Genomic DNA, 49,197 nt, shown 5'->3' with positions numbered 1-49,197 from the left:
GGGGCCGGGGCCGTACCCGACTCGGGGCGCGACGGACCGGCGGTGACCGGGGGCGTAGCCGGCGCGGGGCGCGGGGGCGCGGTCGCTGCCGGGCGCCGGGCCGGGGCCGTACCGGTTTCCGGGCGGGGGGTGCCGTTCGGCGGGGGCGGCGGGGGTGGGGTGAGGTGGGTGGTGAGGGAGGCCAGGGCGCTTTGGGGAGGGGGTGCGGGGGCCGCGGCGCGGGGGGTCCCGGGAGGGGGGAGGGTTTCTGTGACGCGGGGCGTGCGGGGGTTCTCTTCGCTGGTCATCCCGCCCCCTGCTCCCGCCGACAATGCCCGCCACTCTACGGGCTGTTCCCCGCCGCGCGGGAACCGAGGGGTACCGGCCCTCCTGACGGTCTGGCAAGCTCGGGCCATGACTCCCCGTGCCGCCGACCGGGCCCGGTACGACCGGGCCACCGCCGCTCTCGACGCGCCGCTGGCGCTCGTCGACCTGGAGGCGTTCGACGCCAACGCGGACGATCTGGTGCGGCGGGCGAACGGCAAGCCGATCCGGGTGGCGAGCAAGTCCGTGCGGTGCCGGGCGCTCCTGGAGCGGGTCCTCGCGCGGGACGGCTTCGCCGGGATCATGTCGTTCACGCTCGCCGAGTCGCTGTGGCTGGCGCGGGCCGGGTTCGACGACGTGCTGCTCGCCTATCCGTCGGCGGACCGGGCCTCCTTCGCGGAGCTGGCGCGGGACCCGAAGCTCGCCGCCGCGGTGACGGTGACGGTCGACGACGTGGCCCAGCTGGAGCTGATCGACGCGGCGCGGGCGGGCGGCACCGAGGAGGTGCGGGTCTGCCTGGAGATGGACACGGCGCTGCGGCTGCTGGGCGGCCGGGTGCGGATCGGGGCCCTGCGGTCGCCGGCGCGGACGCCCGCGCAGCTGGCCGAGCTGGCCCGGTCGGTGGTCCGGCGGCCGGGCTTCCGGCTGGTCGGGCTGATGGCGTACGAGGGGCACGTGGCGGGTGTCGGGGACGCGGTGGCCGGCCGGCCGCTGCGGTCCCGGGCGGTCCGGGCGATGCAGGCGGTGGCCCGCCGGGAGCTGGCCGAGCGGCGGGCGGCGGTGGTCGGGGCCGTACGGGCGGTGGCGCCGGACCTGGAGTTCGTGAACGGCGGCGGCACCGGCAGCGTGCAGCACACGGCCGCGGAGTCGGCGGTCACCGAGATCGCCGCCGGGTCGGGGCTGTACGTGCCCCGGCTCTTCGACGGCTACTCGTCCTTCAGCGGCCGGCCGGCGGCGCTCTTCGCGCTGCCGGTGGTGCGGCGGCCCGGCGTCGGGGTCGTCACGGTGCTCGGCGGCGGCTATCCGGCGTCCGGCGCGGCCGGGCGGGACCGGCTGCCCGTGCCGTACCTCCCGGAGGGGTTGCGCTACGACCCGCGGGAGGGGCCGGGCGAGGTGCAGACCCCGCTGCTCGGCTCGCCGGCCGACGACCTGCGGATCGGCGACAAGGTGTGGTTCCGGCACGCGAAGGCCGGCGAGCTGTGCGAGCGGTTCGACGCCCTGCGCCTGGTGGCGGGCGACCGTGTGGTGGACACGGTGCCCACCTACCGGGGCGAGGGCCGCACGTTCCTGTAGGGCCTACAGGGGCGTCACGTACGCGCCCGAGATGCCGCCGTCGACGAGGAAGTCGGCGGCGTTGACGAACGAGGAGTCGTCGCTGGCGAGGAAGGCGACGGCCGCCGCGATCTCCTCCGCCTCGGCGAACCGGCCGACCGGGATGTGCACGAGCCGGCGGGCGGCCCGCTCCGGGTCCTTGGCGAACAGCTCCCGGAGGAGCGGGGTGTTGACCGGGCCGGGGCAGAGCGCGTTGACCCGGATGCCCTCGCGGGCGAACTGCACGCCGAGCTCGCGGGACATGGCGAGGACGCCTCCCTTGGAGGCGGTGTAGGAGATCTGGCTGGTCGCCGCGCCCATGATCGCGACGAACGAGGCGGTGTTGATGATGGAGCCCCGGCCCTGGCGGCGCATGTAGGGCAGGGCGGCCTTGCAGCAGAGGTAGACGGAGGTGAGGTTGACGTCCTGGACGCGCTTCCACGCCTCCAGTCCGGTCTCCAGGATGGAGTCGTCGTCGGGCGGGGAGATGCCGGCGTTGTTGAAGGCGATGTCGACGGAGCCGTAGGTCTCGAAGGCGGTGCGGAACAGCGCCTCGACCTCCTCCGGGTCGGTGACGTCGACCTTGACGAAGGTGCCGCCGACGGCCTCGGCGGCCGCCTTCCCGGCCCGCTCGTCGATGTCGCCGCAGACGACGTGCGCGCCCTCGGAGGCGAGGCGGCGGGCGGTGGCGAGGCCGATGCCGCTGCCGGCGCCGGTGATGACGGCGGTGCGGCCGACGAGCCGGCGGCAGATGATCTCTTCGGTGGTCATGGTCAGCCTTCCGTGCTGATGAAGACGTTCTTGGTCTCGGTGAAGGCGGTCAGGGCGTCGGGGCCGAGTTCGCGGCCGAGGCCGGACTGGCGGAAGCCGCCGAAGGGGGTCCAGTAGCGCACGCTGGAGTGGGAGTTGACGGAGAGGTTGCCGGCCCGGACGGCGCGGGAGGCGCGCAGGGCGCGGCCGACGTCGCGGGTCCAGATCGAGCCGGAGAGGCCGTACGGGGTGGCGTTGGCCAGCCGGATCGCGTCGGCCTCGTCCTCGAAGGGGAGGACGACGGCGACGGGGCCGAAGATCTCCTCGACGGCGCAGGGGGCGTCCTCGGGGACGCCGGTGAGGACGGTCGGCGGGAACCAGAAGCCGGGCCCCTCGGGGGCCTTGCCGCGGACGGCCTCGGCGGTCTCGGGGACGTAGGAGCGGACCCGGTCGAGCTGGGCGCGGGAGATGAGCGGCCCCATCTGGGTCCGCTCGTCGAGCGGGTCGCCGACGACGGTCGCCTCGACGGCGGGGGCGAGCAGCTCCAGGAAGCGGTCGTGGACGGCGCGCTGCACGAGGATCCGGGTGCGGGCGCAGCAGTCCTGGCCGCTGTTGTCGAGGAAGGCCATGGGGGCGGCGGCGGCCGCGGCCTCGACGTCCGCGTCGGCGAAGACGATGTTGGGGCTCTTGCCGCCGAGTTCGAGGGTGAGGCGCTTCACCTGGTCGGCGGCCCTGGCCATGATCGTCTTGCCGGTGCGGGTGGAACCGGTGAAGACGATCTTGGCGACGCCGGGGTGCTCGACGAGGGCGTTCCCGGCGACCGGGCCCTCTCCGGGGAGCACCTGGAGGAGGTGCGCGGGGAGGCCGGCCTCCAGGGCGAGTTCGGCGAGGCGCAGGGCGGTGAGGGGGGTGGTCTCGGCCGGTTTGAGGAGGACGGCGTTGCCCGCGGCGAGGGCGGGGGCGAAGGCCCAGGCGGCGATCGGCATCGGGAAGTTCCAGGGCGCGATGACGCCGATGACGCCGAGGGGTTCGAGGAGGGTGACGTCGAGGCCGCCGGGGACGGGGATCTGGCGGCCGTTCAGGCGCTCGACCCCGCCGGCCGCGTAGTCGAGGAGGTCGCGGACGTTGCCCGCCTCCCAGCGGGCGTTGCCGATCGTGTGCCCGGCCTCGCGGACCTCCAGGAGGGCGAGCTCCTCGGTGTGGGCGTCGAGGACGGCGGCGAAGCGGCGGACCAGCCGGGCGCGGTCGCCGCGGGCGGCGGCGGCCCGGGCGGCCTGGGCGGCGGCGGCCCGGGCGACGGCCGCGTCGACGTCGGCCGGGGTGGCGGCGGGGACGGTGGCGACGAGTTCCTCGGTCGCCGGGTTCAGTACCCGGAGTTCGGTGGGCAAGGGGCTCGGTCCTCTCAGAGGCGTTCGAAGGAGCGGCGCAGTTCCCAGTCCGTGACCGCCGCGTCGAAGGCGGCGAGTTCGACGCGGGCCATGGTGCGGTAGTGGGCGACGACCTCGGCGCCGAAGGCCTCCTTGGCGATCTCGCTGGTCTCCCAGAGTTCGGCGGCCTCGCGCAGGGTGGTGGGGACGTGGGCGAGGTCGGCGGCGTAGGCGTTGCCGGCGCAGGGCGGGGGGAGTTCGAGGCCGCGCTCGATGCCGTGCAGGCCGGCGGCGACCATGGCGGCGACGGCGAGGTAGGGGTTGGCGTCCCCGCCGGGGACGCGGTTCTCGAAGCGGGTGGAGGGGCCGTGGCCGACGACCCGGAAGGCGCAGGTGCGGTTGTCGTGGCCCCAGGCGACGGCGGTGGGGGCGAAGGAGCCGGGCTGGAACCGCTTGTAGGAGTTGATGTTGGGGGCGAGGAGGAGGGAGAGGTCGCGGAGGGCGGCGAGCTGTCCGGCGAGGAAGTGCCGCATGGTCGCCGACATCCCGTGCGGGTCGTCGCCCGCCATGACGTTGGTGCCGGCCGCGTCCTGGAGGGAGAGGTGGATGTGGCAGGAGTTGCCCTCGCGCTCGTTGTACTTGGCCATGAAGGTGAGCGAGACGCCCTCCTGGGCGGCGATCTCCTTGGCGCCGGTCTTGTAGACGGCGTGCTGGTCGCAGGTGACGAGCGCCTCGTCGTAGCGGAAGGCGATCTCGTGCTGACCGGGGTTGCACTCGCCCTTGGCGGACTCGACGGTGAGCCCGGCGGCGGCCATCTCGTTGCGGATGCGGCGCAGCAGGGGCTCGACGCGGCCGCCGCCGAGGATCGAGTAGTCGATGTTGTACTGGTTGGCCGGGGTCAGGCCCCGGTAGCCGGCGTCCCACGCCTGTTCGTAGGTGTCCTTGAAGACGATGAACTCCAGCTCGGTGCCGACGTGGGCGGTGAGGCCGTGGGCGGCGAGGCGGTCGAGCTGGCGGCGGAGGATCTGGCGCGGGGCGGCGACGACGGGCGAGCCGTCGGCCCAGGTCAGGTCGGCGGTGACCAGGGCGGTGGCCTCGTTCCAGGGGACCCGGCGCAGCGTGGCGAGGTCGGGGCGCATGGCGAAGTCGCCGTAGCCGGAGTCCCAGGAGGACATGGCGTAGCCGTCGACGGTGTTCATCTCGGTGTCGACGGCGAGGAGGTAGTTGCAGCCCTCGGAGCCGTGGGCGAGGACCTCGTCGAGGAAGAAGGGGGCGGCGAAGCGCTTCCCCTGGAGCCGGCCCTGCATGTCCGGGAAGGCCAGGACGACGGTGTCGATCGCGCCGTCCGCCACGAGCGCGCGCAGCTCCTCGACGGTCAGCGGGGGTGTGCGGTCTGCCACGGGACGACTCTCCTCGTTCGGCTGCCGGGAGTCATAAGGTATGGGGCAAGACCATTGCTTGGGAAGCGTCAGGGGCAGGGGTGACGAGAAGTGATCCGTACGAGTGAACCGGCCGGGCCGGCCGACCGGTTGACGCCGGTCCTGCGCCCGGTCCGGGCCGGCAACGGCTTCGAGGAGGCCCTGGAGCAGCTCCTCCAGGTGGTCCGCCTGGGCCTGGTCCCGGACGGCGAACGGCTGCCCGCCGAGCGGGAGCTGGCCGACCGGATGGGGATCAGCCGGGTGACGCTCCGCGAGGTCCTGAAGGTGCTCCAGGAGCAGGGCCTGGTGGAGAGCCGGCGCGGCCGGTACGGCGGCACGTTCGTGCTGCCCCGCCCCCAGGACCCGGACGGGGCGGAGCTGCGCCGCCGGATCGCCGCCGTCGACATGGAGGACGCGCTGCGCTTCCGGGAGGTTCTGGAGGTCGGGGCGGCCGGGCTCTGCGCCGCGCACGGCCTGGACGCGGCGGGCGGGGAGCGGCTGCGGGCGGCGCTCGCGGCCACCCGTGACGCGCCGCCGGCCGGCTACCGGCGCCGGGACACGCTGCTCCACCTCACGCTGGCCGAGCTCTCCGGCTCCCCCACCCTGACCGCCCAGTACGCGGCGGTCCGCGCGACCGTCAACGACCTGCTGGACTGCATCCCGCTCCTCGTACGCAATCTGGAGCACTCCCAGCACCAGCACACCGCGCTGGTGGAGGCGGTCCTGGAGGGCGACGCGGACACCGCGCGCGAGGTGGCGCGGGAGCACTGCGCGGGGACGGCGGCGCTGCTGCGCGGCTTCCTGGCGTGAAAGGTACGTCCTCGGTCCATTGACGTGCGCGACGTCCTAGAGTCGGCGCACGTCCCGCGAGTCCCAGGAGGCAGCACCGTGACGAAGCCGCTCATCGGCGTGACGACCTATCTCGACCGGGCGCGCTGGGGGGTGTGGGACATGCCGGCGGCGCTGCTGGCCGCGCGGTACCCGCGGTACGTGCGGGAGGGCGGCGGTCTGGTCGCGATGCTGCCGCCGGACGGGCCGGGCGCGGCGGCCGCCGTGGTGGCCCGGGTGGACGCCCTGGTGGTGGCGGGCGGGGCGGACGTGGAGCCCGTGCGGTACGGCGCCGAGCCCGACCCGCGGACCGGCCCGCCGGCGCGGGAGCGGGACGACTGGGAGCTGGCCCTGATCGACGCGGCCCTCGCCTCCGGCACCCCGCTGCTCGGCGTCTGCCGGGGGATGCAGCTGCTCAACGTGGCCCTGGGCGGGACGCTGACGCAGCACCTGGACGGGCACGTGGGGGCGGAGGGGGTGATGGGCCTGCACCCGGTGAAGCCGGTGCCGGGGACGCTGTACGCCTCCCTCGTCCCCGAGCAGGCCGAGGTGCCGACCTACCACCACCAGGCCGTGGACCGGCTCGGCGCGGGGCTGGTGGCCTCGGCGTACGCGGAGGACGGCACGGTGGAGGCCGTCGAGCTCGATGAGCCGGCCTGGGCCCTCGGGGTGCAGTGGCACCCGGAGATGGGCGAGGACTTCCGGATCGTCCGGGGGCTCGTCCGGGCGGCGGCGGAGGCGACCGTACGCCGGTGAGCGGGGTGCGCGGGGCGGCCGGGGTGGGCGGTCCGGCCGCCCCGCGGTTCGGGGGCCGCGGTCAGGCGGCGGGGGTGGTGGCGGCGACCGCGCGGCGGCCGAGGACCACGTAGAGGAGGGTGGCGACGGCCATGCCGACCGGCAGCGAGAGGTCCATGCCGACCGCGGCGGCGACCGGGCCGGTGTAGACGCTGTCGACGCACAGGGCGCCCGCGGCGAGACCGCCGAACAGGGCGGTCGCGCCCGCCCCGTTGACGCCGCCGGTGTACCAGAAGGGGCTGCCGGGGGTCTCGTCGGCGAGGGCCGCGGCGTCGTAGCGGTTGCGGCGCAGCACGATGTCGGTGGCGTAGACGCACATCATCGGGCCGGTGAGGACGGTGATCACCTGGAGGGCGTTGCTGACGGTGTCCAGGAAGTTGGAGACGAGCAGCGCGTAGAGGGTGAGCGCGACGGCGACGGCCCCGTCGAAGAGGACGCTGACGGTGCGGCGGATCCGCAGGCCCACGGCCTGGAGGGCGAGTCCCGCGCTGTAGGCGGTGAGGGCGTTGATCGCGATGGTGCCGAGCACCAGGGACAGCAGGAACACCGGAACGAACCAGCCCGGCAGGATGGCCTGGAGCGCCGTCTGCGGGTCCGTCATGTCGACGGCGGTGGCGGCGAGGGCGCCGAGCGAACAGACCACGACGCTCGGCAGGAACGCGCCGAGCGCGGTCCACAGGGTGATCGCGCGCGGCGAGCTGTCGCGGGGCAGGTAGCGGGAGAAGTCGGCGCTCGTCGTGTACGAGAGCGGGCCCGAGGCGATCATCGTGGTGCCCGCGATCAGCACGGCCCACAGCGTGGGGCCGGAGAGCGGCTCGGCGGGGGCGTACGCGAGGTCGGCGTGGCGGAGGACGGCGACGGCGACGACGGCGAAGGCCGCGCTCAGGGCGAGCGTGATCGGCAGGTAGAGCTTGACGATCAGGGCGTGGCCGTAGACGGAGATGGTCAGCGTGAGGGCGGCGATGACCACCACGACCAGGGCCTTGACCGGGGTGTTCGCCGGGATGCCGGCCTTCTCCACGAGGGCGAAGGCGGCGGTCGCGGCGGCGGCCAGGTTGAGGGCGAAGTAGCAGACGGAGACCAGCCAGCCGCCGACCGCGTTGTTCACGCGGTTGCCGAGGACGCCGTAGAGGGCGCGGGTGACGACCTCGCTGGGCGCGCCCGCCGCCGGGCCCGAGGTGGCGAGCACGCCGGTGAGCACCCAGAAGAGGTTGCCGACCGCGATCACGCCGATCGCCTGCCACAGGGTGAGCCCCATGAGGACCAGCGCGCCGCCGATGACGAGGCTGAGGTAGTTGACGTTCGCCGCCGCCCAGACGGAGAAGAGCTCGCGGGGGTGCCCGTGGCGCTCGGCGTCCGGGATGTGGTCGATGCCGTGGGCCTCGACGCGGCCGGGCCGGTCACCGGCCGGCAGGGGTGCCCGCTCGCGCTCTGTCCCGGGGCGCGGGTCGGGGATCGTGGAAGCCATGCGGCCCTCCGGTGCGTGATTGCCCACCTGGTTGCTTATTGGTCGCACACTCAATAGCATCGCCGGTATGTCGTCAAGCGTCCAGCGCAAGCGAATCCGGAAATCACCCGAGGCCCGGCGGGCGGAGATCGTCGCGACCGCCGCGCGGATCGCCCTCACCGAGGGACTGGAGTGCGTCACCCTGCGGCGGGTCGCCGAGGAACTGACGGTCAGGCCCGGCCTGATCAGCCATTACTTCCCCTCGGCCGAGGATCTGGTGGCCGAGGCGTTCTCCGTCGCGGCCCTCGGCGAGCTGGACACCCTGCTGCCCCAGGAGCGCCCGGACGGCACCCCGGCGCAGTACCTGGCGCGCTACTTCGCGCTGTCGTCCGGCGAGGCCTACGACGACATCAGCCGCCTCTGGATCAACGCCCGGCACCTGAGCCGCTACCGGCCCGTCCTGCGGGACGTCGTCACGCGGATGGAGCTGGCCTCCGACGACCGGCTGGAGGCCCTGATCCTCGACGGCGTCGCCCGCGGCGAGTTCCGCACCGACGAGGCGCGGTCGGCGGCCATCCAGATCCTGGTCGTCCTCGACGGCCTCGGCGCCCACGCCAACTCGGACCGCACCGACCGCCCCGCGGCCGTGACCCGCCTCGCCCTCAGCACGGCGGAGCGCGCCCTCGCCCTCCCGCACGGCACCCTGGACGCCCCCGGCGCCACCGGCACCCTCCCGCTCGACTTCTCCCCCACGGAGGCGGCCGAGGCGGCGGTACCGCGCGCGGCGGCGCAGGCCGCGGAGGCGGCAGCGGCGGTGTCGGCACAGGCCGCGGCGCCGGAAGCGGCCGCCAGCACGGCGGCAGCCGGCGCCTGAGCTGCGGCGGGGCCTGGACTCCGCCCGCGCCCGACCTCCACCGGCGCCCTCCGGCGGCGCCGGGCCAGGCGGTGCCCCGACCTCGCCGGGTGCGGCCCCGGCCGCGCCCCGCGCCGGGGCGCCCGCCCCGGCGCGTACCGCGTCCACCCCCCTCTCGTACCACCACCGCAAGGAGTTCCACCGTGTCCAGCCGACTCGTCCTCCACTCCGCACGACTGCTCGATCCCGCCACCGGGGGCTTCCTCGCGGCGAGCGCGCTCGCCGTGGACGGGGAGGGGCGGATCGTCGCCCTCGGCGACGACCGTGAGGTGCGGGCGCTCGCCGGGGCCGCGACGACCGTCGTCGACCTCAAGGGCGCCGTCGTCACGCCCGGCCTCGTCGACGGGCACGTGCACCCCGTGACCGGCGCCGAGCTGACCGGCGGCCTCGACCTCTCCGGCTGCGCCGACCTCGGCGACGTACGGGAGGCGCTCGCGCGCGAGGTGCGCGGGCTCGGGCGGGGCGAGTGGCTGTTCGCGTGGGGGCTCGACCCGAACGTCTTCGGCGACGAGCCGGTCGGCGTCGCGCCCTTCGACGCCGTCCTCGACGGGGTGCCCGCCTTCCTGCTGCTCTTCGACGCGCACTCCGCGCTCGCCTCCCGCCGGGCCCTCGAACTCGCCGGGATCGACGGCCCGCGCACCTTCGCCCAGGCGTCCGCCGAGATCGTCTGCGACGCCGACGGGCGCCCCACCGGACTGCTCCAGGAGGACGCCGCCTGCGAGCTGGTCGAGCGGGTCGCCCCGCAGCCCACCCGCGCGGAGCGCCTGGAGCGGCTGGCGTCGGCGCTCGACGCCATGGCGGCGTCCGGACTGACCGGCGGCCACGTCATGGACGCCAACAGCGACAGCCTCGACCTCTTCGCCGAACTCGACGCCGCCGGCCGGCTGCCGCTGCGGCTGCGCGTGGCCCCCTGGTGCCAGCCCGGCACCGACGCGGACGGCGTCCGCGAGCTGATCGCCCTCCAGGGCCGGGGCGGCGACCTGTGGCGGGTCGCCGGCGTGAAGCTCTTCATGGACGGCACGATCGACAACGGCACGGCGTGGCTGGAGCGGCCCGACTGCCACGGCGAGTCCACCCACGCGTTCTGGCCGGAGCCGGAGGCGTACACGGAGATCATCGGCGCGCTGCACCGCGCCGGGGTGGCGACCGCGACCCACGCCATCGGCGACGCCGCCGTCCGGCACGTCCTCGACTCGGTCGAGAAGGCGCGGGCCACCGGCGGCGACCCGGCGGTACGCCATCGGGTCGAGCACATCGAGACCGTCCCGGACGACACCCTGCGCCGCTTCGCCGAACTGGGCGTGGTCGCCTCGATGCAGCCCACCCACTGCTGCGACTTCACCCGCGCCGACCACACCGACAACTGGTCCCGCCGGCTCGGCGAGGAGCGCGCCGGACGCGCCTGGCGCTGCCGTGACCTGGTCGACTCCGGGGCCACCGTGGTGCTCGGCTCGGACTGGCCGATCGCCCCCTTCCCGCCCCTGGGCGTACTGGCCGGCGCCGTGCACCGCCGCCCGTCCCGCGACCTGGCCCAGCCGCCGCACGGCCCCGAGCAGGCGCTGACCGCGCTGGAGGCGCTGCGCGGCCTCACGACGGGCCCGGCCCACGCGGCGGGCGAGGAGCGGCACGCCGGAAGCCTCGCCCTCGGCCACCGCGCCGACCTGACGGTCCTCGCCGCCGACCCGCTCACCACCCCGGCCGCGGACCTGCCGGACGTCCCGGTGCTCCTGACGACCGTGGACGGGCGCGTCACCCACCGGGCGCAGGGGCTGTAGGGGGTACCGGCCCCGGGCCCGCCCCACGCGTCACGGCGCGCGGGGCGAGGCCGGGCGACCGAGGAAGCCAGCCGAGTCGAGCGGGCCGAGCAGGCCGAGCGACGGTCTCTCAGCCACCCGGGCGGCCGTGGCGGCTCCCGGCTGCCGCGGTCAGGCCCCGGCGAGAACTCCCGCCACCACAGCCAGGCCAGACCAGGCCCCGATCACGCCTCCCCGCCACCACGGCCAGGCCCCGATCACGACCCAGGCCGCCCGGTGCACCGATCACGACCCAGGCCGCCCGGTCAGGCCCGGGTCAGGGAGAGGAGGTCGCGGGCCGGGCCGGTGGGGCGGTGGCCGGTGGGCCAGACGGCGCGGAGGTCGCGCCTGAGGTGGGCGCCGGCGACCGGGACGGCTACCAGGCGGCGGGAGGACAACTCCTCGGCGATCGCCAGTTCGCTGAGCACCGCCGGGCCCGCGCCGCTGACCGCCGCCGCCTTCACCGCGGTGGTGGAGGCCAGTTCGAGCAGCGGCCGGGCCAGCCCGCCGTGCCCGGCGAGGGCCGCGTCGAGGACCTGCCGGGTGCCCGAGCCGTGCTCCCGCAGCACCAGCGGGGTACCGGCCAGCTCGGCCGGGTCGATCGGCTTCCGGCGGCGGGCCCACGGATGCGAGGGCGCCACGACCACGGCCAGCCGGTCGTGGGCGACGACCGTGCCGTCGAGCCCGTCCGGTACGGCCAGGCCCTCGACGAACCCGAGGTCCGCCTCCCCCGCGAGCAGCCGTTCCGCGACCACCGCCGAGTTCCCCGCCTGGAGCGACACGGCGGTGTCCGGCCGCTCCGCGCGCAGCGCGATCAGCCAGCCCGGCAGCAGGTACTCGGCGATCGTCATGGAGGCGACCACCCGCAGCCGCGAGTCCCGCCGCCCGCGCAGCGCCTGCACCCCCGCGTCGAACGCCTCCGCCGACTCGACGATCCGCCGCGCCCAGTCGGTGACCAGCGCGCCCGCGTCGGTGAGCCGGGAGCCGCGCGGCGAGCGGTCGACGAGCGCCACGCCGAGCTGCCGCTCCATGGACCGGATCCGGCTGCTGGCCGCGGGCTGGGTGATGCCCACCTCGCGGGCGGCGGCGCCGAGGCTGCCGTGCCGGGCGACGGCGAGGAGCAGTTCGAGGGCGCCGAGGTCGGGCACGCGGTGCGAGAGGTGCGCGGTCACGGAACCGGAGGCCGTACCGGCACCGGAGGCGGTACCGCCCGAGCCCGCGCCCGTGACCCCACTGCCGCCGGCCGCCGCGATCGCCCGCGCGGCCGTCCGCCGCTCAGCGGCCCCCGAGGCCTCGGAGGCCCCGGAGGTCCCGGAGACGCCGCCCCCGCCCGCCCCGATGCCCCGCTCCGTCGGCCCCGCGCTGTCGTCCCGCTCCCTGCTCATAAAGCCAGCTTATGACGTCATAGCCACATGATCCCTGGTGGGGGCCCTGACCAGGGGAGACGGTGGAGCCATGGCAAGCCTCGCACCCTCCGGCCCCCTCGTCGGCGCCACCGCGCCCGACGTCCGCGTCTCCCGATCGGTCCGTCACCTCGGACCGAACTGGTACGCCTCCGTGATGGGCACCTCCGTCGTCGGCACCGCGGGCGCCGCGCTGCCCGTCGCCGTGCCCGGTCTCCGTACCGTCTGCACCGCCGTCTGGGCGCTGTCGCTCGCGATGCTGCTGACCCTGCTCGCGGCCCGGGCCGCGCACTGGAGCCGCCACCGCGACCAGGCCCGCGCCCATCTCCTCGACCCGGCGATGGCACCCTTCTACGGCTGTCTGTCCATGGCGCTGCTCGCCGTCGGCGGCGGCACGCTGACGCTCGGCCGGGACTGGATCGGACTCCCGGCGGCGGTCGCCCTCGACACCGTCCTGTTCACCGCCGGCACCGTCGTGGGCCTCGTGGCGGCCGTCGCCGTGCCCTACCTGATGGTGGTCCGGCACCGCATCGAGCACGCCTCCCCCGTCTGGCTGCTGCCGGTCGTCGCGCCCATGGTCTCCGCCGCGCTCGGCCCGCTGCTCCTCCCCCACCTGCCCGAGGGACAGGCCCGGCAGACCCTCCTCCTCGCCTGCTACGCGATGTTCGGGATCAGCCTGCTGGCCACCCTGGTGATGCTGCCGCTGGTCTTCGGCCGGCTGGTCGTCACCGGACCGCTGCCGCTCGCCCTGACCCCGACCCTCTTCCTCGTCCTCGGCCCGCTCGGCCAGTCGACCACCGCCGCCAACGCCTTCGCCGACTCCGCCGCCGGCGTGCTGCCCGAGCCCTACGCCCACGGCTTCGGCGCCTTCGCCGTCCTCTACGGCGTGCCCGTCATGGGCTTCGCGCTGCTGTGGCTGGCGCTGGCCGGGGCGATGGTGGTGCGGGCCCGGCGCGCGGGCATGGGCTTCGCGATGACCTGGTGGGCCTTCACCTTCCCCGTCGGCACCTGCGTCACCGGCGCCGAGGGTCTCGCCCGGCACACCGGACTCGAAGCCTTCCGCTGGCTGGCCGTCGCCCTGTACGTCCTCCTGGCCGCGGCCTGGCTGGTGGCCGGGGTCCACACCCTGCGCGGCCTGGTCAGCGGAGCGCTGCTCGCAGGGCCCGCCCCAGCAGCCGCGGCGCCCGCGTCAGCGACGGCCCGTACCAGGTGAGCATCCGCCCGTCGACGAGCGCGGCGGCGGTCCCGGGGAACGCCTCGGGGCCGTCGTCCGCCGTGAAGCGGTACGGCTCGTCCGGGAGGACCACCAGGCGCGGTCCGGCCGCGGTCAGCTCGGCGAGCGGCACCTTCGGATAGCGCTCCTCGTGGTCCGCGTACAGGTTGCGGACCCCGAGGCGGGCCAGCAGGTCGCCGGCGAAGGTGTCCCGGCCGAGCACCATCCAGGGCCGCCGCCAGATCGGCACGACGGCGGTGACGTCCTCCCCGACCGGTTCGACCGCGTCCCACTCCTCCTCCGCCTCCGCCAGCCAGCGCGGACGGCGGGGCGCGCCGCAGGCGGCGAGGACGTCCCCGAGGACGTCCAGCCCCTGGTCGAGGGTGCGGACCTCGGTCACGAGGACCTCGGCGCCGGCGGCCCGCAGGGCCTCCAGGTCGGGGGCGCGGTTCTCCTCCTCGTTGGCGAGGACGAGGTCCGGGCGCAGCGCGAGGACCGCGGGCACGTCGGGGTTCTTGGTGCCGCCGATCCGGGCGACGTCGAGCCCGGCGGGATGCGAGCACCAGTCGGTGGCGCCGACGAGCAGCCCGGGCGCGGTGACGGCGACGGCCTCGGTCAGCGACGGGACGAGCGACACGACCCGGGGCGTCCGCCCCCTGAGCCGGGTCACTCCTCCTCGACCTCGACGTGCTCGGCGACGGCGACGACCAGCAGGCGGGTGCCCGGCTCGGTGGCGCGCCAGCGGTGCCGGACGCCGCCGGAGAGGTACAGGGTGTCGCCCCGGCCGAGCCGGTGGGCGCGGCCCTCGGCCTCGACCTCGGCGGCGCCGTCGGCGACGTACAGCAGCTCGTCGTTGCGGTGCTGGAACTCGCGGCCCGCGTCCTGCTCGCCGGTGAACTCCAGAGCGTGCAGCTGGTGCCGTCCGCGGACCAGGCGCCGCACCCCGTCGGGCAGGTCGGCGGTGCCCTCGTCGGCGCGGACCACGTCGACGGTGCGGGCGGCCTCGGCGGCGGCGAGGAGTTCGGCCGCGCTGGTCTGGAGGGCCTCGGCGACCAGTTCGAGGGAGCGGCGGCTGGGGCGGGCGCGCTCGTTCTCGATCTGGCTGAGGAAGGGCACCGAGAGGCCGCTGCGGGAGGCGACGACGGCCAGGGTGAGCTGGAGGGCCCGGCGGCGCCTCTTGACGGCCGCGCCCACGCGGGGTGCTTCCTTCTCGTCCATGGCGGCTCCCTCCCTCTGCTGGCTGCCTCGTCGCGTACCGGCCGGTTATCCGAACCTTACGCAGCTTTGGGCCGGGGTTTCGCGTCGTGGCGGAAAGGGTGCGGGAACGAGACGCGGAAGGGGGCGGCCGCCGAACACGTTCGGCGACCGCCCCCTTCCGGCGGGTGAGGTCCGTCCTACTGCGGGGCGAGCCGCTCCGCGAGGCCGGGCCGGGCGTCGAGCCAGGTCCGGACGGCCTGCTGCTCCTTGCCCTTGCCGGTCTCCTGGATCTCCGCCTCCAGGCCCGTGAGCTCCTTCTCGGTGAGCTTGAAGTCCTTCAGCCAGGCGCCGACCTCGGGGTTGTCCGCGCCGAAGCCCTTGCGGGCGAGGGTGTGGACGCCGTCGCCCTCGCCCCACACGCCCTTCGGGTCGGCGAGCTTCGTCAGCTCGTGGGCGGAGTAGGCCCAGTGCGGCGACCAGAGGGTGACGACGACCGGTTCCTTCCGCTCGTACGCGCGCTTCAGCTCGGCGAGCATGCCGGGCGTCGAGCCGTCGACGACCTCGTACTCGCCCTCCAGGCCGTACTCCTTGAGCACCTTGTCCTTGAGGATGCCCATCATCCCGGCGCTGGGCTCGATGCCGACGATCCGGCCCTTGAAGCGGTCGCCCTTGCCCTTGAGGTCGGCGAGGGACTTCACGTCCTTCACGTACGAGGGGACGGACAGCTCCAGGGAGGTCGGGCCGTACCAGGAACCGAGGTCCTCCAGCTTGTCGCCGTACTTCTCCAGGTAGGAGGCGTGGGTGACGGGCAGCCAGGCGTCGGTCTGGAAGTCGAGCTGCCCGCCGGCCAGGCCGGTGTAGAGCGCGCCGGCCTCCAGCTGCTTCGTCTCCACCTCGTAGCCGCGGCGCTCCAGGAGCTCCTTCCACAGGTAGGTGGAGGCGATGCCCTCGTCCCAGGGGATGTAGCCGATGCTGATCTTCTTGCCGTGACCGGCGCCCGCGCCGGCGGCGGACGTCGAGGTGGCGCCGGAGCCGCCGAGGAAGCCGGAGCCGCCCGCGACGAGCGCGAGGACGACGATGCCGACGAGCGCGGTGACGGGCTGCGGGCGGTGCGCCCACAGCTGCGCGGTGCGGCGCCGGGCGGTCGCGGCGCGGGCCTTCGCGAGGGCGCGGCGGCCGAGCGGGGAGACCTGCCGGCCGAGCGCGCCGGTCATCCGGTCGAGGTACATGGCGAGGACGACGATGGAGACGCCCGCCTCGAAACCGAGGCCGATGTCGACGTTTCCGATGGCCTTGTACACGGCGCCGCCGAGCCCGCCGCCGCCGACCATGCCGGCGATGACGACCATGGAGAGGCCGAGCATGATGACCTGGTTGACGCCGGCCATGATCGTCGGCACGGCGAGCGGCAGCTGGACCCGCAGCAGGGTGTCGCGCGGGGTGGTGCCGAACGCCTCGGCCGCCTCGACGAGTTCGGCGTCGACCTGACGGATGCCCAGCTCGGTCATGCGCACGCCGGGCGGCAGCGCGAAGACGATGGTGGCGATGATGCCGGGGACGACTCCGACGCCGAAGAAGATGATGCCGGGGATGAGGTAGACCATCGCCGGCATGGTCTGCATGAAGTCGAGGACCGGCCGCAGCACGGCGCTGACGGTCTTCGACCGGGCCGCCCAGATGCCGAGCGGGACGGCGATGACCAGGGTGACGAGGGTGGCGACGAGGACCAGCGAGAGCGTCGCCATCGCCTCGTCCCACAGCTGGACGGAGTCGACGAGCGCGAGGCCGGCGAAGGAGAGGGCACCGGCGGCGAGACCGCGCAGCCACCAGGCCACGACGGCGAGGATGCCCGCGAAGAGCAGCGGCTGCGGCGCCGACAGGACGGCGTCGATGCCGTCGTAGAGGCCGGTGATGCCCGTGCTGATGGCGTCGAACAGCCAGGAGAACCGGGACTGGAGCCAGTCGACGGAACCGTCGACCCAGGAACCGAGGGGCAGCTCAGGCATGCGCGGTCACCTCCTCGGCCGAGAGCCCGCCCATCACGGCGAGAAGCCTCTCCTTCTGTACGACTCCGAGGGTCGCCCCGCCGGCGTCCCGGACGGTCACCGGGTGCGGGCCCGCCGCGGCGAGCGCGCACAGGTCGGCGAGGAGCGTGTCGGGGCCCGCGACCGGGGCGTCCGGGTCGGCGGGGCCGTCGGACGCCGTCATCACGGCGGAGGCGGTGAGCACGCGGGAGCGGTCGACGTCCTGGATGAAGGAGGCCACGTAGTCGTCGGCGGGCCGGACGAGGATGTCCTCGGCGGAGCCCAGCTGCACGATCCGGCCGCCGCGCATGACGGCGACGCGGTCGCCGATGCGCATGGCCTCGTTCAGGTCGTGGGTGATGAAGACGATGGTCTTCTTCAGCTTCTTCTGGAGCACCAGCAGCTGGTCCTGCATGTCGCGGCGGATCAGCGGGTCGAGGGCGCTGAAGGACTCGTCCATGAGCAGCAGGTCGGCGTCGGTGGCGAGCGCCCGGGCCAGGCCCACGCGCTGCTGCATGCCGCCGGAGAGCTCGTCCGGCCAGGACTTCTCCCAGCCGGCCAGGCCGCACAGCTCCAGCGCCTCGGCGGCGCGCTTCTCGCGCTCGGCGCGCGGGACGCCCTGGACCTCCAGGCCGTAGCCGGCGTTCTCCAGGACGGTGCGGTGCGGGAAGAGCGCGAAGTGCTGGAAGACCATGCTGATCCGGCGGGAGCGGACCTCGCGCAGCGCGCGGGGGGAGAGCGCGGTGAGATCGTCGCCGTCGAAGAGGACGCGGCCCGCGGTCGGTTCGAGCAGGCCGTTCAGCATGCGCAGCAGGGTGGACTTGCCGGAACCCGAGAGGCCCATGACCACGAAGATCTGACCCGGTTCGACCACGAACGACGCGTCGACGACGGCGGCGGTGACGCCGTCCTCGCGCAGTTCGTCGCGGTCGGCGCCGTTCACGAGCGCGCGGACGGCCGCGGTCTCGTCGGCGGGGCGTCTGGCGAACACCTTGAACAGGTGGTCGGCCTGGAGCCTGGACACATTCACCTCACGGATAGCAGGGAAAACGGCCCGCCACCCCCGCGACCGGGCCGTTGGAGCGGGGCGGGATCTGCCCGCGACACCCGTCGCGTACGGGGCCCATTGCTCGGGGCCCCTTACCGGGTCCGCTCCGGGCACGCGCCTGCCCCGGGCCCAGGGGGGCAAACGCAAAGGTGACGGGGGTCACGAGCGGGTGGTGGGGGCGGGGCGGTCGGAGAGGGTGCTGGGGGTGGGGCGGTCGGCGGGGGTGGCGGCGGTCGTCAGGGGTGGGGGTGGTCGGCGGCGCACAGGGGGGGCGACGGGGCGCGGGTGGTCGGCGGGCGTGGGGGTGGTCGGCGGGCGTGGGGGTGGGCTCGCTCGGCGAAGCCGGGTACGGGGCGTCCGCTCCCGCGGCGGGTCCGGGGACGTCGGGCCGGGTACGGGGCGTCCGCCGCCGCGGCGGGTCCGGGGACGTCGGGCCGGGCGCTGTCGGTGGGGTGCGGCATGATCGGGGGGTGACGCGACGCCTGATGCTCCTGGACACCGCCAGCCTCTACTTCCGCGCGTACTTCGGCGTGCCGGACTCGGTCCGGGCCCCGGACGGGACGCCGGTGAACGCCGTGCGCGGGCTGCTCGACTTCATCGGCCGACTGGTGCACGACCACCGGCCGGACGACCTCGTGGCCTGCTGGGACGACGACTGGCGGCCGCAGTGGCGGGTGGACCTCATCCCCTCCTACAAGGCGCACCGGGTCGCCGTCGAGACGGAGACCGGACCGGACGAGGAGGAGGTCCCGGACACGCTCTCCCCGCAGGTGCCGGTGATCGAGGAGGTCCTCGCGGCGCTCGGCATCGCCCGGATCGGGGCGGCGGGCTACGAGGCGGACGACGTGATCGGCACGCTGACGGAGCGGGCGAAGGGCCCGGTCGACATCGTCACCGGCGACCGCGACCTCTTCCAGCTGGTCGACGACGCCCGGGCGGTCCGGGTGCTGTACCCGCGCAAGGGCGTCGGCGACTGCGACCTGGTGGACGACGAGCTGATCCGTACGAAGTACGGGGTGCGGCCCGGCCAGTACGCGGACTTCGCCGCCCTCCGCGGCGACGCCAGCGACGGCCTGCCCGGCGTGAAGGGCATCGGCGAGAAGACCGCCGCACAGCTGATCACCGAGTACGGCGACCTGGCCGGCGTCCGGACGGCGGCCGAGGACCGCACCTCCCGGCTCACCCCCGCCAAGCGGCGCGGGATCGTGGAGGCGGCGTCCTACCTGGACGTGGCGCCGACGGTGGTCCGGGTCGCGCGCGACGTGCCGCTCCCCGACTTCGACCCGGCCCTCCCCGCGGCCCCCCGCGACCCGGTCGCGCTGGACGCCCTGGCGGCCCGCTGGGGCCTGGGCGGGGCCGTCGGCCGGCTCCTCGCGGTGCTCGCGGGCGGCCGCGCGGGGGCGTGACCGACCGGGGGCGCCGACTGACGCGACCCGCCCGGGGATGCTAACTTAGGCATACCTAAGCTACTGGCGTGCCCGGGCCCCGGGCACGCCGAGGCGCTGGTGTGCCTCACCGCATCACCCCCAGGCAGTCAGGAGAGTCCGCCGTGGCAGAGCAGCCGGCCCGCAAGGCCCCCAGGGCCACCGAAGCGCTCGTCGTGCGCACCGAGCGGATCACCCCGCACATGGTGCGCGTCGTGCTCGGCGGCCCGGGGCTGGACGGTTTCGACGCCGACACCTTCACCGACCACTACGTGAAGCTGCTCTTCGCCCCCGAGGGCGTCTCCTATCCGGAACCCTTCGACATGGAGCGCATCCGGGCCGAGTACCCGCGCGAGCAGTGGCCGACCACCCGCACGTACACGGTGCGCGCCTGGGACCCGGTCCACCGCGAGCTGACGCTGGACTTCGTGGTCCACGGCGACGAGGGCCTGGCCGGCCCCTGGGCGGCCCGCGCCCAGGTCGGCGAGACGGTACGGTTCCTCGGCCCCGGCGGCGGCTACGCCCCGGACCCGGCGGCGGACTGGCACCTCCTCGTCGGCGACGAGAGCGCGCTGCCGGCGATCGGGGTGGCCCTGGAGCGGCTGCCCGCGGGCGCCCTCGTGCACGCCTTCATCGAGGTCGAGGACGCGAGCGACGAGCAGAAGTTCGCGACCGAGGCCGGCATCGAGGTGACCTGGCTGCACCGCGCCGGCCGCCCGGCCGGCGCGGCGCTCGTCGAGGCCGTCCGCGCGCTGGACTTCCCGGCGGGCGACGTGCACGCCTTCGTCCACGGCGAGGCGGGCTTCGTGAAGGAACTCCGCCGCCACCTGCGCATGGAGCGCGGGGTGGAGCGCGAGCGCCTGTCCATCTCGGGCTACTGGCGCCTGGGCAAGACGGACGAGGCGTGGCGCGCGATCAAGCGCGAGTGGAACGAGCAGGTCGAGCGGGAGCAGGAGCCCCCGCAGGCCGCCTGACCGACAGGCGTCCGACCGACAGACATCCACCGGGAGGGGTGGGGGGGCCGACGGGCCCCTCCACCCCTCCGTCGTCCGCTCCCCCGGGCCTACTCCTTCTCCTTCTCCCCCTCCGTCCCCTTCTCCCCCTTGCCGCCGAAGAGGCGGTCCGAGGCGTCGATCTGGGCGAGGCGGCGGAGCGCAGCGAAGAGCGCGTCGCCGAGGACCGTGCCGACGGCGACGCTCTCGACCAGCTCCTCGCGGACCACGTGCCGCCCCACGTACTCCAGGTCGGCCCGGGCGACCCGCTCCGCCGCGTCCGCGTAGTCGTCGAGGACCTCGGCGAACCGCTCGTGGCCGACGGCCCCGAGCGCGGCGAGCGCGACGGCCAGCGCCTCGGCCGCCAGGCTGCCCGGGAAGCAGCGCCACTCCCGCTCGCGGATCAGCGCGTCGACCCGCTCGCGCGCCTCGACCAGCCCGCCGTCCTCCTCGCCGTCCCCCTCCTCGCCCTCCGCGGGCTCGCCGCCGTAGCGGGGCACCATGCGCTCGGCCGCCTCCCCGAGCAGCGCGTGCACTGGCCTCTCGGGGTCGTCGACGGCGGTGATCACCTCGCGCACGGCCGCCACGGACAGCCCGCCGACGTCCATCAGGGCGCGGATCAGGCGCAGCCGCCGCACGTGCGTCTCGTCGTACGCGGCCTGGTTCGGGCTCGTCAGCCGGCCGGCCGGGAGCAGCCCCTCCCGTACGTAGAACTTGATCGTGGGCACCGAGACCCCGGTCCTGCGGCTCAACTCACCGATGCGCACCGCGCGTTCACCTTTCCCTGGCACTCCCGGCCTTGCCGGACACCCCTCCATCATAGATAGTGGCACTATCAGATAGCGGCAAGCACCACTATCCATATCGACTACGGGGGGATCCGTATGTCCACGCGCATATCCACGCCCGACCCCGTGCCCGCCTCCGCCTCCGCCTCGAACTCCCCGCCCCCGAGCGGCCGTCCGCACCGCCCCCTCCTCTGGTTCGCCGCGGCGATGGCCGTCTTCGCGGTGATCAGCGCGGGCGGGATCCTCTTCGACGACCGGACCCTCGTCGGCGCCGCGATCTGGGCGAAGCCCTTCAAGTTCGCGGTCTCGTTCGTCGCCTACGCGCTGTCACTCGCCTGGATGCTGAGCCTCCTCCCGCGCGGCCGGCGGCTCGGCTGGTGGGCCGGCACCGTCGTCACGGCCGCCGGCGTCCTGGAGATGGTGCTGATCACCCTCCAGGTGGTCCGCGGCAGGCAGAGCCACTTCAACCAGGAGACCCCCTTCGACGCCGCGGTCTTCCAGGCCATGGGCCTCACGGTGGTCATCCTCTGGCTGGGCGCCCTAGCCATCGCCGTCCTCCTGCTCCGCGCCCGCTTCCTGGACAGCGCCACCGCCTGGGCGGTCCGTCTCTCCTCCCTCATCGCCCTCGCGGGCGCCGCCGTCGGCTTCCTGATGGTCCAGCCCACCCCCGACCAACTGGCCGCCACCGACCCGCCCGTCGTCGGCGCCCACAGCGTCGGCGTCCCGGACGGCGGCCCCTCCCTCCCCGTCACCGGCTGGGCGTCCACCGGCGGCGACCTGCGCGTCGCCCACTTCTTCGGCATGCACGCCCTCCAGCTCCTCCCCCTGCTCCTCCTCGCCCTGACCGCCCTGGCCCCCCACTTCCCCCGCCTCGCCGACCCCCGGGTCCGCCTCCGCCTGACCCTCACCGCCGCGACCGCCTACGCCGCCACCTTCGCCCTCCTCACCTGGCAGGCCCTCCGAGGCCAACCCCTCCTCCACCCCGACACCACCACCCTCACCGCGGCAGCCCTCGTCACCACCACGACCGCACTCGCCACCTTCCTCTCCCTCCGGGGGCCCTCCCCCTCCCCCACCACCCCCTCCCCCACCCACCCCTGATCCGCACCCCACACCCAGCACACCCCACACCCACCGCCCACCCCAGCGCACCCCACACCCACCCAACCCCGGCCCTCGGCGCCTACCCTGACGCCATGACCTCCCCCGACCGCGCCACGGGCGCCGTCCTCGGCTCCGCCGTCGGCGACGCCTTGGGCGCGCCCTTCGAGTTCGGCCTCCCCGGCGGGTTCCGGGCCCGATTCCCGGACGGTGTCGGAGAGTTGTGCGGGGGTGGCGGCTGGGATCCGGGCGAGGCGACCGACGACACGCAGATGGCGGTGCTCGTCGGCGAGTCACTGCTCGAACGGGGTGGTCTCGACCTCCCCGACGTGTTCGACCGCTTCCGTCGGTGGGCGGCGGCCGACCCCAAGGACATCGGGCTGCTGACGGAGCGGGTGCTGCACAGCGGCGACGCATGGGACGTGGCGGCCGCTCTGGACTTCCAGGTGGAGGGGCGGGGTGCCGGCAACGGTTCGCTGATGCGGGCCTCCACGTCCGCCGTCCACTTCGCCACCGCGGGCCGGGCGGCCACGATGGACGCCGGCCGTCGGCTCGCCGCCCTCACCCACGGGGACCGGGCCGCGTGGGAGGGCACGGCCCTCCTGCACGAGCTGGTCCGCGCCGCCCTGCTCGGCGAGGACCCACTGGCCGCCCTGCCGGAGGCCCTCGCGGAGGTGGCGTCGGATCAACGGGAACGCTGGGCCACCGTGCTGGACCCGGGCTGGCGACCGGAGGACGCCACGGAGTTCAACGGCGCGGTGTGGCCGTGCCTCGGCTCCGCGGTGTGGGCGCTGCGCACCACCGCCTCCTTCGAGGAGGCCCTGGCGGCCGCCGTCGATCTCGGCGGGGACACCGACACGGTGGCGGCCGTCACCGGCATGCTGGCCGGTGCCGTCCACGGCGCCGGGGCCATCCCCGACCGCTGGATGTCCGCGCTGCACGTGCCCCTCCCCGGATTCGGCGACCGGGTCCTGCGCGCGGACGACCTCCGGGAGCTGGCACTCGCCCTGGCCTCAGCGCCCGCCGCCTGATTCCGGCGGCGCGGTCACACCGTCACGACCGTCCCTCGCTCCCGCGCGCCCGCACCCGCGCCCGTACCTCGCGGTCCGGTTGGAGGGTGAGGCTCGGGACGGGGCGTATCTCCTCGGGTTCGACGTCCAGGTCGTAGCGGCGGGCCAGGACGGCGAGGACGAGGACGGCTTCGACGAGGGCGAAGCGGGTGCCGAGGCAGACGCGGGGGCCGCCGCCGAAGGGGTACCAGGCGTATTCGGGGATCTTCTCCGCCGGTTCGGCGTCGTCGTCGGCGAGCCAGCGCTCGGGGCGGAAGGCGTCGGCGTCGCCGTACCAGCGGGGGTCCCGGTGGGTGGCCCACTGGCTGGACCAGACGCGGGTGCCGGGCGGTATCCGCGTGCCGCCGAGGGTGGCGCCCTCCTTGGCGATGCCGGTGAGGAGCCAGATCGTCGGGTAGAGGCGGAGGGTCTCCTTGACGACGGCCTGGGTGTAGGTGAGCGAGGCGTAGTCGTCGTAGCCGGGCTCGTGGTCGGCGAGGACCCGGTCGAGTTCCTCGGTCAGCGTCCTGCGGACCTTCTCGTTGCGGGAGAGGAGGTACCAGGCCCAGACGAGGGTGGAGCTGGTGGTCTCGTGGCCGCCGATGTAGAGGGTGACCGTCTCGTCCCGGATCTCGCGGTCGGAGAGGTGGGCGCCGGTCTCGTCCCGGGCGGTCAGGAGCCGGCTGAGGAGGTCGGGGCGGTCCTCGCCGCCGTCGCGGTGGCGGGAGACGACGCGGGCCACCTCGGCGTCGATGACGGCGGTGGCCCGCTTGATGCGGGCCCGTCCGGGCGTCGGGATCCAGTCGGGCAGGAGGGCGCCGATGCCGCTGAGCTCCGCGCCGATCTCCTGCTGGGCGACGTCCATCGCCCGGCCGATCGCCTCGGCGTCGGCCGCCGTGTCCGCGCCGAAGATGGTGCGGACGGCGATGAGCTGGGTGAGCGCCGCCATCTCCTTCTTGATGTCGATCCGCCGGCCGTCGTCCCAGCTGTCGGCCAGGGCGACGGCACACTCGGCCATGGTGGCCGCGTAGGAGCGGACCTGCTTGGGGCGGACGGACGGCTGGACCAGGGAGCGCTTGCGGCGCCAGTCGCGGCCCTTGGCGACGACCACGCCGTTGCCGAGCAGGGTGCGGATGGCGATGCCCAGGTCGGGCTGGTCAAAGGTGTTCTCGACCTCGGTGAGCAGTTCCCCGATGTGTTCCGGGTGGGCGATGAAGAGGGCGGGGCTGGGGCCGAAGCGCCAGCGGACGACGTCACCCCGCTCCCGCAGCCGTTCGAAGAAGGCGAGGGGGTCCTTCCCGAAGGCCGGGAGGTTCCCGAGGAGCGGAACTCCGCGCGGCCCTTCGGTGATGGTGATGGCGCTCCCGGCCTCGGCGCCCGCGTGCGTGGTCACGTACGTCCCCTCCCCCGACTCGCTTTCCCTGTGTGCGAGTCCATGCAAGCGGAAGGCTCCGGCACCGCGCCACCCCTGTGGACGACCACCTGTGGACAACCTGTCGGACGCGACGCACCGTCTGACACGTTCGAGGGAAAAGGCCCGTGGTGTCCCCCACCACGGGCCTTCCCCCACCGACTTGACGGTGCGTCAGCCCACCGAGCTGTACGCCACCACGCCCCGCAGGAGCGCGTCCACGGCCTTGCGCGCGTTCTTCGCGACCGTGCTGTTCTCCTTCGGGGCCGCCGCCGCGATCTGTCCGAGGACGTCGATGACCTGCTTGCACCAGCGGACGAAGTCGCCGGCGGGCATCTCGGCCTCGCGCAGCACCTCGTCGAGGCTCTTGTCGGAGGCCCACTGGTAGGCGGCCCAGGCGAAGCCGAGGTCCGGCTCGCGCTGGCCGACGCCCTCCGCCTGGTTGATCTTGAAATCCTCCTCCAGGGCGTCGAGCCTGCCCCAGATGTGGACCATCTCGGCGAGCGCCGCCTTGGCCGCTCCGCCCGGCACCTTCGGGGCCACGGCGTCGTCGGCCTGCCGGGCCTCGTAGACGAGGGCGGAGACGCAGGCGGCGAGTTCGGCGGGGGCGAGCCCCTCCCAGACGCCCTCGCGGAGGCATTCGCTGGCGAGGAGGTCGAGTTCGCCGTAGAGCCGGGCGAGCCGCTTGCCGTTGTCGGTGACGTCGTCGCCGCGGAGGTAGTCGAGTTCGGTGAGGAGCGCGACGATCCGGTCGAAGGTGCGGGCGATGGTGTTCGTCCGGCCCTCGATGCGCCGCTCCAGCTGCTTGGTGTCGCGCTGGAGGCGGTGGTAGCGCTCGGCCCAGCGGGCGTGGTCCTCGCGCTCGTCGCAGCCGTGGCAGGGGTGGGCGCGGATGGCGGTGCGCAGACGCGCGATCTCGCGGTCGTCGGCGGCGCCGGAGCGCTGCTTGCGCTGGCGGTCGGGGTTGATGTGCCCGGCCTTGGAGCGCAGTGCGGAGGCGAGGTCGCGGCGGGACTGCGGGGAGCGCGGGTTGAAGGTCTTGGGGATGCGCATGCGCTCCAGGGCCTCCACCGGGACGGGGAAGTCGATGGAGGCGAGCCGCTTGACCTGGCGCTCGGCGGTGAGGACGAGGGGGCGGGGCCCGTCGTGGTGCTCGAAGCCGCGGTGGCCGTTGGTGCGGCCGGCGGGGATGCCGGGGTCGAGGACGAGCGCGAGTCCGGCGAACTTGCCGGTGGGCACGTGGATGACGTCGCCGGGCTTCAGCTTCTCCAGGGAGGCCGCGGCCTGCGCGCGCCGCTGGGCGGCGCCCTGCTTGGCCAGTTCCGTCTCGCGGTCCTTGAGGTCGCGGCGGAGCAGCGCGTACTCCTCGAAGTCGCCGAGGTGGCAGGTCATGCCCTCGCGGTAGCCGTCGAGTCCCTCCTCGTTCCGCTGGACCTGGCGGGAGATGCCCACGACGGAGCGGTCCGCCTGGAACTGCGCGAAGGAGGTCTCCAGGAGTTCGCGGGAGCGGTGCCGGCCGAACTGCTCGACCAGGTTGACCGCCATGTTGTACGAGGGGCGGAAGCTGGAGCGCAGCGGGTAGGTGCGGGTGCCGGCGAGGCCGGCGAGGTGGTCCGGGTCGAGGCCGCGCTGCCAGAGGACGACGGCGTGGCCCTCGACGTCGATGCCGCGGCGGCCGGCGCGTCCGGTGAGCTGGGTGTACTCGCCGGGGGTGATGTCGGCGTGCTGCTCGCCGTTCCACTTGACGAGCTTCTCCAGGACGACCGACCGGGCGGGCATGTTGATGCCGAGGGCGAGCGTCTCGGTGGCGAAGACGGCCTTGACGAGGCCGCGGACGAAGAGCTCCTCGACGACCTCCTTGAAGGTCGGGAGCATGCCGGCGTGGTGGGCGGCGATGCCGCGCTCCAGCGCCTCCAGCCACTCGTAGTAGCCGAGGACGTGGAGGTCCTCGTCGGGGATGGCGGCGGTGCGGGCCTCGACGATCTCGCGGACGCGGCTGCGGCCCTCGTCGTCGTTGAGCCGGAGGCCGGCGTAGAGGCACTGCTGGACGGCGGCCTCGCAGCCGGCGCGGCTGAAGATGAAGGTGATGGCGGGGAGGAGGCCCTCGTTGTCGAGCCGGTCGATGACCTCGGGGCGGCCGGGGGTCCAGATGCGGGAGCGCTGGCGGCGCTCGCGCTCGCGGTCGGCCTCGCGGACCATCTTGCCGCGGCGCCGGTCGCGGGGGTTGTACGTCCGCTGGTTCTCGGTGCGGGCGAGGCGGAGGAGGTCGGGGTTGACCTCGCGGCGGGAGGCGCCGCGGCCGCCGTGGTCGGTCTCCTCCTCGAAGAGGTCGTACATGCGGCGGCCGGCGAGGACGTGCTGCCAGAGGGGCACGGGCCGGCTCTCGGAGACGATGACCTCGGTGTCGCCGCGGACGGTGTCGAGCCAGTCGCCGAACTCCTCGGCGTTGGACACGGTGGCGGAGAGGGAGACGAGGGTGACCGAGGCGGGGAGGTGGATGATCACTTCCTCCCAGACGGCGCCGCGGAAGCGGTCGGAGAGGTAGTGGACCTCGTCCATGACGACGTAGCCGAGGCCGGAGAGGGCCTGGGACCCCGCGTAGAGCATGTTGCGGAGGACCTCGGTGGTCATGACGACGATCGGCGCGTCGCCGTTGACGCTGTTGTCGCCGGTGAGCAGGCCGACCTTGTCGGGGCCGTACCGCTTGACGAGGTCGGCGTACTTCTGGTTCGACAGCGCCTTGATGGGCGTCGTGTAGAAGCACTTGCGGCCCTGGGTGAGGGCGAGGTGGACGGCGAACTCGCCGACGATGGTCTTGCCGGAGCCCGTGGGGGCGGCGACGAGTACGCCCTTGCCCGCTTCGAGAGCCTGGCACGCCTCGATCTGGAAGGGGTCCAGACCGAACTCGTACATCTCTCGGAAGGGGGCCAGCGCGGTGGCCTGATCGGCGTTGCGCGCGCGTGCGGCCGCGTACGCCTCGGCGGGGGTGAGGTCCTCTGTCATCTTGTCTTCGAGCCTACCCGCCCCCTCCGACAGCGATGCGATCTTTATGAAGGGGCGGTGCCGGGGGCGAGGACCCTGAGGGCGCCGGGGACGCACTCGGCGGTCAGCGGCAGCGGTCCGAGCGGTTCGCCGTCCGCGTAGCCGGTGGTGGCGGGGGCGTCGAGGGTGACCGTGCGGACGCGGTACGTGGTGACGGCGGGGTGGTCGAGGTGGGTGCCCCGGTAGACGCGGGGGAAGACCTTGAGGAGGGTGGCGCGGCCGACGGCGCCGACGACGGTGACGTCGAGGAGGCCGTCGTCGGTGCGGGCGTCGGCGCAGATCCGCATGCCGCCGCCGTAGGAGGTGCCGTTGCCGACGGCGACGAGGGTGGCGTCGGTCTCGACGGCGAGTCCGTCGAGGACGAGCCGGTAGGGGACGGCGCGGAAGGCGGCGAGTTCGGCGAGGATCGCGAGGTCGTACTTGAAGCGGCCGGCGGGGATCCGCATGCGGTTGCCGCGGTCGTTGACGCGCGAGTCGAAGCCGGAGGCGAGGACGGTGCCGTACCAGCGGGGTCCGGCGGGGGTGGTGACGCGTCCGAGGTCGACGGTGCGGGCGGCGTCGTCGCGCAGGAGGGCGGCGGTGAGGCGGGCGGCGGCGGCCGGGGCGCGGACCGGGAGGCCGAGGGAGCGGGCGAAGTCGTTGCCGGTGCCGACGGCGATGACGCCGAGCGGGGTGGTGGTGCCGGCGACGGCCTGGAGGGCGAGGGAGACCATGCCGTAGCCGCCGACGGCGACGAGGGCGAGCGTGCCGTCGGCGCCGGCCTCGCGGGCGCGGCGCAGGGCGTCGGCGGCATCGAGGCCGAGGACGGTGCGGACGGAGTGGCCGGCGGCGCGCAGGGCGTCCGCGGCGGGCTGGGCGGCGTGGGCGCCGCGGCCGCGGCCGGCGGTGGGATTGACGAAGAGCGTGATGTCGCTGGACATGGCGGGGTCCCCCCGGACGGAGTCTGGGGGGACCCTACAAGATCGGCCTGCCGGGGTGACCGCCGGTGGGGCGGTCGGCCGGGTCAGGTGATGTCGTCGTAGCCGCCGGTGCGGTGGGCGCGGGCTCCGTCGGTGTCGCCGGTGGCCTGCTCGGGCAGGGCGCGGGCGGCGGGGACGGGGTCGAGGGCGCCGATGGGCTCGGGGGTGTGGTCGAGCACCGATGCCTCGTCGTCGGCGAGCTGGGCGTCGGGGTCGGAGCGGGCCCGTCGCTTGTCGTTGAGGATCGAGAAGCCGACCGCGATGAAGTACAGGATGATGATCGGTCCGGCGAGGGCGATCATGCCGAGCGGGTCGGTGGAGGGGGTGGCGACGGCGCCGAAGACGAAGGTGCACATCACCATGGCGCGCCACCAGCCGGCCATGCGCTTGCCGGTGACCACGCCGGTGAGGTTGAGCATGATCAGCAGCAGCGGGAGCTCGAAGGCGAGGCCGAAGACGAGCACCATCCTGGTGGTGAAGTCCAGGAGGTCGTCGAGGGAGAGGAAGTTCGAGGCGACGTCGGGCGTGATGCTGATGAGGACGCGCACGCTGACGGGCATGATGAGGTACGCCGTGTAGGCGCCGGCCGCGAAGAGCGGGACGGCGATGGCGGCGAACCAGTACGTGTACTTCTTCTCGCTCTTGTGGAGGCCAGGCGCGACGAAGGCCCAGAGCTGGTAGAGCCAGACCGGGCTGGAGGCGATGAGGCCGGCCAGCATGATCACCTTCACCGTGGAGGTGAACGGGGAGAGCATGGTCTGGTAGGCGATGATGACGCAGCGTCCGCCGGTGTTGTCGGACACGGAGGTGCCCGGGGGGCACTTCGGTACGGGGGACGACAGAAGGTCCATCAGCTGCTGGCTGAAGAACGCGGCCACCACGGAGGCGACGACGATCGCCAGCATCGCCTTCGCGAGGCGATTGCGCAGCTCACGGAGGTGATCTGCGAGAGGCATCCGCCCCTCGGGATCCTTCTCCTTCTTCATGCGGGCAGACTTGGGCAACCCACGTCCTCATCTCGTGCGGGCAGGCCGCTGTGCGGCGTACGTGCGGGGCGAACGGTTCAGCGGCCGGCGCGGGCCGGGTCAGCGCTGGGTGGAGTCCGACGCCTCGGTCACGGGGCGGCCGCCGGTGACATCGCCGGGGGCGGCCTTGATGGTGCGCTGGGCGGCGGGGGCGGCCTGGTCGGCGGGCGCCTCGGCGGGGGCGGCGGGGGCGGCGGGCTCCTGGCCCTCCGCCTTCATGGCCTTGGCCTCGCTCTTCAGGATGCGGGCCGACTTGCCGAGGGAGCGGGCCATCTCCGGGAGCTTCTTGGCGCCGAAGAGGAGCACGACGACCAGCAGGATGAGGCTGATCTCAAGGGGACCGATCTGACGGAACATACTGTGGTCTCTCTTCTCACCGAGGCGGCATGGGTGCGTGCCCGGCCGGTCGGACATGCGTCCGGCCACCGCGCTGTCTGCGATCGTAACCCGCAGGAGTAAACGTCGGGCAATGCCCGTGCGTACTCACGATTGCGTCCGGGGGGCCCTGATCAGGCCGCTTCGTCGCAGGGTACGGCACTCGATTCAGGGCAGGGAACGGCCGGTTCGGGCCAGTCCCGTGGTGGCGGTCTCCAGCTCCTCGGCGGCGCGCTGGATCCGTTGTGTGGTGACTTCCACTTGACGGCCGAGGCGCTGGACCTCCAGGAAGACCTTGACGGCGAGGACGCCGAGGACGGCGAGTCCGAGGAAGCCGAGGGCGATCGCGAGCATGGGCCAGAACATGCGCCGAGCCTAGCTCTTGGGGGGTGGCGGGCCGGTCAGGCGGTGGTGTGGAGGCGGAGGGTGCGGACGCCGCCGCCGGTGAGGAGCTCGACGATGCGCTCGCCGGCGGGCTTGCGGACGGCGCTGCCGCACTCGGGGCAGGTGAAGGAGTAGAAGGTGGTGCGGCGGCTGGCTCCGATGGCCAGGCGCAGGGCGCCGGCGGCGAGTTCGAAGCGGCAGCGGCAGTCGGGGCAGGCGGCCTTGAAGAGGACCGGGGCCACCGATGCCGACAGTCCGGACATGACGGACATTTCCCTCAACTCTCTCTGCCTCGACGACTCTCTGTGCCTCGACCGACCGCTCCGGCGGGACGTCCCGCTCCACCCGGCCGCTCGCCGGACCGGGGGCTCGCCCCGCCCCGACGGTCCCCTTCGCTTCGGCGGCTCGCTCCGCCCCTACGACCGGTCGCTTCCGGACGTCCCCGGCTCCGGCCGGGTGCGAGAACCGGTCACACGCCCTCGTACGCGGCGAGCGCGGCGGTCGCCGCCGCCCGGGCGCTGTCGGCGAGACCGTCCGGGGAGACGATCCGGCCGTCGCTGCCGAGCCGGAGCGCGAGCCGCTTCAGCGAGGCCGGGTCGGGGGTGCGCAGGGTGATCCTCAGCCCGCCGTCGGGCAGCTCGTCGGCCCGGTCGTGGGGGTAGTACTCGGCGACCCAGCGGCCGCCGGGACCGACCTCGACCACCACCTCCGGGTCGTCGGCCGAGGGCTGGACCAGCCCCTCGGACAGGTCCCGCAGCTCCAGCTCCGGCGGCGCGGCGGCCTCCTCCAGGATCCGGATCTCCGCCACCCGGTCCAGCCGGAAGGTGCGGCGGTCCTCCGAGAGGCGGCACCACGCCTCCATGTAGGTGTGGCCGACGGCGAAGAGGCGGATGGGGTCGACCTCGCGCTCGGTGAGCTCGTCCCGGGCCGGCGAGTAGTAGCGCAGCCAGAGCCGCTTCCGCTCGGAGATGGCCCGGTCGACCTCGGCGAAGACGCCGCCCTCGGACTCGAAGGTGACCGAGAGGCGGGCGCTGGCCCCGGCGGCCTCGCCGGCGGCGGTCTCCAGCTTGGCGGTGGCGCGGACCAGCGCGTCCCGGTCGCCCTCGCGCAGCCCCGGCAGGGTGGCGACGGCGCGGGCGGCGACGAGCAGCGCGGTGGCCTCGTCGGCGGCGAGGCGGAGCGGCTCGGCGACGTCGTCCGGATTGTGCCACCAGATCCGGTCGCCGTCGGTGTCGATGTCGAGGAGGTCGCCGCCCCGGAAGCTGGTGCCGCACATGGGCAGCACGTCCAGGTCGGAGATCAGCTCGTCCTCGGTGATGCCGAAGGCGCGGGCCACGTCGGCGACGTGGGCGCCGGGACGCTCCCGGAGGTAGGTGACGAGGGAGAGCATCCGCCTCGTCTGGTCGATCGCGTTGGCAGCCATGCGGTTCGTCTCCCCCTCAGCCCTTGGCGACGGCGCGCAGCCGCTCCACCACGTCGGCCCGCAGGTCGGCCGGTTCCAGTACGACGACGTCCGGGCCGAACTCGACCAGCCAGGCGTCGAGGCCGTGCCCGTACGGGATCTCCAGCTCGTCCCAGCCGTCGGCGCCCTCGCTCGTCTCGGTGGCGCGGGCGCGCAGCGGGTAGCCGCAGCCGGCGCGGAGCCGGATCCGGGCGGAGCGGGTGGCGGTCTCGCCTGCCCAGCTCTCCACGGTCTCGCGGACGGTGACGGCGTCGGGCACGGGCGCGGTGAAGGCGCCGGCCCGGGAGCGGACCTTGCCGGTGATGCGGGAGAGGCGGAAGACGCGCTCGGCGCCGCGGTCGCGGTCCCAGCCGGCCAGGTACCAGTGGCCGCGCCAGCACTCCAGCGTCCAGGGCTCGACCTGGCGGGGCTCGGGGCGGGCGGCGTTGGCCTTGCGGTACTCGAAGGAGACGGGGCGCCGGTCGCGGCAGGCGAGCATCAGCGGCTCGAAGGCGGTCTCGTGGACCGGGATGCGGGGCTCCAGGGCGCTGGGCTGGATCTCGTACGTGTCCTCGGCCTCGGGCATGCCGGCGGCGCGGAGCTTCTGGAGGGCGCCGCTGGCGGCTCCGGCGAGACGGGCCTGCTGCCAGACGCGGGCGGCGAGGCCGAGCGCGGCGGCCTCCTCGGCGTCCAGGGTGATGGGCGGGAGGCGGTTGGAGTCGCGGCGGGCTAGGTAGCCGGTCTCGCCGTCGAGGTTCTCGACGGTCTCGATGACCAGGCCGAGCTCGCGGAGGTCGTCCTTGTCCCGCTCGAACATGCGGTTGAAGGCCTCGTCGTTGCTGGCCTCCATGTACGCCTCGATGGAGCCGCGCAGTTCCCGCTTGCTGAGGGCGCGGCGCGTCCCGAGCAGGCACAGCGCGAGATTCATGAGCCGCTCGGCCTTGGCAATCGCCATGGACGCCTTGCACCCTCTTCCCCGGTTCCGTTCTCGGACGTCCGACCGTACCGCCCCGGGGTGTCCGGACAAAAGCCGAGGGCCCCCGCCACTGGGACGGGGGCCCTCGGTACGGGGCGCGGGGCGGTCAGCCCTTCGTCAGCGGGCCTTCTTCACCGAGACGAGGTCGCAGACGAAGATCAGCGTCTCGCCGGGGGCGATCTTGCCGCCGGCGCCGCGGTCGCCGTAGGCGAGGTGCGCGGGGATGACCAGCTGGCGGCGGCCGCCGACCTTCATGCCCTGGACGCCCTTGTCCCAGCCCTGGATGACCATGCCGGCACCGAGCGGGAACTCCAGCGGCGTGCCGCGGTTCCAGGAGGCGTCGAACTCCTCGCCGGAGTCGAAGGAGACACCGACGTAGTGGACGTTGACCGTGTCCCCGGCCGCGGCGACCTCGCCGTCGCCCTCCCAGATGTCCTTGATCTCCAGGTCGGCCGGCGGCTCGCCGCCCGGGAAGTCGACCTCGGGCTTCTCGATGCTCACTGCAGTGTGCTCCTCATACGGATGAAACCGCGCGGACGATGGCCCGCGCGACCCGCCCAACCTATCGCGAGGCGGACCGGGACGCGCGGGAACCCGCTACTGCTTGGCCAGGATGTCCACGGTGAAGACGAGGGTCGAGTTGGCCGGGATCGGCCCCTGGGCCTTGTCGCCGTAGCCGTCGGCCGGCGGGACGACGAGCAGCACGCGGCTGCCGACCTTCTTGCCCTCCAGGCCCTTGCTCCAGCCCGGGATGACACCGGCGAGCTGGAAGGTGGCCGGGGCGCCCCGGTCGTAGGAGCTGTCGAACTTCTTGCCGTCCTTCCAGAGCACGCCCTGGTACTGGACGGTCAGGGTGTCGGTGGCCTTGACGGCCTCGCCCTTGCCCTCGATGACGTAGTTGGAGACGAGCGCCTTCGGCGCGTCGGTCTTCGGCACGGTGAGCGAGGGGGCCTTGCCGTCGGTGTTGGTGCCGACCTTGGGCAGGTCCTTGTTGTCCTGGGCGACGACGGTGCCCTCGGCGGACTTCGGGACGGTGGTCGCCTTCAGGATGTCGACGACGAAGACCAGGGTGGCGCCGCCCTTGATGCTGGGCGGGGAGCCCTGCTCGCCGTAGCCGAGCTCCGGCGGGATGCCGATCTCGACGCGGCTGCCGACCTTCTGGCCCTTCAGGCCCTGGTCCCAGCCCTTGATGACCTGGCCGGCGCCCAGGGTGAGGGTGAACGGCTCGCCGCGGTCGAAGCTGTTGTCGAAGGGGGTCGTGGAGTCCCAGGTCTGGCCGAGGTAGTTGACCTGGAGGGCGTCGCCGTCCTTCGTCACCGGGCCGTCGCCCTCGCTGATGACGTTGACCTTCAGCTCCTTCGGCGGGTCGCCCTCGCCCTTGGCGAGGGTCGGCTTCTCGCCGAACTTCGCGCCCGCGGTGATGGCGGGGAGCCCGTTGGTCATCGAGGCGTTATCGGAGCCCTTGGTGTCGCTGCCGCAGGCCGCTGTGAGCAGCAGCAGCGGGACGACGAGAAGGCCGGCAATTCGGCGCACGTGTTCCTCAGATCTCAGACGGCACAGTAGTTGTCCCGACACTCTAGGGGACCCGCCCGTGACGTCCAGGGCCCCGCACGTCGCACGCGCGGGGCCCCGACCTGCTCTTGTGATCGTCCTACATACCGGCGATCAGCTTCTCCACCCGGTCGTCGACCGAGCGGAACGGGTCCTTGCAGAGGACCGTGCGCTGCGCCTGGTCGTTGAGCTTCAGGTGCACCCAGTCGACCGTGAAGTCCCGGCGCTGCTCCTGGGCGCGGCGGATGAAGTCGCCGCGGAGCCGGGCCCGGGTGGTCTGCGGGGGCACGGACTTGCCCTCGAAGATCTTCACGTCGTTGCAGATCCGCGCCGCCTGTCCGTTCTTCTGGAGCAGGTAGTACAGCCCCCGGCGGCGGTGGATGTCGTGATAGGCGAGGTCTATCTGCGCGACCCGCGGGTTCGACATGGTCATGTTGTGCTTGGCGCGGTACCGCTCGATGAGCTTGTACTTCATCACCCAGTCGATCTCCGTCTGGATGCGGTCCAGCTCCTCCTGCTCGATGGCGTCGAGCGTGCGGCCCCACAGTTCGAGCACCTGGGCGACCGTGCCGGAGCGGATGCCGCGGCGGTCGACGAAGTCGGACGCCTTCTCGAAGTACTCGCGCTGCACCTCCAGGGCGGAGGCCTCGCGGCCGCTGGCCAGCCGCACCTTGCGCTGGCCGGTGATGTCGTGGCTGACCTCGCGGATGGCCCGGATCGGGTTCTCCAGGGTCAGGTCGCGCATCACGGTGCCGGCCTCGATCATGCGCAGCACGAGGTCGGTGGCGCCGACCTTGAGCAGCATGGTCGTCTCCGACATGTTGGAGTCGCCGACGATGACGTGGAGCCGGCGGTAGCGCTCGGCGTCGGCGTGCGGCTCGTCCCGGGTGTTGATGATGGGCCGGGAGCGGGTGGTGGCGGAGCTGACGCCCTCCCAGATGTGCTCCGCCCGCTGCGAGACGCAGTAGACGGCTCCGCGCGGGGTCTGGAGGACCTTGCCCGCGCCGCAGATCAGCTGACGCGTGACCAGGAACGGGATGAGGATGTCCGCGAGGCGGGAGAACTCGCCGTGGCGGGCGACGAGATAGTTCTCGTGGCAGCCGTAGGAGTTTCCGGCGGAGTCGGTGTTGTTCTTGAAGAGATAGACGTCGCCCGCGATTCCCTCCTCGTGCAGGCGGCGTTCGGCGTCCACGAGAAGACCTTCGAGAATGCGCTCGCCGGCCTTGTCGTGGGTGACGAGTTCGATCAGGTCGTCGCATTCCGGTGTGGCGTATTCCGGATGCGAACCCACGTCGAGGTACAGGCGGGCACCGTTCCGCAGGAAGACATTGCTGCTGCGGCCCCATGACACGACTCGGCGGAAGAGGTACCGCGCCACTTCGTCAGGAGACAGTCGGCGCTGTCCCCTGAACGTGCACGTGACGCCGTACTCGTTCTCCAGCCCGAAAATGCGGCGGTCCATGTCTGAACATTACGCCTGACGGCCTGTGCTGAAACCGGGTTGGACGTTCCCGTTTCGATCATTTTCCGATCAGAGGGCGTTCTTTTCGGTGTGCACGGCGTCGGCGCCGCCCCCGCTCGCGGCGTGTCGCGACCGCCGGCCGGGCGCGTCGGGGTCGTGCAGGACCCGCCCCGTGGCGAGCAGGACGAGGAGGGCGACGACGCCTCCGACGCCGGCCACGGCGAATCCGGCGACCGTTCCGGCGAGTTCGACGGCGGGTCCCGCGGCGGCCGATCCCAGGGCGGCGCCGACCCCGAAGGTGGTGACCAGCCAGGAGAACGCCTCGGTGACGGTGCCGGCCGGCGCGTGCCGGTCCACCACGATGAACGCGCAGGCCAGTACGGGCGCGAGGAAGACGCCGGCGAGGGCCGAGAGGCCGGCCATGGCGACCGGGCCGGGGGTGAGCGTCAGCGGCAGGTAGCAGAGCGCGAGGAGGGCCACCAGCACGCGCAGCCGCCGTTCGGGCGCGCCGGCCCACTGGCGGGCGCCGTAGAGGACGCCGCCGAGGAGGGCGCCGAGGCCGAGGGCGGCCATCAGCCAGCCGTAGACGGACGGGGTGCCGCGGTCGTCGGCGTAGGCGACGGCGGCCACCGTGATGGAGCCGAGGGCGAGGCCGACGAAGAAGAAGGAGCCGAGCAGGGCGAGCAGCCCGGGCGAGCGCAGCGCGCCGAGCCAGTGGGCCTCGCGGGGTGCGGAGCGCCAGGTCCTGGAGGGCTCGGAGAGGACCACGGAGAGGGCACCGAGGACGCCGATGAGGTTGATGACCAGGAGGGCGGCGGCGGGCGACCACAGGGCGACGAGGAGGGTCACCAGGAGCGGGCCGACGGTGAACATGACCTCCTGGGCGACCGCGTCGAGGGCGTACGCGCGGTGGATCCGGTCCTCGCGGCCCAGGACGCTCGGCCACAGGGCCCGCAGGCCGCCCTCCAGGGGCGGGGTGAAGAGACCGGCGACCACGACGGCGGCGTAGGCGAGCGGGAGGGTGCCGATGCCGGCGAGGGCGAAGAGGGCCATGCCGAGGGCGGAGAGGACGGCGGCGGGCAGCTGGACGCGCGGCTGGCCCTTGAGGTCGACGGCCCGGCCGAGGAGCGGCTGCCCGACGGCGTTGGCGAGGCCGTACGCGGCGACGAGGCCGCCCGCGAGGGTGTAGCTGCCGCCCTGGTCGCGGACGAAGAGGGTCATGGCGACGGGCCCGGTGCCGTTGGGCAGCCGGCCGACCAGGGTGCCGGTGAGCAGGCGGAGCGCGTGCGGCGCCCGCAGGATGTCGCGGTAGCCGCCGTGTGCCGTGGCCTCGGTGGCCATGCGGGTCTCCCCTCCGTCGGCTCCCGCCGAGGTTTTACGTATAACTTCCGGCGTCATACGTACCATGGCGCCGTGACGCGGGTCCACCCGCGCCCGTGCCCCACCGGGCAGCGCCCCACCGACCAGCGTCCCACGCGGAGGCCCCGTGCAGACCCCCGAACCCCCCAGCGGCACCCGTCCGACCAGCAGGGACGTCGCCCGGGTGGCGGGCGTCTCGCAGGCCACCGTCTCCCTGGTGCTGGGCGAGAAGTGGCGCGGCAGGGTGTCGGAGCGCACAGCCGGCACCGTCCGGGACACGGCCCGCGAGCTCGGCTACCGGCCCAACCTCGCGGCCCGCAACCTGCGCCTCGGCCGCACCCGCACCGCCCTGCTCGTCGTCCCCGCGCTCACCAACGAGTTCTTCGCCCACGTGTACACCGGCGCGGCGGCGGTCGCCGCCGACCACGGTTTCGGCGTCGTCCTCTACCCCTCCCCCGACGGCGTCGGCCCCGCCCGCGACCCCTTCGCCTCCGCCCAGGCCGCCCTGGACGGCGTGCTGGCCTCCTCGATGGCCACCGAGGCCCTGGGCGCCTTCCGGGGCAGCGACCTGCCCCTCGTCATGCTCGACAGCGACCCGTCCGAGCCCGGCGCCGCCGCGCACCTGAACCTCGACGTCGCCGACGGGATGCGCCGGGTCACCGACCACCTGCTGGCGCTGGGCCACCGCAGCTTCCTGCACCTGGCGTCCGCCGTGCCCTCGTGGACCTTCGACGTCCGCGCCGCCGCGCTCGCCGACGCCCTGCGCGGCACCGGACTGCGCACCGTCCGGTCGTCGCTCGACGTGGCCGGCGCCCGGGAGGCGGCCGCCCTCGCCCTCGGCGGCCCGGGGCCCCGGCCCACGGCGGTGGTCTGCGACGACGACATCCTCGCGGTCGGGGTGCTGAAGGCCGCCCGCCGGCTGGGGCTGCGCGTCCCGGAGGACCTGTCGATCACCGGTTTCGACGACCTGGCCCTGGCCGGCGCGGTCGAGCCCGAGCTCACCACGGTCCGGCTGCCCGCCGAGGAGTTCGGGCGGCGGGGCATGGAGGCGCTCCTCGCCGTCCTGGCGGGCGAACCGGCCCCGCCGGTCACCCTGCCCGTCGCCCTCGTCGCCCGGGGCTCCAGCGGCCCGGCACCGGCCGTCTGAGCCCCGACCGCGCGGAGGGCCCCCGTCCTGGTGGACGGGGGCCCTCCGCGCGTTCGGGGCGACTACTCCTCGGAGACCTCGTCCGAGGGCTCGTCCGTCTTCGCCAGGGCCGCGTTGTCCGCCTCCAGGAGACGGACCAGCTGACGGCCGACGATGCGCTTGAACTTCCGCTGCTGCGGACGCGTCCGGTCCAGGACCGCTACCTCCAGGCGCTCCGCGGGGATCTCCCGCTCGGTGCCGTTGGTGTCCCGGGAGAGCGCCTGCACCGCCAGCTTCAGGGCCTCCGCGAGGGACATCCCGTCCCGGTGGCGCTGGTCGAGGAAGGAGCTGATCTGCTCGGCGTTGCCGCCCACCGCGACCGAGCCGTGCTCGTCCACGATGGAGCCGTCGTGCGGCAGCCGGTAGATCTGGTCCCCGGCCGGCTCGGCGCCGACCTCGGCGACGACCAGCTCCACCTCGTACGGCTTCTCGCCGGCGCTGGAGAAGATCGTGCCCAGCGTCTGCGCGTACACGTTGGCCAGGCCGCGCGCGGTCACGTCGTCCCGGTCGTAGGTGTAGCCGCGCAGGTCGGCGTAGCGGACGCCGCCGATGCGGAGGTTCTCGTACTCGTTGTACTTGCCGGCGGCGGCGAAGCCGATCCGGTCGTAGATCTCGCTGAACTTGTGCAGGGCGCGGGACGGGTTCTCGCCGACGAAGACGATGCCGTCGGCGTACTGGAGGACCACCAGGCTGCGGCCGCGCGCGATGCCCTTGCGGGCGTACTCCGCGCGGTCGGCCATGGCCTGCTGGGGGGAGACGTAGAACGGTGTCGACACCGGCGCTCGTCCCTTTCTTCTGGGCTGTGAGGGGGCGACGTGCGGATCAGAGCAGGGCGGCGCGCGGTCCGTCCGGCTGCTCCAGACGCCGCTCGGTGACGGAGCGGGCCAGCTCGGAGGACTCCGCCTCGGTGAGCCGGCGGAAGCCCTCGTCGGTGATGACGGTGACGATCGGGAAGATCCGGCGGGCCAGGTCCGGGCCACCGGTCGCGGAGTCGTCGTCCGCCGCGTCGTACAGCGCCTGCACGACCAGGGTGGTCGCCTGCTGCTCGGTGAGGTCCTCGCGGTACAGCTTCTTCATGGAGCCGCGGGCGAAGATCGAGCCCGAGCCGGTCGCGGCGTACCCGTGCTCCTCGGAGCGGCCGCCGGTCACGTCGTAGGAGAAGATCCGGCCCTTCTCCCTGCCCTCGTCCCAGCCCGCGAAGAGCGGGACCACGGCGAGGCCCTGCATGGCCATGCCGAGGTTGCTGCGGATCATGGTGGAGAGCCGGTTCGCCTTGCCCTCGAGGGAGAGCGTGGCGCCCTCCACCTTCTCGAAGTGCTCCAGCTCCAGCTGGAAGAGCTTGACCATCTCGACGGCGAGGCCGGCGGTGCCCGCGATGCCGACCGCCGAGTACTCGTCCGCCGGGAACACCTTCTCGATGTCCCGCTGCGCGATCATGTTGCCCATGGTGGCGCGCCGGTCACCGGCGAGCACGACGCCCCCGGGGAACGTGGCGGCCACGATGGTCGTGCCGTGCGGAGCCTCGACGATCCCGTCCGGCAGCTTCCGGTTCCCCGGGAGCGATTCCGGCGAGTGGTCGGCGAGGAAGTCCATGAACGAGGAGGAGCCCGGCGTCAGGAAGGCCGCCGGCAGACGCCCGATGCTACGAGGGTTGGCTTCCACGCGATTCCTTCCGGGTGGGTGAGAAGGGCCCGCCCCTGACACGCGCGGGCCGATCTTGATTGCTGTGTACGGACCTTACCCGTGCGAGAGCCTGTCATCCGTCCCCGGGCCCACGGCTTCTTCCGGGGCTCCGGGGACGGGGAACGACAGGTGGGAGGCGGCTACTCGCCGCCCTTCTGCACGAAGGACCGCACGAACTCCTCGGCGTTCTCCTCGAGGACGTCGTCGATCTCGTCCAGGACGGAGTCCACGTCCTCGCTGAGCTTCTCCTGGCGTTCCTTGAGGTCGGAGTTCGCCTCGGTGGTGGTCTCCTCGACCTCTTCCGTGGAACGCGTCGCCTTCTGCTGTCCGCCGCCGGTGTCCTTGGTCGCCATTTCCTCACCCCGCTCTAATCGGAATGCCCGGGCAGGTGCTGCTGGTCCTGCAAGATCAGACCCTACAAGCCGGGACTGACATCGGCCCCCGCATTTCCGCAACGTCCGGGCACTGCTTCCATGATTCCCAGGACCCGGGTATTTCAGGCCCCGTTCAGGTATCGAATCAGCTGCCGGAGAGAACCCTGACGAGTTCCTCCGCCGTACGGCAGCGGTCCAGGAGGGCCGCCACATGGGCCTTGGTGCCGCGCAGCGGCTCCAGGGTCGGGACGCGCTGGAGCGAGTCGCGGCCCGGCAGGTCGAAGATCACCGAGTCCCAGGACGCGGCGGCGACGTCGTCGGCGTACTGCTCCAGGCAGCGGCCCCGGAAATAGGCCCTGGTGTCCTCCGGAGGGGCCGTCTGGGCCCGTACCACCTCGGCCTCGTCCAGGAGCCGCTTCATGCGGCCGCGAGCCACCAGGCGGTTGTACAGCCCCTTGTCGGGCCGCACGTCCGCGTACTGGAGGTCCACCAGGTGCAGCCGGGGCGCGTCCCAGTCCAGGCCGTCACGGCGCCGGTAGCCCTCCATGAGCTCCCGCTTGGCGATCCAGTCCAGCTCGCCGGCCAGGCTCATCGGGTCGTTCTCGAGGCGGTTGAGGGTGTCCTCCCACCGGGAGAGGACGTCCTTGGTCTGGTCGTCGGCGTCGGAGCCGTACCGCTCGTCCACGTACTTCCTGGCCAGCTCGAAGTACTCCATCTGGAGCTGGACGGCGGTGAGTGTCCGGCCGCTGCGCAGCGTGACGAGGTACTGGAGGCTCGGGTCGTGGGAGACGTGGTGGAGGGTGCGGACGGGCTGGTCGACGGCGAGGTCGACGGTGATGAAGCCGTCCTCGATCATGGAGAGGACGAGCGCGGTGGTGCCGAGCTTGAGGTAGGTGGAGATCTCGGAGAGGTTGGCGTCCCCGATGATCACGTGGAGCCGGCGGTACTTCTCGGCGTCGGCGTGCGGCTCGTCGCGGGTGTTGATGATGGGGCGCTTGAGGGTGGTCTCCAGGCCGACCTCGACCTCGAAGTAGTCGGCGCGCTGGCTGATCTGGAAGCCGTTCTCGCGGCCGTCCTGGCCGATGCCGACCCGGCCCGCGCCGGTGACGACCTGCCGGGAGACGAAGAAAGGCGTCAGGTGCCGCACGATGTCCGAGAAGGGGGTCTCCCGCTTCATCAGGTAGTTCTCGTGCGTGCCGTAGGACGCGCCCTTGTTGTCGGTGTTGTTCTTGTAGAGGTGGATGGGCTGGGCGCCGGGGAGCTGGGCGGCGCGCTCGGCCGCCTCGGCCATGATCCGCTCGCCGGCCTTGTCCCACAGGACGGCGTCGCGCGGGTTGGTGACCTCGGGGGCGCTGTACTCGGGGTGGGCGTGGTCCACGTAGAGCCGGGCGCCGTTGGTGAGGATCACGTTGGCGAGGCCGATGTCCTCGTCGGTGAGCTGGCTGGAGTCGGCGACCTCGCGGGCGAGGTCGAAGCCGCGGGCGTCCCGCAGCGGGTTCTCCTCCTCGAAGTCCCAGCGGGCGCGGCGCGCCCGGTGCATCGCCGCGGCGTAGGCGTTGACGATCTGGGACGAGGTGAGCATGGCATTGGCGTTCGGGTGTCCCGGGACGGAGATCCCGTACTCCGTCTCGATGCCCATTACTCGCCGTACGGTCATGCGGCCCTCCTTGCCCGGCGGCGCTCAGTGCGCGACTCGGCGGTACCGAAGAGCCTAGAGCGGCTCCGCGCTGGTGGGGAGATCGTTTGCGGTATTTCCCGGATGTGGCCGGGAGTTTTTCCGGTGAGAATGCGACGGCTGCGGATGCCCGGTTTCCGGACATCCGCAGCCGGTGTGCGCTTTTACAGGTACTGACCGGTGTTGGCCACCGTGTCGATGGAGCGCCCGGTGTCCGCGCCCTGCTTTCCGGTGACGAGGGTGCGGATGAAGACGATCCGCTCGCCCTTCTTTCCGGAGATTCGGGCCCAGTCGTCGGGGTTGGTGGTGTTGGGCAGGTCCTCGTTCTCCTTGAACTCGTCCACGCACGCCTGGAGGAGGTGGGAGACGCGGATGCCCTTCTGGTCGTGGTCGAGGAATGCCTTGATGGCCATCTTCTTGGCCCGGTCGACGATGTTCTGGATCATCGCGCCGGAGTTGAAGTCCTTGAAGTACAGGACTTCCTTGTCACCGTTGGCGTACGTGACTTCGAGGAAGCGGTTCTCCTCGGACTCGGCGTACATCTGCTCGACGACGGACTGGATCATTCCGTGGGCGGCGGCGGCCTTGGAGCCGCTGTGCTCGGAGACGTCGTCCGTGTGGAGCGGAAGGTTGGCGGTGAGGTACTTCGCGAAGATGTCCTTCGCCGCCTCGGCGTCCGGACGCTCGATCTTGATCTTGACGTCGAGCCGGCCGGGCCTCAGGATCGCGGGGTCGATCATGTCCTCGCGGTTGGAGGCGCCGATCACGATCACGTTCTCCAGGCCCTCGACGCCGTCGATCTCGGCGAGCAGCTGGGGGACGATGGTGTTCTCCACGTCCGAGCTGACGCCGGATCCGCGGGTGCGGAAGAGCGACTCCATCTCGTCGAAGAAGACGATGACGGGGGTGCCTTCGCTGGCCTTCTCGCGGGCCCGCTGGAAGACCAGGCGGATGTGCCGCTCGGTCTCGCCGACGTACTTGTTGAGGAGCTCGGGGCCCTTGATGTTGAGGAAGTAGGACTTCCCCGCGGGCTGGCCGGTGACCTCGGCGACCTTCTTGGCCAGGGAGTTGGCGACGGCCTTGGCGATGAGCGTCTTGCCGCAGCCCGGCGGCCCGTAGAGCAGGATGCCCTTGGGCGGCCGCAGTTCGTGCTCCTTGAACAGGTCGGGGTAGAGGTACGGAAGCTCGACCGCGTCGCGGATCAGCTCGATCTGGTTGCCCAGGCCGCCGATCTTCTCGTAGTCGACGTCCGGGACCTCCTCGAGGACGAGTTCCTCGACCTCGCTCTTGGGCACGACCTCGTAGACGTAGCCGGACCTGGAGTCGAAGAGCAGGGCGTCGCCGGCGCGGATGGTGACGTCCAGCAGAGGCTCGGCGAGCCTCACCACCCTCTCCTCGTCGGTGTGCCCCACCACCAGGGCGCGCTCGCCGTCCTCAAGGATCTCCTTGAGGGTGACGATGTCCCCGGCGCGCTCGAACTCCATGGCCTCGACCACGTTGAGCGCTTCGTTGAGCATGACTTCCTGGCCGCGCCGGAGCTCCTCGAGCTCGACGCCGGGACTCACGTTCACCCGGAGCTTGCGGCCCCCGGTGAAGATGTCGCACGTACCGTCCTCATTGGCCTGCAGGAAGACACCGAAACCGGCCGGCGGCTGTGCGAGCCGGTCGACCTCCTCCTTGAGGGCCACGATCTGGTCGCGTGCCTCACGGAGCGTGTTCGCCAGCCTTTCGTTCTGCGCGGACACGCCGGCCAGGTTCGTCTGCAGCTCGACGATCCGCTCTTCGAGAATCCTCGTGTGTCGCGGAGAGTCGGCGAGCTTGCGGCGCAGGACGGCGATTTCCTGCTCGAGATAGGCAACCTGGCCGGCGGGGTCTTCAGACCCCCGCCCCGGCCGGATGCCGCGGTTGATGTCGTCGTCGTGGGCTGCCACGGTCCTCACCTCCTCCAAGGGGAGCTGGACGCATCCTGACCCTACCTGCGTGGGTGATGATTGAAACCCCTAGATCAAAAAGACTCCGGGGTGTGTCCGATCTTCACCCTTGCGCTTCCCCTCTCGCCAGGGGAATACCCACCCTTCACGCTCTGAAAGCGGGCAGTTGTATCGTCGTGAGGGTTCAACACCCGCGGGTCGCGGCCTCAATTGTCCGCGCGGAGCAGAAACGGCAGAAGAGATGAGCGTGCAGCACGAGTCGCCGGCCGACGGGGCCGAGGAGGCTCTGGAGGTCTGGATCGACCAGGACCTGTGCACCGGGGACGGGATCTGCGCCCAGTACGCTCCCGAGGTCTTCGAACTGGACATCGACGGGCTCGCGTATGTGAAGAGCGCCGACGACGAGCTGCTGCAGGACGCGGGGGCGACGACCCCGGTGCCGCTGCCGCTGCTGCAGGACGTGGTGGACTCCGCGAAGGAGTGCCCGGGCGACTGCATCCATGTGCGGCGGGTCCGGGACCGCGTCGAGGTGTACGGCCCCGACGCGGAGTGACGGGTCAGGCGCCGCGTGCCTCCGCGCCCGCGGAGCGGACGAAGGCGCCCCCGGTCCAGTCCCAGCCGACCTGCTCCTTCTCGTCGGGGCAGCAGCTGGGGACGTCGGGGGACGAGTAGCCGAGCAGGGTGGCGCGGACGGCTCCGTCGCGGATCGCGAGGCCGGTGACGCTGCGCTGCTCGCGCGGGTCGACGAGGGTGGCCACCACGCGCGCGGAGGCGTCGTCGCCGCGGCCGCGGGTGAGCACGTACAGACCGGCGGGCGGGGTTCCGGATCCGGCTTCGCAGTGTACGACCGCAACGGTCTCGGGCTTCCCGTCGCCGTCCAGGTCGCCGGTGGCGCGCTGGGCGACGCGGTGCGGCGCGCCCCCGCACCGGAGCGGGTAGTCCGCCGTGTCGGCGTCCGGCGCGGCGGCCGGGCCGGGGGCCGCGGAGGCGGAAGCGGAAGCAGTGGCGGGGCCCGCTTCGGCGGCCCGGGCGGCCAGGGCGCCGGCGAGGGCGACGACCGCGGCGGTCGCGGTGGCGGTGGCCAACCAGTGCAGCGGCCGGGCGTGGGTGTGCGCGAGGTCCACGGGGTCCGGGGCGGCGGAGGGCTGCACGCGAGACGTCTCCTGTGAGGGTCGTGCCGAGGGGTTGCGGGCATCGTGCCACACGTCACAGGCCCGCGGAACAGTCGGGGGTACCGAACAGGGGTGCCGCGCGGGGATCCGAACGCGGCGACGCCGCCGTCCGGTTCCCCGCGGCGCGGGGTGGGAGGACGGCGGCGTCGCCGGGATCCTGTCGGGGTGTCAGCCCTTGTTGGGGCCGTCGTAGTCCTCGCCGTAGGCGCCCTTGGCGGGGCGGCGGCGGCGCATCGGGGGCTCGACGCCGTCCGCGAGGCGGCGGGCGGTGACGAGGAAGCCGGTGTGGCCGATCATGCGGTGATCGGGGCGCACGGCCAGGCCCTCGACGTGCCAGTTGCGGATCATGGATTCCCAGGGCTGCGGCTCGGCGTAGCAGCCGATCTCGCGGATGGACTCCACGGTGCGGGCGAGCTGGGTGGTGGTGGCCACGTAGCAGCAGAGGATGCCGCCGGGGACGAGGCTCTTGGAGACGGCCTCCAGGCACTCCCAGGGGGCGAGCATGTCGAGGATGACCCGGTCGACGTCGGTGTCGGTCAGGTTGTCCTGGAGGTCGCCGACGGTGAGCTGCCAGGCCGGGTGGGGGCCGCCGAAGTAGCGCTCGACGTTGCCCTTCGCGATCTCGGCGAAGTCCTCGCGGCGCTCGTAGGAGTGCAGCATGCCGCTGTCGCCGATGGCGCGGAGCAGGAAGCTGCTGAGCGAGCCGGAACCCACGCCGGCCTCCACGACGCGCGCGCCGGGGAAGATGTCGGCGAAGGCGAGGATCTGTCCCGCGTCCTTCGGGTAGACCACGGCGGCGCCGCGGGGCATGGACAGGACGTAGTCGGGGAGCAGGGGGCGCAGCGCGAGGTAGGCGACGTTTCCGGTGGTGCGGACAACGCTGCCCTCGGGTGCGCCGATCAGCTCGTCGTGCGGGAAGGAACCCTTGTGGGTGTGGAAGTTCTTTCCCTCTTCGAGCGTGAACGTGTAGTGGCGGCCCTTGGGGTCGGTCAGCTGAACCTGGTCCCCGACCTTGAAGGGCCCGCGTCGGCGGGCGGCACCGGTCGGTTCGGACATGGGAACAGAGTACCGGTGTTACTGGGACGGTCGTGCCATGGCCTTGACGAAGGCGCGCTCGACGTCGGTGGTGGCGAGGACGCCGTAGATCTCGCCGGTCTCCTCGATGACGAGGTACTCGGTGGCCGGGGTGGCCCGGAGGTGGTCGAGGAGGGGCTGGCCGGTGAGTTCGGCGGGGACGCGCATGCCGTCGGTCAGGTCCTGGGCGAGGGTGGTGACGGCGACCCAGGGGCGGCGGTGCTGGGGGACGGCGGCGATGGCGGCCTCGCGGACGATGCCGGTGGGGCTGCCGGTGCCGTCGACGACGACGAGGGCGCGGGCGCCGGCCTCGTTGGCGCGGCGCAGCGCCTCGGAGAGGGGGGTGTCGGGTTCGACCGGGATGGCGCGGCGGGTGAGGGCACGGGCGCGGAGGTCGGGGAGGTGTTCGCGGAGGCGGGCCATGCGGAGGCTGTTGCCGGCCCCGGTCCAGATGATGGCGGCCAGGATGGCGGCGAGGAGGGCGTCGGTGACGGTGGTGAAGCCGTCGATGTCGGCGGTGGAGTTGCCGAGCCAGCCGGTGCGGGTGAGGAGGGGGAGGCCGATGAGGACGGTGACGGCGAGCGCGCGGCCGACCCAGGCGGCGGCGACGGTGCCGCTCATGGGCTTGCCGGTGATCTTCCAGACGACCGCGCGGAGCATCCGGCCGCCGTCGAGGGGCAGGCCCGGGAGGAGGTTGAAGATCGCCACGATGAGGTTGGAGATCATCAGGCCGGCGAGGAGGACGCCGGGCACGGTGCCGGGCTCGACGGCGTGCATGGCGAGGTAGAAGAGGCCGGCGAGGACGAGGGAGAGGAGCGGGCCGACGAAGGCGAGGACGAATTCGCGGCCGGGGGTCTCGGACTCCTTCTCGATCTCGGAGACGCCGCCGAAGAACTGGAGCTGGATGCGCCGCACGGGGAGCTTGAAGCGGAGGGCGGCGATGGTGTGGGCGAGCTCGTGGACGAGGACGGAGGCGTAGAAGGCGACGGCGAAGAAGAGGGAGACCAGGTAGCGGGCGGCGCCGAGCTCGGGCAGGACCCGTTCGATCTGGTCGCCGAAGACCCAGGTGATGAGGGCGGCGACGAGGAACCAGCTGGGGGCGACGTAGACGGGCACGCCGAAGGGCCGTCCCATGAGGATCCCGCCGCCGGGCTCCTCGGTCCGCTGCGGCTTGGGCTCGTCCTGGTTCACGGGTTCCTCTCGTCGCCGGGGGTGACCGCGCCGGTGCGTCACGGGTCGATCATGCAGCGCGACGGGTCATGCGTCGATGGTATGCGGATCGTTGTCGGTGGCGGGCCGTAGGGTCTGTGTCATGAGTACGAGCGAGCGGCTCCCGGAGGGGCCCCGGGCGCCCATGTCGCTGTCGCCTTCCCGGGCGAGCGACTTCATGCAGTGTCCCCTGTTGTACCGGTTCCGGGTGATCGACCGGCTGCCGGAGAAGCCGAGCGCGGCGGCGACGCGGGGGACGCTGGTGCACGCGGTGCTGGAGCGGCTCTTCGACGATCCGGCGGCGGAGCGCACGGTGCCGCGGGCGAAGGCGATGGTCCCGGGGCAGTGGGACCGGCTCCTGGAGTCGCGGCCGGAGCTGGGCGAGCTGTTCGCGGACGATCCGGCGGGCGAGCGGCTCGGGCAGTGGCTGGCGGAGGCCGAGTCGCTGGTGGAGCGGTGGTTCACGCTGGAGGACCCGGCGCGGCTGGAGCCGGCCGAGCGCGAGCTGTTCGTGGAGACGGAGCTGGCGTCGGGGCTGCGGCTGCGCGGCGTGATCGACCGGGTGGACGTGGCGCCGACGGGCGAGGTGCGGATCGTCGACTACAAGACGGGGAAGGCGCCGCGGCCGGAGTACCGCGAGGGCGCGCTGTTCCAGATGACGTTCTACGCGCTGGTGGTGTGGCGGCTGAAGGGCGTGATCCCGCGCCGGCTCCAGCTGGTGTACCTGGGCAGCGGGGACGTGCTCACCTACGACCCGGTGGAGGCGGACCTGCGGCGGGTGGAGCGGAAGCTGCACGCGCTGTGGGACGCGATCCGGACGGCGACGGAGACGGGCGACTGGCGGCCCCGGCCGACGAAGCTGTGCGGCTGGTGCGATCACCAAGCGGTGTGTCCGGAGTTCGGGGGGACTCCCCCGGCGTATCCGCTGGAGATCGTTTCCGCGCGCCCGGCGGAGTCGGGCGAATCGGGGCAGGGCAGAATGGGCGACGACCGGCCCGCCTCGTGAAGGAGCCCCTGTGACGATTCGCGTCCTCCTGGTCGACGACCAGCCGCTGCTGCGCACCGGTTTCCGGATGATCCTGGAGGCGGAGCAGGACCTGGCGGTGGTGGGAGAGGCCGGTGACGGTCTGCAGGCACTGGACCAGGTGCGGGCGCTCCAGCCCGACGTGGTGCTGATGGACATCCGGATGCCGCGGATGGACGGGGTCGAGGCGACCCGGCAGATCACCGGGCCGGGCCGGGACGGTCCGGCGAAGGTGCTGGTGCTGACCACCTTCGACCTGGACGAGTACGTGGTGGAGGCGCTGCGCGCGGGCGCCAGCGGCTTCCTGCTGAAGGACGCCCCGGCGACGGAGCTGGTGCAGGCGATCCGGGTGGTGGCGGCGGGCGAGGCGATGCTGGCCCCGTCGATCACGCGGCGGCTGCTCGACAAGTACTCGGCGCATCTGCCGACGGGCGAGGAGCAGGTGCCGGACACGCTGGGCACGCTGACCGACCGCGAGGTGGAGGTGCTGAAGCTGGTGGCCCGCGGCCTGTCGAACGCGGAGATCGCGGCGGACCTGTTCGTGAGCGAGACCACGGTGAAGACGCACGTGGGCCATGTGCTGACGAAGCTGGGCCTGCGCGACCGGGTGCAGGCGGCGGTGTACGCGTACGAGAGCGGTCTGGTGCGCCCGGGGGCCAACGGCCAGTAGGGCGGAGCGGTACGGCGGAGGGCCCGGCGCGCGGGATGCGCGCCGGGCCC

The 49,197-nt window shown here is 73.2% G+C and carries 45 protein-coding genes; 14 read left to right on the top strand and 31 right to left on the bottom strand.

Annotated elements, in window-relative coordinates:
• The first annotated feature begins 393 nt into the window (after positions 1 to 393).
• On the top strand, positions 394 to 1,596 hold the full coding sequence (locus tag IE321_RS24045) for an amino acid deaminase/aldolase (protein ID WP_190224470.1): 1,203 nt from the start codon (positions 394 to 396) through the stop codon (positions 1,594 to 1,596).
• Between the two features lie 3 nt (positions 1,597 to 1,599).
• Here the strand turns inward: IE321_RS24045 and IE321_RS24040 are convergent, their stop codons facing one another.
• From IE321_RS24040 to IE321_RS24030, 3 genes are read right to left on the bottom strand one after another with little or no spacing between them, the layout of a single operon-like run.
• Positions 1,600 to 2,385 carry a 3-oxoacyl-ACP reductase gene (locus tag IE321_RS24040; RefSeq protein WP_372470230.1) on the bottom strand — a complete coding sequence of 262 codons (786 nt, stop codon included), beginning with the start codon at positions 2,383 to 2,385 and terminating at the stop codon, positions 1,600 to 1,602.
• A 2-nt stretch (positions 2,386 to 2,387) separates the two neighbouring features.
• Positions 2,388 to 3,800 carry an aldehyde dehydrogenase family protein gene (locus tag IE321_RS24035; protein ID WP_373316636.1) on the bottom strand — a complete coding sequence of 471 codons (1,413 nt, stop codon included), beginning with the start codon at positions 3,798 to 3,800 and terminating at the stop codon, positions 2,388 to 2,390.
• Positions 3,767 to 5,131 (bottom strand): glutamine synthetase family protein, encoded by a 1,365-nt coding sequence (locus IE321_RS24030; RefSeq protein WP_190224468.1) that lies wholly within the window; start codon positions 5,129 to 5,131, stop codon positions 3,767 to 3,769. Before IE321_RS24030 ends, IE321_RS24035 begins: the two co-directional genes overlap by 34 nt.
• A gap of 93 nt (positions 5,132 to 5,224) precedes the next feature.
• Here IE321_RS24030 and IE321_RS24025 point away from each other — a divergent pair, with 93 nt between their 5' ends.
• Entirely contained in the window at positions 5,225 to 5,959 is a 735-nt protein-coding gene (locus IE321_RS24025) for a FadR/GntR family transcriptional regulator (RefSeq protein WP_043231563.1), read from the top strand.
• A 78-nt stretch (positions 5,960 to 6,037) separates the two neighbouring features.
• A complete protein-coding gene (locus tag IE321_RS24020) occupies positions 6,038 to 6,733 on the top strand; it encodes a gamma-glutamyl-gamma-aminobutyrate hydrolase family protein (protein ID WP_190224467.1) in 696 nt (231 codons plus the stop codon).
• Positions 6,734 to 6,794: 61 nt separating this feature from the next.
• Here the strand turns inward: IE321_RS24020 and IE321_RS24015 are convergent, their stop codons facing one another.
• Complete coding sequence (locus IE321_RS24015) at positions 6,795 to 8,240, bottom strand: purine-cytosine permease family protein (protein ID WP_190224466.1); 1,446 nt, start codon at positions 8,238 to 8,240, stop codon at positions 6,795 to 6,797.
• 67 nt (positions 8,241 to 8,307) lie between these two features.
• On the opposite strand from IE321_RS24015, the gene IE321_RS24010 reads away from it, so the two are divergent.
• Positions 8,308 to 9,093 carry a TetR/AcrR family transcriptional regulator gene (locus IE321_RS24010; RefSeq protein WP_190224465.1) on the top strand — a complete coding sequence of 262 codons (786 nt, stop codon included), beginning with the start codon at positions 8,308 to 8,310 and terminating at the stop codon, positions 9,091 to 9,093.
• Positions 9,094 to 9,275: 182 nt separating this feature from the next.
• Entirely contained in the window at positions 9,276 to 10,907 is a 1,632-nt protein-coding gene (locus tag IE321_RS24005; RefSeq protein ID WP_190224464.1) for an amidohydrolase, read from the top strand.
• A 284-nt stretch (positions 10,908 to 11,191) separates the two neighbouring features.
• On the opposite strand, the gene IE321_RS24000 is transcribed toward IE321_RS24005, so the two are convergent.
• Complete coding sequence (locus IE321_RS24000; protein WP_226651727.1) at positions 11,192 to 12,310, bottom strand: LysR family transcriptional regulator; 1,119 nt, start codon at positions 12,308 to 12,310, stop codon at positions 11,192 to 11,194.
• 70 nt (positions 12,311 to 12,380) lie between these two features.
• Here IE321_RS24000 and IE321_RS23995 point away from each other — a divergent pair, with 70 nt between their 5' ends.
• Positions 12,381 to 13,541 (top strand): TDT family transporter, encoded by a 1,161-nt coding sequence (locus IE321_RS23995; RefSeq protein WP_190224463.1) that lies wholly within the window; start codon positions 12,381 to 12,383, stop codon positions 13,539 to 13,541.
• Here the strand turns inward: IE321_RS23995 and IE321_RS23990 are convergent.
• The 4 genes from IE321_RS23990 to IE321_RS23975 form a co-directional block, all read right to left on the bottom strand.
• Positions 13,468 to 14,211: a helical backbone metal receptor gene (locus IE321_RS23990; protein WP_190224462.1), complete on the bottom strand. Its 744-nt coding sequence runs from the start codon at positions 14,209 to 14,211 to the stop codon at positions 13,468 to 13,470. The genes IE321_RS23995 and IE321_RS23990 overlap by 74 nt on opposite strands.
• Positions 14,208 to 14,759, bottom strand: a complete 552-nt coding sequence (locus tag IE321_RS23985) for a helix-turn-helix domain-containing protein (protein WP_043231541.1) — start codon at positions 14,757 to 14,759, stop codon at positions 14,208 to 14,210. Before IE321_RS23985 ends, IE321_RS23990 begins: the two co-directional genes overlap by 4 nt.
• A 176-nt stretch (positions 14,760 to 14,935) precedes the next feature.
• The gene (locus tag IE321_RS23980; protein WP_190224461.1) at positions 14,936 to 16,744 is read right to left on the bottom strand and encodes an ABC transporter permease/substrate binding protein; all 1,809 of its coding nucleotides are present in this window, start codon (positions 16,742 to 16,744) and stop codon (positions 14,936 to 14,938) included.
• Complete coding sequence (locus IE321_RS23975) at positions 16,737 to 17,786, bottom strand: quaternary amine ABC transporter ATP-binding protein (protein WP_190224460.1); 1,050 nt, start codon at positions 17,784 to 17,786, stop codon at positions 16,737 to 16,739. The genes IE321_RS23980 and IE321_RS23975 overlap by 8 nt, the downstream gene beginning before the upstream one ends.
• 509 nt (positions 17,787 to 18,295) lie before the next feature.
• Between IE321_RS23975 and IE321_RS23970 the strand changes: the two genes are divergently transcribed.
• Both IE321_RS23970 and IE321_RS23965 read left to right on the top strand, forming a co-directional pair.
• Positions 18,296 to 19,216 (top strand): 5'-3' exonuclease, encoded by a 921-nt coding sequence (locus IE321_RS23970; protein WP_190224472.1) that lies wholly within the window; start codon positions 18,296 to 18,298, stop codon positions 19,214 to 19,216.
• A gap of 143 nt (positions 19,217 to 19,359) precedes the next feature.
• Complete coding sequence (locus IE321_RS23965) at positions 19,360 to 20,208, top strand: siderophore-interacting protein (RefSeq protein WP_043232635.1); 849 nt, start codon at positions 19,360 to 19,362, stop codon at positions 20,206 to 20,208.
• Between the two features lie 89 nt (positions 20,209 to 20,297).
• On the opposite strand, the gene IE321_RS23960 is transcribed toward IE321_RS23965, so the two are convergent.
• Positions 20,298 to 20,993 carry a MerR family transcriptional regulator gene (locus IE321_RS23960; protein ID WP_190224459.1) on the bottom strand — a complete coding sequence of 232 codons (696 nt, stop codon included), beginning with the start codon at positions 20,991 to 20,993 and terminating at the stop codon, positions 20,298 to 20,300.
• A gap of 228 nt (positions 20,994 to 21,221) precedes the next feature.
• Between IE321_RS23960 and IE321_RS23955 the strand changes: the two genes are divergently transcribed.
• Both IE321_RS23955 and IE321_RS23950 read left to right on the top strand, forming a co-directional pair.
• Positions 21,222 to 22,115, top strand: a complete 894-nt coding sequence (locus IE321_RS23955) for a hypothetical protein (RefSeq protein WP_190224471.1) — start codon at positions 21,222 to 21,224, stop codon at positions 22,113 to 22,115.
• A 95-nt stretch (positions 22,116 to 22,210) separates the two neighbouring features.
• Positions 22,211 to 23,146, top strand: a complete 936-nt coding sequence (locus tag IE321_RS23950) for an ADP-ribosylglycohydrolase family protein (RefSeq protein ID WP_190224458.1) — start codon at positions 22,211 to 22,213, stop codon at positions 23,144 to 23,146.
• A 22-nt stretch (positions 23,147 to 23,168) separates the two neighbouring features.
• Here IE321_RS23950 and IE321_RS23945 read toward each other — a convergent pair whose 3' ends face one another.
• The 13 genes from IE321_RS23945 to IE321_RS23885 all read right to left on the bottom strand — a co-directional run bounded on the left by IE321_RS23945 (position 23,169) and on the right by IE321_RS23885 (position 37,131).
• Entirely contained in the window at positions 23,169 to 24,557 is a 1,389-nt protein-coding gene (locus IE321_RS23945) for a cytochrome P450 (RefSeq protein WP_190224457.1), read from the bottom strand.
• 192 nt (positions 24,558 to 24,749) lie between these two features.
• Positions 24,750 to 27,578, bottom strand: coding sequence for a DEAD/DEAH box helicase (locus IE321_RS23940; protein ID WP_190224456.1), 2,829 nt, complete (start codon positions 27,576 to 27,578; stop codon positions 24,750 to 24,752).
• A 44-nt stretch (positions 27,579 to 27,622) separates the two neighbouring features.
• Positions 27,623 to 28,537: a diacylglycerol kinase gene (locus IE321_RS23935; RefSeq protein WP_190224455.1), complete on the bottom strand. Its 915-nt coding sequence runs from the start codon at positions 28,535 to 28,537 to the stop codon at positions 27,623 to 27,625.
• 83 nt (positions 28,538 to 28,620) lie between these two features.
• Positions 28,621 to 29,580, bottom strand: a complete 960-nt coding sequence (tatC, locus tag IE321_RS23930; RefSeq protein ID WP_043230715.1) for a twin-arginine translocase subunit TatC — start codon at positions 29,578 to 29,580, stop codon at positions 28,621 to 28,623.
• Between the two features lie 81 nt (positions 29,581 to 29,661).
• Positions 29,662 to 29,958, bottom strand: coding sequence for a Sec-independent protein translocase subunit TatA (gene tatA / locus IE321_RS23925; protein ID WP_190224454.1), 297 nt, complete (start codon positions 29,956 to 29,958; stop codon positions 29,662 to 29,664).
• A gap of 186 nt (positions 29,959 to 30,144) precedes the next feature.
• Positions 30,145 to 30,342: a hypothetical protein gene (locus IE321_RS23920; protein WP_043230712.1), complete on the bottom strand. Its 198-nt coding sequence runs from the start codon at positions 30,340 to 30,342 to the stop codon at positions 30,145 to 30,147.
• 35 nt (positions 30,343 to 30,377) lie between these two features.
• Positions 30,378 to 30,623, bottom strand: a complete 246-nt coding sequence (locus tag IE321_RS23915) for a hypothetical protein (RefSeq protein WP_370531572.1) — start codon at positions 30,621 to 30,623, stop codon at positions 30,378 to 30,380.
• A gap of 206 nt (positions 30,624 to 30,829) precedes the next feature.
• Positions 30,830 to 31,783: a helix-turn-helix transcriptional regulator gene (locus IE321_RS23910; protein WP_043230708.1), complete on the bottom strand. Its 954-nt coding sequence runs from the start codon at positions 31,781 to 31,783 to the stop codon at positions 30,830 to 30,832.
• Positions 31,784 to 31,799: 16 nt separating this feature from the next.
• Positions 31,800 to 32,756 carry a helix-turn-helix transcriptional regulator gene (locus IE321_RS23905; protein WP_043230705.1) on the bottom strand — a complete coding sequence of 319 codons (957 nt, stop codon included), beginning with the start codon at positions 32,754 to 32,756 and terminating at the stop codon, positions 31,800 to 31,802.
• A 138-nt stretch (positions 32,757 to 32,894) separates the two neighbouring features.
• Complete coding sequence (locus tag IE321_RS23900; RefSeq protein ID WP_043230703.1) at positions 32,895 to 33,278, bottom strand: FKBP-type peptidyl-prolyl cis-trans isomerase; 384 nt, start codon at positions 33,276 to 33,278, stop codon at positions 32,895 to 32,897.
• A gap of 96 nt (positions 33,279 to 33,374) precedes the next feature.
• Positions 33,375 to 34,310, bottom strand: a complete 936-nt coding sequence (locus IE321_RS23895; RefSeq protein ID WP_190224452.1) for an FKBP-type peptidyl-prolyl cis-trans isomerase — start codon at positions 34,308 to 34,310, stop codon at positions 33,375 to 33,377.
• A 118-nt stretch (positions 34,311 to 34,428) separates the two neighbouring features.
• Complete coding sequence (pafA, locus tag IE321_RS23890; protein WP_030759634.1) at positions 34,429 to 35,790, bottom strand: Pup--protein ligase; 1,362 nt, start codon at positions 35,788 to 35,790, stop codon at positions 34,429 to 34,431.
• Positions 35,791 to 35,859: 69 nt separating this feature from the next.
• Positions 35,860 to 37,131: an MFS transporter gene (locus tag IE321_RS23885; RefSeq protein WP_190224451.1), complete on the bottom strand. Its 1,272-nt coding sequence runs from the start codon at positions 37,129 to 37,131 to the stop codon at positions 35,860 to 35,862.
• Positions 37,132 to 37,276: 145 nt separating this feature from the next.
• Between IE321_RS23885 and IE321_RS23880 the strand changes: the two genes are divergently transcribed.
• Positions 37,277 to 38,296, top strand: a complete 1,020-nt coding sequence (locus IE321_RS23880) for a LacI family DNA-binding transcriptional regulator (protein ID WP_190224450.1) — start codon at positions 37,277 to 37,279, stop codon at positions 38,294 to 38,296.
• A 62-nt stretch (positions 38,297 to 38,358) separates the two neighbouring features.
• Here IE321_RS23880 and prcA read toward each other — a convergent pair whose 3' ends face one another.
• From prcA to arc, 5 genes are all read right to left on the bottom strand, one after another.
• Positions 38,359 to 39,111, bottom strand: a complete 753-nt coding sequence (gene prcA / locus IE321_RS23875; protein WP_043230695.1) for a proteasome subunit alpha — start codon at positions 39,109 to 39,111, stop codon at positions 38,359 to 38,361.
• Between the two features lie 46 nt (positions 39,112 to 39,157).
• A complete protein-coding gene (prcB, locus tag IE321_RS23870) occupies positions 39,158 to 39,997 on the bottom strand; it encodes a proteasome subunit beta (protein ID WP_190224449.1) in 840 nt (279 codons plus the stop codon).
• Between the two features lie 161 nt (positions 39,998 to 40,158).
• Positions 40,159 to 40,371, bottom strand: a complete 213-nt coding sequence (locus IE321_RS23865) for a ubiquitin-like protein Pup (RefSeq protein WP_043230691.1) — start codon at positions 40,369 to 40,371, stop codon at positions 40,159 to 40,161.
• 166 nt (positions 40,372 to 40,537) lie between these two features.
• Positions 40,538 to 42,049 carry a depupylase/deamidase Dop gene (gene dop / locus IE321_RS23860; protein ID WP_043230688.1) on the bottom strand — a complete coding sequence of 504 codons (1,512 nt, stop codon included), beginning with the start codon at positions 42,047 to 42,049 and terminating at the stop codon, positions 40,538 to 40,540.
• 182 nt (positions 42,050 to 42,231) lie between these two features.
• Positions 42,232 to 43,998: a proteasome ATPase gene (gene arc / locus IE321_RS23855; RefSeq protein WP_043230685.1), complete on the bottom strand. Its 1,767-nt coding sequence runs from the start codon at positions 43,996 to 43,998 to the stop codon at positions 42,232 to 42,234.
• Between the two features lie 241 nt (positions 43,999 to 44,239).
• Here arc and IE321_RS23850 point away from each other — a divergent pair, with 241 nt between their 5' ends.
• Positions 44,240 to 44,551 carry a ferredoxin gene (locus IE321_RS23850; RefSeq protein WP_043230683.1) on the top strand — a complete coding sequence of 104 codons (312 nt, stop codon included), beginning with the start codon at positions 44,240 to 44,242 and terminating at the stop codon, positions 44,549 to 44,551.
• Between the two features lie 4 nt (positions 44,552 to 44,555).
• On the opposite strand, the gene IE321_RS23845 is transcribed toward IE321_RS23850, so the two are convergent.
• From IE321_RS23845 to IE321_RS23835, 3 genes are all read right to left on the bottom strand, one after another.
• A complete protein-coding gene (locus tag IE321_RS23845) occupies positions 44,556 to 45,149 on the bottom strand; it encodes a hypothetical protein (protein ID WP_190224448.1) in 594 nt (197 codons plus the stop codon).
• A 189-nt stretch (positions 45,150 to 45,338) separates the two neighbouring features.
• A complete protein-coding gene (locus IE321_RS23840; RefSeq protein WP_031013975.1) occupies positions 45,339 to 46,226 on the bottom strand; it encodes a tRNA (adenine-N1)-methyltransferase in 888 nt (295 codons plus the stop codon).
• An 18-nt stretch (positions 46,227 to 46,244) separates the two neighbouring features.
• Positions 46,245 to 47,378 (bottom strand): site-2 protease family protein, encoded by a 1,134-nt coding sequence (locus IE321_RS23835; protein ID WP_226651917.1) that lies wholly within the window; start codon positions 47,376 to 47,378, stop codon positions 46,245 to 46,247.
• Positions 47,379 to 47,556: 178 nt separating this feature from the next.
• Here IE321_RS23835 and IE321_RS23830 point away from each other — a divergent pair, with 178 nt between their 5' ends.
• Both IE321_RS23830 and IE321_RS23825 read left to right on the top strand, forming a co-directional pair.
• Positions 47,557 to 48,459, top strand: coding sequence for a RecB family exonuclease (locus tag IE321_RS23830; RefSeq protein ID WP_226651726.1), 903 nt, complete (start codon positions 47,557 to 47,559; stop codon positions 48,457 to 48,459).
• A gap of 10 nt (positions 48,460 to 48,469) precedes the next feature.
• The gene (locus tag IE321_RS23825) at positions 48,470 to 49,147 is read left to right on the top strand and encodes a response regulator (protein WP_043230673.1); all 678 of its coding nucleotides are present in this window, start codon (positions 48,470 to 48,472) and stop codon (positions 49,145 to 49,147) included.
• Positions 49,148 to 49,197 lie beyond the last annotated feature (50 nt).

The sequence above is a fragment of the Streptomyces hydrogenans genome, from assembly GCF_014656075.1.
GTDB classification, from domain to species: domain Bacteria; phylum Actinomycetota; class Actinomycetes; order Streptomycetales; family Streptomycetaceae; genus Streptomyces; species Streptomyces hydrogenans.
This window is presented reverse-complemented; position numbering and strand designations above follow the sequence as displayed.

Bases quoted from the DNA above. Each gene is read 5' to 3' on its own strand.
- IE321_RS23980 (WP_190224461.1), bottom strand. From the start codon at position 16,744: ATGCCTGAGCTGCCCCTCGGTTCCTGGGTCGACGGTTCCGTCGACTGG.
- IE321_RS24045 (WP_190224470.1), top strand. From the start codon at position 394: ATGACTCCCCGTGCCGCCGACCGGGCCCGGTACGACCGGGCCACCGCC.
- IE321_RS24000 (WP_226651727.1), bottom strand. From the start codon at position 12,310: ATGAGCAGGGAGCGGGACGACAGCGCGGGGCCGACGGAGCGGGGCATC.
- pafA (WP_030759634.1), bottom strand. From the start codon at position 35,790: ATGGACCGCCGCATTTTCGGGCTGGAGAACGAGTACGGCGTCACGTGC.
- IE321_RS23840 (WP_031013975.1), bottom strand. From the start codon at position 46,226: ATGTCCGAACCGACCGGTGCCGCCCGCCGACGCGGGCCCTTCAAGGTC.
- IE321_RS23970 (WP_190224472.1), top strand. From the start codon at position 18,296: ATGCTCCTGGACACCGCCAGCCTCTACTTCCGCGCGTACTTCGGCGTG.
- IE321_RS23865 (WP_043230691.1), bottom strand. From the start codon at position 40,371: ATGGCGACCAAGGACACCGGCGGCGGACAGCAGAAGGCGACGCGTTCC.
- IE321_RS24015 (WP_190224466.1), bottom strand. From the start codon at position 8,240: ATGGCTTCCACGATCCCCGACCCGCGCCCCGGGACAGAGCGCGAGCGG.
- IE321_RS23985 (WP_043231541.1), bottom strand. From the start codon at position 14,759: ATGGACGAGAAGGAAGCACCCCGCGTGGGCGCGGCCGTCAAGAGGCGC.
- IE321_RS23920 (WP_043230712.1), bottom strand. From the start codon at position 30,342: ATGTTCTGGCCCATGCTCGCGATCGCCCTCGGCTTCCTCGGACTCGCC.
- IE321_RS24010 (WP_190224465.1), top strand. From the start codon at position 8,308: ATGTCGTCAAGCGTCCAGCGCAAGCGAATCCGGAAATCACCCGAGGCC.
- IE321_RS23850 (WP_043230683.1), top strand. From the start codon at position 44,240: ATGAGCGTGCAGCACGAGTCGCCGGCCGACGGGGCCGAGGAGGCTCTG.
- IE321_RS24040 (WP_372470230.1), bottom strand. From the start codon at position 2,385: ATGACCACCGAAGAGATCATCTGCCGCCGGCTCGTCGGCCGCACCGCC.
- dop (WP_043230688.1), bottom strand. From the start codon at position 42,049: ATGACCGTACGGCGAGTAATGGGCATCGAGACGGAGTACGGGATCTCC.
- IE321_RS23910 (WP_043230708.1), bottom strand. From the start codon at position 31,783: ATGGCTGCCAACGCGATCGACCAGACGAGGCGGATGCTCTCCCTCGTC.
- IE321_RS23905 (WP_043230705.1), bottom strand. From the start codon at position 32,756: ATGGCGATTGCCAAGGCCGAGCGGCTCATGAATCTCGCGCTGTGCCTG.
- IE321_RS23835 (WP_226651917.1), bottom strand. From the start codon at position 47,378: ATGGGACGGCCCTTCGGCGTGCCCGTCTACGTCGCCCCCAGCTGGTTC.
- IE321_RS23940 (WP_190224456.1), bottom strand. From the start codon at position 27,578: ATGACAGAGGACCTCACCCCCGCCGAGGCGTACGCGGCCGCACGCGCG.
- IE321_RS23885 (WP_190224451.1), bottom strand. From the start codon at position 37,131: ATGGCCACCGAGGCCACGGCACACGGCGGCTACCGCGACATCCTGCGG.
- IE321_RS23830 (WP_226651726.1), top strand. From the start codon at position 47,557: ATGAGTACGAGCGAGCGGCTCCCGGAGGGGCCCCGGGCGCCCATGTCG.
- IE321_RS23995 (WP_190224463.1), top strand. From the start codon at position 12,381: ATGGCAAGCCTCGCACCCTCCGGCCCCCTCGTCGGCGCCACCGCGCCC.
- IE321_RS23935 (WP_190224455.1), bottom strand. From the start codon at position 28,537: ATGTCCAGCGACATCACGCTCTTCGTCAATCCCACCGCCGGCCGCGGC.
- tatA (WP_190224454.1), bottom strand. From the start codon at position 29,958: ATGTTCCGTCAGATCGGTCCCCTTGAGATCAGCCTCATCCTGCTGGTC.
- IE321_RS23955 (WP_190224471.1), top strand. From the start codon at position 21,222: ATGGCCGTCTTCGCGGTGATCAGCGCGGGCGGGATCCTCTTCGACGAC.
- IE321_RS23915 (WP_370531572.1), bottom strand. From the start codon at position 30,623: ATGTCCGGACTGTCGGCATCGGTGGCCCCGGTCCTCTTCAAGGCCGCC.
- IE321_RS23950 (WP_190224458.1), top strand. From the start codon at position 22,211: ATGACCTCCCCCGACCGCGCCACGGGCGCCGTCCTCGGCTCCGCCGTC.